General features: G+C 70.5%; 52 protein-coding genes (1 of these 52 running past the window's edge). 30 read left to right on the top strand and 22 right to left on the bottom strand.

Annotated elements, in window-relative coordinates:
• From ACFWJ8_RS18535 to ACFWJ8_RS18515, 5 genes are all read left to right on the top strand, one after another.
• A protein-coding gene (locus tag ACFWJ8_RS18535) for a dipeptide/oligopeptide/nickel ABC transporter permease/ATP-binding protein (RefSeq protein ID WP_378814312.1) crosses the window boundary here: on the top strand, positions 1 to 1362 show its 3' portion. The gene continues 546 nt to the left of window position 1, outside the view; only the last 1362 of its 1908 coding nucleotides appear in the window; the start codon falls outside the window, past its left edge; the stop codon is at positions 1360 to 1362.
• Complete coding sequence (locus tag ACFWJ8_RS18530) at positions 1359 to 2204, top strand: ATP-binding cassette domain-containing protein (protein WP_378814310.1); 846 nt, start codon at positions 1359 to 1361, stop codon at positions 2202 to 2204. Before ACFWJ8_RS18535 ends, ACFWJ8_RS18530 begins: the two co-directional genes overlap by 4 nt.
• Before the next feature lie 23 nt (positions 2205 to 2227).
• Positions 2228 to 2815: a TetR/AcrR family transcriptional regulator gene (locus ACFWJ8_RS18525; protein WP_378814308.1), complete on the top strand. Its 588-nt coding sequence runs from the start codon at positions 2228 to 2230 to the stop codon at positions 2813 to 2815.
• 38 nt (positions 2816 to 2853) lie between these two features.
• Positions 2854 to 3585: an alpha/beta fold hydrolase gene (locus ACFWJ8_RS18520; protein WP_378814306.1), complete on the top strand. Its 732-nt coding sequence runs from the start codon at positions 2854 to 2856 to the stop codon at positions 3583 to 3585.
• A 67-nt stretch (positions 3586 to 3652) separates the two neighbouring features.
• Complete coding sequence (locus ACFWJ8_RS18515) at positions 3653 to 4645, top strand: methyltransferase dimerization domain-containing protein (RefSeq protein ID WP_378814304.1); 993 nt, start codon at positions 3653 to 3655, stop codon at positions 4643 to 4645.
• A gap of 103 nt (positions 4646 to 4748) precedes the next feature.
• Here the strand turns inward: ACFWJ8_RS18515 and ACFWJ8_RS18510 are convergent, their stop codons facing one another.
• Complete coding sequence (locus tag ACFWJ8_RS18510; RefSeq protein WP_378814302.1) at positions 4749 to 6095, bottom strand: amidohydrolase; 1347 nt, start codon at positions 6093 to 6095, stop codon at positions 4749 to 4751.
• 218 nt (positions 6096 to 6313) lie between these two features.
• Between ACFWJ8_RS18510 and ACFWJ8_RS18505 the strand changes: the two genes are divergently transcribed.
• Positions 6314 to 7783, top strand: coding sequence for an NAD-dependent succinate-semialdehyde dehydrogenase (locus ACFWJ8_RS18505; RefSeq protein WP_378814300.1), 1470 nt, complete (start codon positions 6314 to 6316; stop codon positions 7781 to 7783).
• 112 nt (positions 7784 to 7895) lie between these two features.
• Here the strand turns inward: ACFWJ8_RS18505 and ACFWJ8_RS18500 are convergent, their stop codons facing one another.
• Positions 7896 to 8684: a helix-turn-helix domain-containing protein gene (locus tag ACFWJ8_RS18500; protein WP_378814298.1), complete on the bottom strand. Its 789-nt coding sequence runs from the start codon at positions 8682 to 8684 to the stop codon at positions 7896 to 7898.
• A gap of 49 nt (positions 8685 to 8733) precedes the next feature.
• Here ACFWJ8_RS18500 and ACFWJ8_RS18495 point away from each other — a divergent pair, with 49 nt between their 5' ends.
• The 4 genes from ACFWJ8_RS18495 (at position 8734) to ACFWJ8_RS18480 (ending at position 11129) form a co-directional block, all read left to right on the top strand.
• Complete coding sequence (locus ACFWJ8_RS18495) at positions 8734 to 9189, top strand: DUF2000 family protein (protein WP_378814296.1); 456 nt, start codon at positions 8734 to 8736, stop codon at positions 9187 to 9189.
• A gap of 19 nt (positions 9190 to 9208) precedes the next feature.
• On the top strand, positions 9209 to 9889 hold the full coding sequence (merB, locus tag ACFWJ8_RS18490) for an organomercurial lyase (protein WP_378814294.1): 681 nt from the start codon (positions 9209 to 9211) through the stop codon (positions 9887 to 9889).
• Positions 9890 to 10071: 182 nt separating this feature from the next.
• Positions 10072 to 10908 (top strand): alpha/beta fold hydrolase, encoded by an 837-nt coding sequence (locus tag ACFWJ8_RS18485; protein ID WP_378814292.1) that lies wholly within the window; start codon positions 10072 to 10074, stop codon positions 10906 to 10908.
• Between the two features lie 80 nt (positions 10909 to 10988).
• Entirely contained in the window at positions 10989 to 11129 is a 141-nt protein-coding gene (locus ACFWJ8_RS18480) for a hypothetical protein (protein WP_378814290.1), read from the top strand.
• Positions 11130 to 11135: 6 nt separating this feature from the next.
• On the opposite strand, the gene ACFWJ8_RS18475 is transcribed toward ACFWJ8_RS18480, so the two are convergent.
• A complete protein-coding gene (locus tag ACFWJ8_RS18475; RefSeq protein ID WP_378814289.1) occupies positions 11136 to 12044 on the bottom strand; it encodes a hypothetical protein in 909 nt (302 codons plus the stop codon).
• Between the two features lie 123 nt (positions 12045 to 12167).
• Complete coding sequence (locus ACFWJ8_RS18470) at positions 12168 to 12533, bottom strand: DoxX family protein (protein ID WP_378814287.1); 366 nt, start codon at positions 12531 to 12533, stop codon at positions 12168 to 12170.
• A 112-nt stretch (positions 12534 to 12645) separates the two neighbouring features.
• On the opposite strand from ACFWJ8_RS18470, the gene ACFWJ8_RS18465 reads away from it, so the two are divergent.
• Together ACFWJ8_RS18465 and ACFWJ8_RS18460 are read left to right on the top strand one after the other, a co-directional pair.
• Positions 12646 to 13077 (top strand): winged helix-turn-helix transcriptional regulator, encoded by a 432-nt coding sequence (locus tag ACFWJ8_RS18465; RefSeq protein ID WP_378814285.1) that lies wholly within the window; start codon positions 12646 to 12648, stop codon positions 13075 to 13077.
• A gap of 69 nt (positions 13078 to 13146) precedes the next feature.
• The gene (locus tag ACFWJ8_RS18460) at positions 13147 to 14256 is read left to right on the top strand and encodes a winged helix DNA-binding domain-containing protein (protein WP_378814283.1); all 1110 of its coding nucleotides are present in this window, start codon (positions 13147 to 13149) and stop codon (positions 14254 to 14256) included.
• A 19-nt stretch (positions 14257 to 14275) separates the two neighbouring features.
• On the opposite strand, the gene ACFWJ8_RS18455 is transcribed toward ACFWJ8_RS18460, so the two are convergent.
• The gene (locus tag ACFWJ8_RS18455; protein WP_378814281.1) at positions 14276 to 15712 is read right to left on the bottom strand and encodes a helix-turn-helix domain-containing protein; all 1437 of its coding nucleotides are present in this window, start codon (positions 15710 to 15712) and stop codon (positions 14276 to 14278) included.
• Positions 15713 to 15837: 125 nt separating this feature from the next.
• On the opposite strand from ACFWJ8_RS18455, the gene ACFWJ8_RS18450 reads away from it, so the two are divergent.
• Positions 15838 to 17733, top strand: coding sequence for a phosphoenolpyruvate carboxykinase (GTP) (locus tag ACFWJ8_RS18450; RefSeq protein ID WP_378814279.1), 1896 nt, complete (start codon positions 15838 to 15840; stop codon positions 17731 to 17733).
• Positions 17734 to 17803: 70 nt separating this feature from the next.
• On the opposite strand, the gene ACFWJ8_RS18445 is transcribed toward ACFWJ8_RS18450, so the two are convergent.
• On the bottom strand, positions 17804 to 19804 hold the full coding sequence (locus tag ACFWJ8_RS18445) for an ABC transporter ATP-binding protein (protein ID WP_378814277.1): 2001 nt from the start codon (positions 19802 to 19804) through the stop codon (positions 17804 to 17806).
• A 25-nt stretch (positions 19805 to 19829) separates the two neighbouring features.
• Positions 19830 to 20045: an AsnC family protein gene (locus tag ACFWJ8_RS18440; protein ID WP_378814275.1), complete on the bottom strand. Its 216-nt coding sequence runs from the start codon at positions 20043 to 20045 to the stop codon at positions 19830 to 19832.
• Positions 20046 to 20182: 137 nt separating this feature from the next.
• Between ACFWJ8_RS18440 and ACFWJ8_RS18435 the strand changes: the two genes are divergently transcribed.
• From ACFWJ8_RS18435 to ACFWJ8_RS18425, 3 genes are read left to right on the top strand one after another with little or no spacing between them, the layout of a single operon-like run.
• Positions 20183 to 21124, top strand: coding sequence for an ABC transporter ATP-binding protein (locus tag ACFWJ8_RS18435; protein ID WP_378814274.1), 942 nt, complete (start codon positions 20183 to 20185; stop codon positions 21122 to 21124).
• 41 nt (positions 21125 to 21165) lie between these two features.
• On the top strand, positions 21166 to 22038 hold the full coding sequence (locus ACFWJ8_RS18430) for an ABC transporter permease (RefSeq protein WP_378814350.1): 873 nt from the start codon (positions 21166 to 21168) through the stop codon (positions 22036 to 22038).
• Positions 22035 to 22853, top strand: coding sequence for an ABC transporter permease (locus tag ACFWJ8_RS18425; RefSeq protein ID WP_378814272.1), 819 nt, complete (start codon positions 22035 to 22037; stop codon positions 22851 to 22853). Before ACFWJ8_RS18430 ends, ACFWJ8_RS18425 begins: the two co-directional genes overlap by 4 nt.
• 72 nt (positions 22854 to 22925) lie before the next feature.
• Here the strand turns inward: ACFWJ8_RS18425 and ACFWJ8_RS18420 are convergent, their stop codons facing one another.
• On the bottom strand, positions 22926 to 24380 hold the full coding sequence (locus ACFWJ8_RS18420; RefSeq protein ID WP_378814270.1) for an MFS transporter: 1455 nt from the start codon (positions 24378 to 24380) through the stop codon (positions 22926 to 22928).
• A gap of 246 nt (positions 24381 to 24626) precedes the next feature.
• Between ACFWJ8_RS18420 and ACFWJ8_RS18415 the strand changes: the two genes are divergently transcribed.
• On the top strand, positions 24627 to 25076 hold the full coding sequence (locus ACFWJ8_RS18415; protein WP_378814268.1) for a DUF2269 family protein: 450 nt from the start codon (positions 24627 to 24629) through the stop codon (positions 25074 to 25076).
• Positions 25077 to 25148: 72 nt separating this feature from the next.
• On the opposite strand, the gene ribH is transcribed toward ACFWJ8_RS18415, so the two are convergent.
• The 4 genes from ribH to ribD are packed head-to-tail and all read right to left on the bottom strand — an operon-like array spanning position 25149 to position 28664.
• A complete protein-coding gene (gene ribH, locus ACFWJ8_RS18410) occupies positions 25149 to 25631 on the bottom strand; it encodes a 6,7-dimethyl-8-ribityllumazine synthase (protein ID WP_378814266.1) in 483 nt (160 codons plus the stop codon).
• The gene (ribA, locus tag ACFWJ8_RS18405; RefSeq protein ID WP_378814264.1) at positions 25628 to 26920 is read right to left on the bottom strand and encodes a GTP cyclohydrolase II; all 1293 of its coding nucleotides are present in this window, start codon (positions 26918 to 26920) and stop codon (positions 25628 to 25630) included. Before ribA ends, ribH begins: the two co-directional genes overlap by 4 nt.
• Positions 26917 to 27543 (bottom strand): riboflavin synthase, encoded by a 627-nt coding sequence (locus ACFWJ8_RS18400; protein WP_378814262.1) that lies wholly within the window; start codon positions 27541 to 27543, stop codon positions 26917 to 26919. The genes ribA and ACFWJ8_RS18400 overlap by 4 nt, the downstream gene beginning before the upstream one ends.
• Entirely contained in the window at positions 27543 to 28664 is a 1122-nt protein-coding gene (gene ribD / locus ACFWJ8_RS18395) for a bifunctional diaminohydroxyphosphoribosylaminopyrimidine deaminase/5-amino-6-(5-phosphoribosylamino)uracil reductase RibD (RefSeq protein ID WP_378814260.1), read from the bottom strand. Before ribD ends, ACFWJ8_RS18400 begins: the two co-directional genes overlap by 1 nt.
• Positions 28665 to 29019: 355 nt before the next feature.
• Between ribD and ACFWJ8_RS18390 the strand changes: the two genes are divergently transcribed.
• Together ACFWJ8_RS18390 and glpK are read left to right on the top strand one after the other, a co-directional pair.
• Entirely contained in the window at positions 29020 to 30768 is a 1749-nt protein-coding gene (locus tag ACFWJ8_RS18390) for a glycerol-3-phosphate dehydrogenase/oxidase (protein ID WP_378814258.1), read from the top strand.
• A gap of 65 nt (positions 30769 to 30833) precedes the next feature.
• Positions 30834 to 32372: a glycerol kinase GlpK gene (gene glpK, locus ACFWJ8_RS18385; protein WP_378814256.1), complete on the top strand. Its 1539-nt coding sequence runs from the start codon at positions 30834 to 30836 to the stop codon at positions 32370 to 32372.
• 6 nt (positions 32373 to 32378) lie between these two features.
• On the opposite strand, the gene ACFWJ8_RS18380 is transcribed toward glpK, so the two are convergent.
• From ACFWJ8_RS18380 to trpS, 3 genes are read right to left on the bottom strand one after another with little or no spacing between them, the layout of a single operon-like run.
• Positions 32379 to 33239, bottom strand: a complete 861-nt coding sequence (locus ACFWJ8_RS18380) for an Fpg/Nei family DNA glycosylase (protein ID WP_378814254.1) — start codon at positions 33237 to 33239, stop codon at positions 32379 to 32381.
• 60 nt (positions 33240 to 33299) lie between these two features.
• Positions 33300 to 33866 carry a GNAT family N-acetyltransferase gene (locus ACFWJ8_RS18375; protein WP_378814252.1) on the bottom strand — a complete coding sequence of 189 codons (567 nt, stop codon included), beginning with the start codon at positions 33864 to 33866 and terminating at the stop codon, positions 33300 to 33302.
• Positions 33867 to 33882: 16 nt separating this feature from the next.
• Entirely contained in the window at positions 33883 to 34890 is a 1008-nt protein-coding gene (gene trpS / locus ACFWJ8_RS18370) for a tryptophan--tRNA ligase (RefSeq protein ID WP_378814250.1), read from the bottom strand.
• A gap of 88 nt (positions 34891 to 34978) precedes the next feature.
• On the opposite strand from trpS, the gene ACFWJ8_RS18365 reads away from it, so the two are divergent.
• The 3 genes from ACFWJ8_RS18365 (at position 34979) to ACFWJ8_RS18355 (ending at position 39359) form a co-directional block, all read left to right on the top strand.
• Positions 34979 to 36031: a LacI family DNA-binding transcriptional regulator gene (locus tag ACFWJ8_RS18365; RefSeq protein ID WP_378814248.1), complete on the top strand. Its 1053-nt coding sequence runs from the start codon at positions 34979 to 34981 to the stop codon at positions 36029 to 36031.
• Between the two features lie 98 nt (positions 36032 to 36129).
• Entirely contained in the window at positions 36130 to 38229 is a 2100-nt protein-coding gene (locus tag ACFWJ8_RS18360) for a DUF5054 domain-containing protein (RefSeq protein ID WP_378814246.1), read from the top strand.
• A gap of 11 nt (positions 38230 to 38240) precedes the next feature.
• Positions 38241 to 39359: a metallophosphoesterase family protein gene (locus tag ACFWJ8_RS18355; protein ID WP_378814244.1), complete on the top strand. Its 1119-nt coding sequence runs from the start codon at positions 38241 to 38243 to the stop codon at positions 39357 to 39359.
• On the opposite strand, the gene ACFWJ8_RS18350 is transcribed toward ACFWJ8_RS18355, so the two are convergent.
• Genes ACFWJ8_RS18350 through sdhC form a run of 7 tightly spaced genes read right to left on the bottom strand, consistent with a single transcriptional unit; the run spans position 39341 to position 46273 of the window.
• Complete coding sequence (locus ACFWJ8_RS18350) at positions 39341 to 40189, bottom strand: exodeoxyribonuclease III (RefSeq protein ID WP_378814242.1); 849 nt, start codon at positions 40187 to 40189, stop codon at positions 39341 to 39343. The genes ACFWJ8_RS18355 and ACFWJ8_RS18350 overlap by 19 nt on opposite strands.
• A 30-nt stretch (positions 40190 to 40219) precedes the next feature.
• Positions 40220 to 41452: a YihY/virulence factor BrkB family protein gene (locus tag ACFWJ8_RS18345; RefSeq protein WP_378814240.1), complete on the bottom strand. Its 1233-nt coding sequence runs from the start codon at positions 41450 to 41452 to the stop codon at positions 40220 to 40222.
• Positions 41453 to 41480: 28 nt separating this feature from the next.
• Entirely contained in the window at positions 41481 to 42707 is a 1227-nt protein-coding gene (locus ACFWJ8_RS18340; protein ID WP_378814238.1) for an MFS transporter, read from the bottom strand.
• Between the two features lie 48 nt (positions 42708 to 42755).
• Positions 42756 to 43529, bottom strand: a complete 774-nt coding sequence (locus tag ACFWJ8_RS18335; RefSeq protein ID WP_378814236.1) for a succinate dehydrogenase iron-sulfur subunit — start codon at positions 43527 to 43529, stop codon at positions 42756 to 42758.
• A complete protein-coding gene (sdhA, locus tag ACFWJ8_RS18330) occupies positions 43529 to 45352 on the bottom strand; it encodes a succinate dehydrogenase flavoprotein subunit (RefSeq protein WP_378814234.1) in 1824 nt (607 codons plus the stop codon). Before sdhA ends, ACFWJ8_RS18335 begins: the two co-directional genes overlap by 1 nt.
• Positions 45353 to 45392: 40 nt before the next feature.
• Positions 45393 to 45842, bottom strand: coding sequence for a succinate dehydrogenase hydrophobic membrane anchor subunit (locus ACFWJ8_RS18325; protein WP_378814232.1), 450 nt, complete (start codon positions 45840 to 45842; stop codon positions 45393 to 45395).
• Positions 45842 to 46273: a succinate dehydrogenase, cytochrome b556 subunit gene (gene sdhC / locus ACFWJ8_RS18320; RefSeq protein WP_191171544.1), complete on the bottom strand. Its 432-nt coding sequence runs from the start codon at positions 46271 to 46273 to the stop codon at positions 45842 to 45844. Before sdhC ends, ACFWJ8_RS18325 begins: the two co-directional genes overlap by 1 nt.
• A 116-nt stretch (positions 46274 to 46389) precedes the next feature.
• On the opposite strand from sdhC, the gene ACFWJ8_RS18315 reads away from it, so the two are divergent.
• The 8 genes from ACFWJ8_RS18315 (at position 46390) to ACFWJ8_RS18280 (ending at position 55924) form a co-directional block, all read left to right on the top strand.
• A complete protein-coding gene (locus ACFWJ8_RS18315; RefSeq protein ID WP_378814230.1) occupies positions 46390 to 47505 on the top strand; it encodes a mannose-1-phosphate guanylyltransferase in 1116 nt (371 codons plus the stop codon).
• A 181-nt stretch (positions 47506 to 47686) separates the two neighbouring features.
• On the top strand, positions 47687 to 48805 hold the full coding sequence (locus tag ACFWJ8_RS18310) for a BMP family protein (protein WP_378814228.1): 1119 nt from the start codon (positions 47687 to 47689) through the stop codon (positions 48803 to 48805).
• An 89-nt stretch (positions 48806 to 48894) separates the two neighbouring features.
• The gene (locus ACFWJ8_RS18305) at positions 48895 to 50412 is read left to right on the top strand and encodes an ABC transporter ATP-binding protein (RefSeq protein ID WP_378814226.1); all 1518 of its coding nucleotides are present in this window, start codon (positions 48895 to 48897) and stop codon (positions 50410 to 50412) included.
• Positions 50409 to 51740: an ABC transporter permease gene (locus ACFWJ8_RS18300; protein ID WP_378814224.1), complete on the top strand. Its 1332-nt coding sequence runs from the start codon at positions 50409 to 50411 to the stop codon at positions 51738 to 51740. Before ACFWJ8_RS18305 ends, ACFWJ8_RS18300 begins: the two co-directional genes overlap by 4 nt.
• Positions 51740 to 53011: an ABC transporter permease gene (locus tag ACFWJ8_RS18295; RefSeq protein ID WP_378814348.1), complete on the top strand. Its 1272-nt coding sequence runs from the start codon at positions 51740 to 51742 to the stop codon at positions 53009 to 53011. Before ACFWJ8_RS18300 ends, ACFWJ8_RS18295 begins: the two co-directional genes overlap by 1 nt.
• Positions 53012 to 53019: 8 nt before the next feature.
• Positions 53020 to 53421 carry a cytidine deaminase gene (locus ACFWJ8_RS18290; protein WP_378814222.1) on the top strand — a complete coding sequence of 134 codons (402 nt, stop codon included), beginning with the start codon at positions 53020 to 53022 and terminating at the stop codon, positions 53419 to 53421.
• Positions 53418 to 54707: a thymidine phosphorylase gene (locus ACFWJ8_RS18285; protein ID WP_378814220.1), complete on the top strand. Its 1290-nt coding sequence runs from the start codon at positions 53418 to 53420 to the stop codon at positions 54705 to 54707. The genes ACFWJ8_RS18290 and ACFWJ8_RS18285 overlap by 4 nt, the downstream gene beginning before the upstream one ends.
• A gap of 101 nt (positions 54708 to 54808) precedes the next feature.
• Entirely contained in the window at positions 54809 to 55924 is a 1116-nt protein-coding gene (locus ACFWJ8_RS18280; protein ID WP_378814219.1) for an adenosine deaminase, read from the top strand.
• Positions 55925 to 56073 lie beyond the last annotated feature (149 nt).

The following is a 56073-nucleotide window of genomic DNA, read 5'->3' as shown; positions in this document are numbered from 1 at the left end:
ACCTACATCGACGCCGCACGCGTGTCGGGACTCACGAACGGGCGGATCCTGTCGCGTCACGTCATCCGGTCGACGTACGCGCCCGTCACGATCCAGACCGCGCTCACCGCCGGTATCGCGATGGGCATCCAGGCAGGGCTGCAGTTCCTCGGCATCGGCGATGCGAACACGCCGAGCTGGGGCGCCATGATGAGCGAGGGCTTCCGCGTGATGCTCTCGAATCCGAACATCCTGCTGTGGCCGTCGCTCGCCCTGGGCATCACGATCGCCGCGCTCGCCCTCATGGGGTCGACGCTCGCCGAGCTCATCCAGCTGCGCTCGCCCGAGGCGAAGAAGGACCGTGCGCTCGCCCGCAAGGCGCGCAAGGGTGTGCCGGGCGTCGCGGTGGTCACCGAGGAAGAGGTGCGCCCCGAGCCGCCGGCTCTCACCACCGGCACCCTCCGCCACATCGCCGAGACGTCGGCGCTGCGTGTCGAGAACCTCCGCGTGACGTACCGCACTCCGGCGGGACTGGTCGAGGTCGTGCACGGGATCTCGCTCGACATCGCGCCCGGCGAGGTCGTCGGCGTCGTCGGGGAGTCCGGCTCGGGCAAGTCCCAGACGGTGTTCTCGGTGCTGGATCTGCTGCCAGAAGGAGGCGAGGCGCATGCCGACGGCGTCTGGATCGGGGGGCGCGAGGTGACCGGTCTGGAGCGCGTGCGGCGGCACGAGCTGCTCGGCCGCGAGATCGGCTACATCCCGCAGGAGCCGATGTCGAACCTCGACCCGTCCTACACGATCGGCCACCAGCTCACCGAGCCGCTGCGCAAGGTGCACGGTCTCGGTCGCGCCGAGGCTCGCGCCCGTGCGGCCGCGATGCTCCAGCGGGTCGGCATCGTCGACGCGGAACGGGTGCTGCGCAGCTACCCGCACCAGATCTCGGGCGGAATGGCCCAGCGTGTCCTCATCGCGGGCGCGATCTCGGGCCGGCCGTCGCTCCTGGTCGCAGACGAGCCGACGACGGCGCTCGACGTCACGGTGCAGGCCGAGGTGCTGGAACTGCTGCGCGAACTGCAGGCCGAGTACGGCATGGCGCTGCTCATCGTCACGCACAACTTCGGCGTCGTCGCCGACATCTGCGATCGCGTCGTCGTGATGCAGCACGGCGACGTGGTCGAAGAGGGGCGGATAGACGAGCTGTTCGCGGCCCCCGCCGACCCGTACACGCGGGAGCTGATCGCGGCGTCGCTCGACGACGCCGAAGGACGCGTCGAACTGGATGCCGCATGGGCGGCGTCGGGGCGGGCCGGGGCGCCGGCAGCAGGCGCCGACGGGGAGCCGCGGGCCGCGGCATCCCGGATCACGACGGAGGCGAACCGATGACCGACGCACCGCTCCTGGAGATCGACGACGTCGTCGTCGAGTACGGCCGGGGCCGTAAGGCGTTCCGCGCGCTGCGCGGCGTCTCGCTCGACATCGCGCCGGGGGAGTGCGTGGGGCTCGTGGGCGAGTCCGGCTCGGGCAAGTCCACGCTCGGCAAGGCCGTGCTCGGACTCGCGCCGGTCGCCGCCGGACGCATCGCGTTCGGCGGGCGCGACATCACGCACGCGAAGGGCGCGCAGCGTCGCGGGCTGGCCGCCGACATCCAGGTCGTCTTCCAGGATCCGTACGGCTCGCTCGACCCCGCCATGACGATCGGCGACATCCTCGCCGAGCCGCTCACCGCCGGCGGCCTGGGGCGCCGCGAGGCGCGTGCGCGGGTGGCCGAGATGCTCGACCGTGTGAGGCTGCCGCAGGCGTCGGTCGACCGGCTGCCGAACGAGTTCTCGGGCGGGCAGCGGCAGCGCGTCGCGATTGCGAGGGCCCTCGTCCGCCGGCCGCGGCTCATCGTGTGCGACGAGCCGGTCAGCGCGCTCGACCTCACGACGCAGGCGACGATCCTCGACCTGTTCATCGAGCTGCAGCGCGACACCGGGGTGTCGTACCTGTTCGTCTCGCACGACCTCGGTGTCGTGCGCCGCGTGTGCCACCGTGTCGCCGTGATGTACCGCGGCGAGCTCGTCGAGACCGGTGCGGGGGAGCAGATCACCCGCGCGCCCGCCCACCCGTACTCGGAGCGGCTGCGGCTCGCATCGCCGGTCGCCGACCCCGCCGCTCAGCGGGCGCGCCGCGAGGCGTGGCTGCAGACGCGCACCGCGTGGGATGCGCCCGCGCCGGTAGCGTAGCGGCAGCGCAGAGAGGGCTGGAGATGCCGAAGATCATCGATCACGACGAACGCCGCCGCGAGATCATCGAGGTCGCCAAGGGGGTGATCCTCAAGGGCGGGTTCGAGGCCGCGACCATGCGGTCGATCGCGGCCGAGGCGGGATTCGCCAACGGCGCGCTCAAGCACTACTTCCCGGGCAAGGACAGCATCGTCGCCGCCACGTTCGAGAGCATCCTCGACCAGATGGGGCAGGCGGTCACCGGCGCCGAGCCCGAGGGCGACGCGATCGACCGGCTGCAGGCGTTCCTGCAGGCGCCGCTGCCGCGCACGCCCGACGACATCGCCGCGGGCCGCGTGCTGCTGGCCCTGTGGGAGTACGCGATGTCGAACGACGACCTGGCGGACCTCTATCGACGCCACCTCGCCAACTGGCGGCAGGCGTTCCTCGAGCGTTTCGCCGAGGCCCGGGAGGCCGGGGCGATCGCCGTCGATCCGCCGTACGAGCCGCTGGCCAACGAGTACATCTCGGTCACGATCGGTGCCGCCGTCGTGAACCTCATGTACCCGGACGGGGCCCGCGTGCCCGACTACGAGCGGTACCTCGAAGACTTCCTCGCGCGCCTGCGCTGAGCCCGCTGCCGCCGGTCGCGGCACCCGAAAGGACGAACATGACCTCGCTGTCCGTGCGCCGCGTCGCCGCCGGCACGCCGAACGGCCCTGCCGTGCTGCTGATCCACGGACTCGCGTCGCGGGGGAGTGCCGACTGGCCCGATGCCGAGTGGGCCGCGCCCCTCGCCGCCGCGGGCCGTGACGTGTACGTCGTCGACCTGCCTGCGCACGGCGACGCGTCGCGTCCTCAGGCGCCCGTGACGACCACCGAGGTCGTCGACCTGCTCGCCGGCGTGGTGAGGGATGCCGGCGACCCGGTCGACGTCGTCGCTTACTCGCTCGGCGCACGATTGGCCTGGGATCTCGCGGGCCGCACGGTCGACGGGCGCCCCGCCGTGCGCCGTCTCGTCCTCGGCGGGCTGAGCCCCTTCGAACCCCTCACGACGGTCGACCTCCCGGCTGCGCGCGCCGCGCTCGACGGCGGCCCCGAGCCTGCGGACCCGCTGACCGCCATGATGCTCGGAATGGCACGGATGCCCGGGCTCGAACCCGCTGCCGTGCTCCATCTGATCGAGGGGCTCGCCGCCGAACCCTTCGACCCCGCAGCAGCACCGCCGCGCGTGCCCGTGCTGCTCGCCGGGGGTGTGGACGACCCGATGGCGCAGGGGATCGACGCGCTCGCCGCCGGCGTCGCCGACGCGCGGGTCGTGCGGGTGCCGGGCGACCATCTGGGCGCGCTGCACGACCCCGCCTTCCGCGACGCCGCCCAGGCGTTCGTCCTCGCCGGCTGAGCGCATGCTCACGGCGATCCAGGCCTCCTTCTGGCCTTTATTTTCAACATTTGTAGAAAGGAAATCGATGACCACCCTCGACACCACTCCCGACGCGGCCCGCATCCTCGACGTCGCAACCGGCTACATGGCTGCTCAGCAGCTGTTCCAGGCGAGCCGCATCGGCCTCTTCGCCGCCCTCGCAGACGGCCCCCTCGACGTCGACGCGCTCGCCGCCGCGACCGGCGTCACCCCGCGCATGGCCCGCATCCTCGCCGACGCGCTCGCCGCCAAGGGGCTGCTCGCGCGCGTTGACGGCACCTACCGTCTGGAACCGGATGCCGCTGCCTATCTCGTGGGCGAGGCATCCGTCATCGACCTGGCGCCGTTCCTCACGTTCCTGGCGGAGATCAGCTACCCGCACTGGCTGCAGTTCGCCCACACCGTCGACACGACGGAGCCCGGCGACCTGCAGATGGACGACGCCCGGTGGGGCACGTTCATGGCCGGCGTCATGACGTACAACCGCCTGCACGGCCAGGAGTTCGGCCGCCACGTGGACCTGTCGGGCGCAACGAATGCCCTCGACTTCGGCGGACTGTCCGCGAGCTTCGCGATCGAGGCCATGACGCGCAACCCCGGTCTTCGCACGACCTTCCTGTACGCGCCCGGGTTCGAGGACGGCGTGGCGCAGGCGCTGGCCGAGGCGGACCTCGCCGACCGCGCGACCGTCGCGACCGCCGACACGGCGACGGCCGCGCCCGAGGGCGCCTACGACGCGGTGTTCATGAACCACGTCATCCACCGGTTCTCGGCCGACGAGAACCGCGCCATCCTGCAGCGGCTGCGTGCGGCCGCCGTGCCGGGGGCGACGCTCACACTGCTCGACTTCTTCCTCGACGACGATGCCCAGCAGCGCGCCCTCGACGCCGTGCACGCAGGCGAGTATCTCGTGATCGACGGCACGGTCGTGTACCCCGAGAGCGAGGTCCGGGCGTGGCTCGCCGAGGCCGGCTGGCAGGTGCGCGAGAAGGTGGTGCTCCCCGCGAGCCCGCGCGTCCTCGTCGCCACCGCGGTCTGAATCGCGAAGGCGAAGGCGCGGCAGCCGAGGCTGCCGCGCCTTCGTCGTATGCGCCTGCGCCCGATCGTCGACCGAGCGAGACGGACGGATTCCGCTGCGCCGGTCACTCCACCGGTGCGGACACTCCGCGCTCGAACACCATGCGGCCGCCCACGACGGTCGCGGCGATGCCCACGCCGGCGGCGGAGCGCCCGGCCTGGAGGGGATCCTCGTCGAGGACGCAGAGGTCGGCGAACTTGCCGGCCTCGAGGGAGCCCTTGACCGCCGTCGCCCCGTCCTGTGCGGCGGGAGCGGTCGTCATGCCGTGGAGCAGCCGCCGCCGCAGTGCGGCATCGTCCGATCCGAGGAGCGTGAGCGCGGCGTCCAGGCTCGCCCGCCAGTCCGGCGTGGCGATCGGCGCGTCGCTCGTGATCGTGGTCAGCACGCCTCGTTCGAGCATCTCGGCCAGCGGCCAGGCGCGTCCGGCGCGGTCGGGGCCGAGCTGGGTGCTGGCCCACGCGTGCGTGGCGGCGGCGATGAGCGGCTGCACCGCGACGCCGACGCCGAGCGCCCGCATCCGGTCGAGCAGATCGGGGGTGGCGAGGTCGCCGTGCACCACGTAGTGCGGATACCGTCCGGCCGAGGCTCCGGCGCGCTCGAGGGTGCCGAGCAGTTCGTCGATGGACCGGTCGCCCGTCGCGTGCACGGCGATCTGCAGCCCCGCCTCGTGCGCGGCCGACAGCATCGCGCGGTAGGCCGCGACGGGATCGTCGTCGCCGCGGGTGAGGAGCTCGCCGTGCGAGCCGTCGAGGTACGGCTCCTGCACCCACGCGCTGCGCAGGGGCGGGATGCCGTCCGCGAAGATCTTCACGCCGGTGATCGCGAGCCACCGCGGGTCGGTAGCAGGTGCCGGCTCCGCGATGCCGGCGAGCACGTCCTCCAGGCGGGAGTCGCCGTCGATGCGACCGAACAGGCGCAGCAGCGTGACGCGTGAGGTCTGGGCGCGTTCGCGGTGCAGGGCGAGGTACGTGCCGAGCATGTCGGAGCCGAAGCATCCCGTCTCGCCCTCGTCCTCGCCGGGGCCGATCCCCGGTTCGGTGTAACTCGTGATGCCGAGCGACGCGAGGAGCCGCCACGCGCGGGTGAGGGCCGCGCGACGCTCCTGCTCGGTCGACACGAGGGTGCCGTCGGGGGCGTGCCCGTGCTCTGCGTCGCCGAAGAAGAGGCGCGGCCAGCGCGCGCCGAGCCACGCCGCGTGCAGGTGCCCGTCGTTGATGCCGGGGAGCGCGGTGCGCCCGTCGAGCTCGATCACGCGTGTCGCCGGCCCCTGAAGCGCCTGTGCGGCCGCGCCGGTGGCGACGATGACGCCGTCCCGTACCGCGAGCGCGTCGACCTCGGTGTCGTGCGCGTCGAAGGTGTGGATGCGTCCGCCGCGGACGAGGCTGTCCGCTGCTGCGTCATGGTGGTCCACGGCGCCCCTCTCGTTATTCCACCATCGTAGACTAAAGGGGCAAGCGTGGGCAGCTTGTACGCGATGTCGAAACCACGAGTCGCATTCGCCCAGGCGGCGAGCGGGACTGCTGGTCGACCGGAGGGATGATAGGAGCACGGCGCCGCGTGATCGTATACGATCCGAGAGTGCGCTGCCCCCGGCATCCACCAACTTCACCCACAGACGAGGGAGTCCCCGTGACCGAGAACCGTGAGACCGAGCTGCTGGCTTCCGTCCCCGACGCGCTGTTCATCGGCGGCGAATGGCGTGCGGCGTCGGCCGGCAAGACCCTCAAGGTGTACGACCCGTCCAACGGCGAGGTCGTCAAGGAGATCGCCGACGCGTCGCCCGAGGACGGCAAGGCCGCCCTCGACGCCGCTGTCGAGGCGTTCCCCGCGTGGGCCGCGACGCCCGCGCGCGAGCGCGCCGAGCTGCTGCGCCGCGCCTTCGACCTGCTGCAGGAGCGCAAGGAGGAGTTCGCGCTCCTCATGACCGTCGAGATGGGCAAGCCGCTGGCCGAGGCGCGCGGCGAGGTCGCCTACGGCGGCGAGTTCCTCCGCTGGTTCAGCGAGGAGACCGCGCGCATCCAGGGCCGCTACGGCGCCAACCCCGAGGGCACCGGCCGCATGATCGTGTCGCAGCACCCGGTGGGGCCGTGCTTCCTCATCACGCCGTGGAACTTCCCGCTCGCGATGGCGACGCGCAAGATCGCCCCCGCACTCGCCGCCGGCTGCACCGTCGTCATCAAGCCGGCCGAGCTCACGCCGCTCACGACCCTGTACTTCGCGAAGCTGCTCGAAGACGCGGGCCTGCCCAAGGGTGTCGTGAACGTCTTCACGACGTCGACGTCGGGCGCCGTGTCGGAGCCCATCATCCGCGACCCGCGTCTGCGCAAGCTGTCGTTCACCGGCTCGACGCAGGTCGGCCAGCGTCTCCTCGAGCAGGCGTCGCAGGGCGTGCTGCGCACGTCGATGGAGCTGGGCGGCAACGCCCCGTTCGTGGTGTTCGACGACGCCGACCTCGACAAGGCGGTCGACGGCGCGCTCGCCGCGAAGTTCCGCAACATCGGCCAGGCGTGCACCGCCGCCAACCGCTTCATCGTGCACCGCTCGGTCGCCGACGAGTTCGCCCGCCGCGTCACCGAGCGCGTCAACGGGTTCACGATCGGCCGCGGCACCGAGGAGGGCGTGAACATCGGCCCGCTCATCGACGACCGCGCGGTCGCGAAGGCCGCCCAGCTGGTTCAGGATGCCGTCACGCGCGGTGCGACGGTCGCCACCGGAGGCAAGGCGGTCGAGGGCCCCGGAACGTTCTACGAGCCCACCGTCGTGACCGACGTGCAGCCGGGTTCTGAGATCCTCCGCGAGGAGATCTTCGGGCCGGTGCTCGCGATCGTCCCGTTCGACACCGAGGACGAGGCCGTGCGCCTCGCCAACGACACCGAGTACGGCCTGGTCTCGTACGTCTTCACCGAGAGCCTCGCGCGCGGCCAGCGCATGATCGAGCGCCTCGAGACCGGCATGATGGGCCTCAACATGGGCGTCGTCTCCAACGCCGCCGCGCCGTTCGGCGGCTGGAAGATGTCGGGCCTGGGCCGCGAGGGTGGCGCCGAGGGCATCCACGAGTACCTGCAGACCAAGTACACGCTGACGCCCAACCCGTTCTGACGCGAGGGCGATGAGATGAGCGGATGCCTCGGCCGAGGCATCCGCTCATCTCTTTGTCGGCGGCGCGACGGGGCGTGTGGGGTCCGGTTCGCCCGGGGGCGCGATCGCGGGGCTACGCTGCGGCGGAAGGCTGCGCGACGAGCATCGCGGGCGTCACGCCGAGGACGCGGCGGAAGTGACGTGTGAGGTGGGACTGGTCGTGGAAGCCGGAGAGGACAGCGGCCTCGGCGGGGCGGTGTCCATCCACGAGCAGTCGGCGCGCGAGGTCGATCCGGCGCCCGATCAGGTACTGGTGCGGGGCGAGGCCGTACGTCTGGGAGAACACGCGGACCAGGTGGCTCGGGTGAGCGCCGAGGTCCGCGGCCGCCGATGCGATCGTGAAGGACTCGGTGACGCGGGCGTCCAGCATCTCCCGCAGCCGCCGCGCGAGAGGCTTGTCATGCGGCATCCGGGCGGGGGCGCCGAGGTGGCGGAGGATGCTCTCGCGGAGGGTCAGCAGCCAGTGTTCGGCCGCCATGAGGTCACCCGGCTCGTCGAGGGCGGCGTGCACGCGTTTCGCAAGGCGCGCGGCGGGAGGGTCCAGGGTCGGCCGGCGGATGGCGAGGTTCTGCGCGGGGACGGGGAGCCACTCCGGCTCGAGGTACAGCACTCGCTTGCGGTAGTCCGAACCGGCTACCGCCGGCCGGCCATCGTGCGGGACGCCCGGGGGAAGCAGCGTCAGCATCGTGGGCACGGCGTGGTGGACCTCGCGATCCAGCCCGTACGCGACCGCGCCGTCGTCGACGAGCATCACCGCCCAGTTCTCGTGCGTGTGCATCGGGTAGGCGTGATCGAATCGCGCGTGGTACACCTCGCGCAGTCCCGGCACGTCCGGGTGCCAGGCGTGCACGCGAGGAACCATGCAAGAAACGTACAAGACGCGGCTGGACGTCATCGGTGACGCTGGTGAGATGACGATCGTTGAGAGCACATCCGAACAGGGTCTTGCGGTGCCGCGCTTCGACACCAAGGTGGTGGTCGTGCTGGGGGAAGGCCTCGCCGCGTGGCAGGAGTTGAACGTGACCGCCTTCCTGATGTCAGGAGTCGCCACCAGCGCTCCCGACCTGGTCGGAGAGCCGTATCGGGACGCAGACGCGACGGAGTATCTGCCGATGCTGCGGCAGCCGGTGGTCGTGCTCAGCGGTGACGCCGGACTGCTGCAGCGGGTGCGCGCCAGAGCCGCGGCCCGGCAGGACGTGTCGATCGCGGTCTACACCCGCGAGCTGTTCGCGACCGGCCACGACGCTGCCAACCGAGCGGCCGTGGCCGCCGTCGCATCCGGCGACCTCGATGTCGTCGGCGTCGGCCTGCGCGGGCCACGGAACGTCGTCGACCGCATCGTGAAGGGAGCACGTCCTCATGTGTGAGCCGCACCACGACGACCCCATGGTCGCCACGGAGAGCCGGCGCGTCCGCGACCTCGTCTACGAGACCTTCGCCGGCGAGGGCCGTGCCCCCTCCATCGCCGAACTCGCGCGCCGCACAGCGAGCACGCCCCAGCGGGTGCAGCAGCTGTTGCACGAGCTTCACGCCGCCCACGCGCTCGTGCTCAACGAGGATGGCGACGCCGTGCGCATGGCGCACCCGTTCACCGCCGCACCGATGGCATTCGTGCTCACACCCGTCGATGGGCACGACGACCGGCGCTGGTGGGGTGGATGCGCCTGGGACTCCTTCGGCATCAGTGCAGCGCTGCGCATCGACGTCCGGATCGACACCGCGTGCCCGCATTGCGGCGCACATCTCTCCCTCGAGTCCGGCCCGCACACGCCTCCCGCGACCGGTCCGGCGATCCGCTTCCCTCGGCCGGCGGCCGAGTGGTGGGACGACGTCGTGGCCACGTGCACGTCGATCCGACTGTTCTGCTCGACCGATCACGCCGAACAGTGGTCCGTCGAGCATGCCGCGGGGGCCGGCTACGTCGCCGATGCGCGCACGATCTGGGACCTCTCCCAGGCCTGGTACGGGGACCGTGTCGACCCGGGGTTCACGCCGCACACCCGCGTCCACAATCAACTCCTCCTCGAAGAGCGCGGACTCACAGGGCCCTTCTGGCAGCTCCCATAGGGGAGGGTCGCGACGTCGTCGGTCGTGACGCAGACCTGCTGCCGCCTCCGCAGAGACTCCTCACGAACGGGGGGAGTTTTCCCGCGGCCGCCGTCGTTACGGTGAAGGGACTCCGCCGACCTGTGCGGAGGACTCACGACAGAATCCGGGCACGACCCGGCTCACACAACCTGGAGCTCCTCATGTCCTTTGTGACCACGGATGACGGTACTGAGATCTACTTCAAGGACTGGGGTCCGCGTGATGCCCAGCCCATCGTGTTCCACCACGGCTGGCCACTCTCGTCGGACGACTGGGATGCCCAGATGCTCTACTTCCTCGGCAAGGGCTTCCGCGTCGTCGCCAGCGACCGTCGCGGACACGGCCGCTCCTCGCAGACCGACGTAGGGCATGACATGGACCACTACGCGAGCGACGTGAGCGCCGTGGTCGAGCACCTCGACCTGCGCAACGCTGTCCACATCGGCCACTCGACCGGGGGCGGTCAGGTCGCCCGCTACGTCGCGAAGTACGGTGAGCCCCAGCGTCGTGTCGCGAAGGCGGTTCTCGTCGCCGCGGTCCCGCCGCTCATGCTGCAGACCGCCGACAACCCCGAGGGCACGCCGCTCGAGGTCTTCGACGGATTCCGCGCGGCGCTGGCCGCGAACCGCGCCGACTTCTTCCAGGCCGTCGCCTCGGGCCCCTTCTACGGGTTCAATCGACCCGGTGCGAACGTGTCGGACCCGGTCGTCGCGAACTGGTGGCGTCAGGGCATGATGGGCAGTGCGCTCGCGCACTACGAGGGCATCAAGGCGTTCTCCGAGACCGATCAGACGGAGGACCTCAAGGCCATCACCGTGCCCGTCCTCGTCCTCCAGGGCGACGACGACCAGATCGTCCCCTACAAGGATGCCGCGCTCAAGCAGGCCGAGCTTCTCTCCGACGCGACGCTGAAGATCTACGAGGGGTACCCGCACGGCATGCTGACCACGCATGCGGAGGTCCTCAACGCCGACATCCTCGCGTTCATCCAGCAGTAGCCCGGCTCACGGCCCGGACAACGGCGCGCTCGAGATCCTCGGGCGCGCCGTTGTCCGCAGGGGGTGTCTAGGCTGAGGGCGTGACCGACCGCCCCGCAGACCCGATGGCCTGCCCCACCTGCGGCGACCCGCTGCGGTTCGAGATCCTCGACGATGAGAGATTCCTCGTCGCGTGGTCATGTGTCACCTGCGGCCTGGCGCGCACGACCGAGCCGAGCTGAGGGCGGTCACTCCACAGCCGTCGCGCAGGCGCCGACGATCGACAGGTGGATGAGCCCGTCGGTGCTCGTACGATCGCGGACACCCATGCGCTCGATCGGGAGGGTCGTGCTGTAGCGGATGTCCTCCTGCATCGCGCGGTCGGGGAGGTACCCGGCCTCGTCCCACGCGCCGAGGAGCGACGCGAGCGAGGTCGCGTTGTCTCCCGTCGAGAAGGAGAGCGACGCCGTCAGACGCGATCCCCCCTCGTTGCAGGCCGAGGCCTCCAGCAACGTGTCCGCCACGACCAGCGGTGTGCCGTCATCGTTCGTCACGGGCGCGACCGCTGCGTCGACGGTGGCCTGCAGCATCCGGATCATCTCTTCGCGCGCGTCGTCCACGGCGACGGGCGGGGGCGGCGGCGGCGGCGTCGGTCGGGGTGCGGCGACGGCGGGGGTTCCGCCGACTTCGGAGACTGCGCGCGCGGCGAGAGCTCCGACCTGGCCTCCGGCGACCGCCGTGCCGACGAGTCCGACCGCCAGCAGGACGCTGCAGACGACTCCGAGCAGTGTCCAGCCCGTGCGACCGCGGGCGGCTCCGGTCATCGCGATCAGGCAGGTGGCGAGCAGGGTCATCGCGAGGGCGGCTGATGTCTGCAGCAGTTCCCGTGTCGCCCGATCGATGACGACCAGCCATTGCCTCGCCGTCGTCGGCTCGACATACCCCGGGTCCGGCGCGAACACCGCGATCAGGACGGCCCACGCGGTGAGCGTCAGCGTGACTCCGAGGATGCCGGCGCCCAGCAGCACGCCGAGTGCCCTGAGAACGCCGCGCCACGCAGCTCTCGCACGCCGCTGTCTGGTCTCGCGTGCCGCGATGACGTCTTCGTCCGCCTCGTCGAACCGGTGGTCGAACTCCGAGTACCGCCATTCGCGCATGCCGTGCCTATCGTTTTTCGATGCTTAGCTATCGAATGACGATAGGTCATCCCTTGTCGCCGTGACAAGGGAGAAGCGGATGCCGCGGGTCGCGGCATCCGCTTCTCTCCGCGTCTGCCCGGGTCAGAGCACGACGAGGAAGCCGAGCACGGCACTCGCGATCGACAGCACGGCGAGCACGATGGACGGCGTCGCGTTCTCCTTGCGGCGGACGTGGACGGCGATCGCGCCGACCATGACGACGGCCAGCGCCGTTGCGGCGATCGGGGTGAGGATCGGGGCGATGCCGGTCAGCAGCGGCAGAATGAGGCCGATGCCGCCGACGACCTCGGCGGCGCCGATGAGCTTGACGGTGGGATCGGCGAAGTCGTCGGCCCAGCCCATGCCGCTCGCGACGAGCGCGGGCTTGGGGCGGGCGACCTTCATCGAGCCGGCCATGATGAAGGCGAGCGCCAGGAGTCCGTTGAGGATCCAGAGGGCGATGATCATGCAGTTCTCCAGGTAGAGATCGTGTGGTCTGTTACTGTTTGTAAGCAACCCCATGATGCGTCATCTTCAGAGGGCGTACAAAAGGCACACGCATGTAAGCAGGTGACAAGCGATGACGAACACGCTGACGGTGACGGCGGCGGGCGATCCGTCCCCGACCGGCTACGAGCGCTCCTGCGAGGGCGCGGCCCCCGGCACCGACCACGGCCGTGCGATCCGCGACGTCCTCGACCGCATCGGCGACAAGTGGTCGCTCCTCGTCGTCGGCACCCTCCGCGGTGAGCGCCTGCGGTTCACGGAGCTGCAGCGGCACATCCCCGGCATCTCGCAGCGGATGCTCACCCTCACCCTGCGCCAGCTCGAGCGCGACGGGCTCATCACGCGCACCGTGCACGCCGAGGTGCCGCCGCGCGTCGAGTACGAGCTGACGGCCCTCGGCGGCACGCTCGTGCAGCTCGCCATGGCGCTCGCGGACTGGGCGATCCAGAACCACCCCCGCATCGAGGACTCCCGCGCCGCCTACGACGCCGCTCACGCGCGCTGACGCGTCGCCCGGCGACATCCCCTCCCGCCGCGGCTGCGCGGTGTCGGGTGTCCACGCCATGATGGGCGGATGGACGCTTCGTCTCGTACCTCGCTCCGTGCAAGTGCTTCGACGATGCGCGCCGAGCGGCTCCGCTCGCACCGGCTGAGCGCCCCCGCCCGCACGGTCGCCGATGCGGCGCGGCACATGCTCGCGACGCAGGCCCAGGAGTTCTGGGGCGGACGCTGGGCGGTCGCGCAGCGCACCACCGGGGCGCCGTCGCTGCGGGACGTGGACGCCGCGTTCGATCGTGGCGAGATCGTGCGGTCGTGGACGATGCGCGGCACGATCCACCTGATCCCGGCCGAGGATCTGTCGTGGGTGCTGTCGCTGACCGCCGACCGGCAGCACCGGCAGATGGCGGCGGTGCGGCGCAACGAGGCGCTCGACGACGCCGAGCTCGACCGCACCGAGGCGGCGACGCGCGCGGCGCTCGCGGGCGGCAACCGGCTCACCCGCAAGGAGCTCGCCGAGGTGTGGGAGGCCGCCGGGGTCTCGACGGCGAAGCAGCGCGGCTACCACCTGCTGGTGGCGATGTCGCTGCGCGGCGTCGTGTGCCAGGGGCCTGTCGTGCCGCGCGCCGAGGGGCCGACCCGGGAGCAGTACCTCGTGCTCACCGAGGAGTGGATCCGCGATCCCGTGACCCCCTCCGATCCGCTCGCGGAGCTCTTCGTGCGCTACATCGCCGCGCACGGCCCGGCAGGCGCGCGCGACTTCGCGTGGTGGACCAGCCTGCCGCTCGGAGTGTCGCGGGACGCCGCGGAGCGCGCCGCCGACCGGCTGACGATGGTCGGTGACGACCCCGAGCCCGCATACGTCGTCGCGGGACGCGCGCCCAGGCGGTCGCCGGCCGCGCCCGAGGTGCTCGCGCTGCCGCCCTTCGAGGAGTACTACCTGTCGTATGTCGATCGCACAGTGCCGTGCGCGCCGGAGTTCCTCGCGGCCATCGGGCCCAGCATGAACGGCATCGTGCGGCCCATCATCGTCGCCCGGGGCGAAGTGGTGGGCGTCTGGACGCACTCCGTCGCGGTCGGGCGCCATGCCGACGACCCGATCCCCGAGCTGTTCGCGCCCGGGGCGGCGAGCGACGCCGAGGTGGCGGCATCCCTCGATCGCTACCGGGAGTTCATCACCGGCTGACCGGCACCGGCGGCCCGGTTCACGCGTGGCGGTCGAGGAAGTCGTACACCTCGTTGTCGTCGACGCCGGGGAAGGCGCCACGGGGGAGCGGTGAGAACATCTGCATGTGCACGCGGGCGCTCGGCCAGGCTTTTCCCGCCCAGCGTCCGGCGACATCGGACGCGACGCGGCGGCAGCACGACTCGTCGGGGCACGTCGAGGTCGCGCGTTTCTGGGTCTCACGGCCGCGGAACCATCGGGCGTCGTCGAACGGCACGCCCACCGTGATCGAGAACTCCCCGGCCGAGGTCGAGCCGGTCTGCGTCGAGCACCAGAACGTGCCGGCGGGGGTGTCGGTGTACTGGTAGTGCTCGGTGGTCCGATTCTGCTCGTCGAAGGCCGCCCGGGCCGAGAACTTGCGGCACGCCATCTGCCCGTCGACCGCGCCGGTGACGTCCATCGGCAGCGGCAGGTCGTCGTTCTCGTACACGCGTGAGATCGCCCCCGACCCGTCGACGCGCAGGAAGTGCAGCTTGATGCCGAGGTGGTGGGTGGCGAGGTTCGTGAGGCGCATCCCTGCGGCCTCGTGGGTGACTCCGAACGCGTCGCGGAAGTCCTCGACAGCGAGGTTGCGGTCCTTCTTCGCCTGCTGAAGGAACGCCACCGACGCGGTCTCGGGCATGAGGCAGCACGCGGCGTAGTAGTTGATCTCGAGCCGCTGCTGCAGGAAGTCGGCGTAGTCGGTGGGCCGCTTGTGGCCGAGCAGGCGATGGGCCATCGCCTGCAGCGCCATCGACCGCAGACCATGCCCGCCGGGGATGGATGCCGGCGGCAGATAGATCCGGCCGTGCTCCAGGTCGGTGACCGACCGGGTGGAGTGGGGCAGGTCGTTGACGTAGATCAGCTCGAACCCGAGCTTCTCGGCCATGATGCTGACCGTGCGGTGCGTGAGCGCCCCCGACGCGTGACCCGCGGACTTGAGCTGCTTCTCGGCGAGCTTCTCGATGTCGGACAGGTAGTTGTCGCGGGCGCGCATCATGAGCCGCAGCTCCGTGTTCGCGCGCCGTGCCTCCTCAGGAGTGGCGATCGCCTCGCGCTCGCGGCGCTGCAGCTCGCGGTGCAGGCCCAGGATCGACTCGAGCGTGTCGTCGCTGATGCCCTTGGTGACCTTGACCGGAGTGACGCCGAGCTGCCGGAACACCGAGCTCGACTGCGCCCGTTCCAGCTCGATCTCCAGGGCGGCTCGGCGGTTCGGCGGCTCGGCGGACAGCAGGTCCGCGACATCGACGCCGGAGATCGATGCGATCGCCTGCAGCAGTGAGAGCTTGGGCTCGCGCTTGCCGTTCTCGATGAGGCTCAGCTGGCTGCCGGCGACCCCGACGAGGGCTCCGAGCTCGTCGAGCGTGTACCCGTGGGCGAGTCGCTGATGGCGGATGCGGTGGCCCAGGGTCGACAGTTCGAGCGAGGTCGGCGTCATTCCTTGATCGTAGCGAAAGAATCGCAACTCTTGACGCGCGGAATCGTCGGAAGAGGCATCCATCAGGCCCGAAAGTAGAGGAAGAGCACGAATCTGCACCGTCGAAATCAACGAGGAGCGACACCATGGCCCTTGCCGACATCTTCACCCGAACCGAAGGCTCGACCCCTGCGACCGCCGGGGCGGCCCGCACGACCGTGACCCGGACGTACGGCGAACTGCCCACCGTTGCGGGTGAGGGCATGGCTGCTCTGCGTGAGTGGGTCGACGAGATCGCGGCGCTCACCACGCCCGCCCGCATCCACTGGGTCGACGGCTCGCGCGCCGAGAACGACGCGCTGCTGCGCGAGCAGGTCGACGAGGGCAAGCTCATCAAGCTCAACCCGGAATGGCGACCGGGCTCGTACCTGGCCCGCTCGCACCCGAGCGACGTGGCGCGCACCGAGGGTCGCACGTTCATCGCCTCCGAGCGCGAGGAGGACGCGGGTCCCACGAACAACTGGGCGGCCCCCGACGAGATCCGCGCCACGATCACGCCGCTGTTCGAGGGCTCGATGAAGGGCCGCACGATGTACGTCGTGCCCTTCTCGATGGGTCCGGTCGGCGGTCCGCTGTCGCACATCGGCGTGCAGATCACCGACAGCGCCTACGCGGTCACCTCGATCGGCATCATGACCCGCGTCGGCACCGACGTGCTGCGCGAGATCGCCGGCGGCGCCCCGTGGGTCAAGACGGTCCATTCGGTCGGCGCGCCGCTGCAGCCCGGCCAGCACGACGTCGCGTGGCCCTGCAACGACGAGAAGTACATCGTCCACTTCCCCGAGACGCTCGAGGTGTGGTCGTTCGGCTCGGGCTACGGCGGCAACGCGATCCTCGCCAAGAAGTGCTTCGCGCTGCGCATCGCCTCGGTGATCGGCCGCAACGAGGGCTGGCTCGCGGAGCACATGCTGCTCATCCGCGTCATCGACCCCGCCGGTCGCGCCTACCACGTGGCCGCCGCGTTCCCGTCGGCCTGCGGCAAGACGAACCTCGCCATGCTGCGCCCGACGATCCCCGGCTGGCGCGTCGAGACGCTCGGCGACGACATCGCCTGGCTGCGCCCCGGCGAGGACGGGCGCCTGTGGGCCATCAACCCCGAGGCCGGCTTCTTCGGCGTCGCGCCCGGTACCGGCGAGTCGACCAACGTGACGGCGGTCGAGACGCTGTGGGGCAACACGATCTTCACGAACGTCGCGCTGCGCCCCGACGGCGACGTGTGGTGGGAGGGCCTCACGGACGAGGCGCCGGCCGAGCTCACCGACTGGGAGGGCAACCCCTGGACGCCGGCATCCGGTCGCCCCGCCGCCCACCCCAACTCGCGCTTCACCGTCGCCGCCGCGCAGTGCCCGCAGATCGCCGCCGACTGGGACGCCCCTCAGGGCGTGCCGCTGGACGCGATCCTGTTCGGCGGACGCCGCGCCACGAACGTGCCGCTCGTCGTCGAGGCCACCGACTGGACCCACGGAGTCTTCATGGGCTCGAACGTCTCGTCCGAGCGCACCGCCGCCGCCGAGGGCACCGTCGGCGAGCTGCGCCGCGACCCGTTCGCGATGCTGCCGTTCTGCGGATACAACATGGCGGACTACTTCGGCCACTGGCTGAAGGTCGGGCAGCAGCTGCGCTTCGACCGGGCGCCGCGCGTGTTCCAGGTGAACTGGTTCCGCAAGGGCACGGACGGTCGCTTCCTGTGGCCGGGCTTCGGCGACAACTCGCGCGTCATCGACTGGATCATCCGACGCATCGAGGGCGAGGTCGGCGCCGTCGACAGCCCCATCGGCCGTCTCCCGCACACCGAGGACCTCGACCTGGACGGCATCGACGTGCCGCAGGCCGACCTCGACGAGCTCTTCGCCGTCGACCCGCAGCTGTGGCTGCACGAGGCCGACCTGACCGAGGAGTTCTACCGCACCTTCGAGGGCCGCGTCCCGGCGCCGCTGTGGGCCGAGCTCGCAGCGCTGCGCTACCGTCTGCAGCGCGCCTGACTCGGGGGAGTGGATGCCCCGGCCTGACCTGTGCGGTGGCCGGGGCATCCGCTTCTCTTGAGGAGGGTGCTCAGACCAGGAGCTGGTGCTTCGCCAGATCCCGGTACAGCGGCGTCGTCTGCACGAGCTCGGAGTGGGTGCCCTGACCGACGACCCGGCCGTGGTCCATGACGACGATGTGGTCGCTGTCGACGACCGTCGACAGGCGGTGTGCGATCACGATGAGCGTGCGCCCGGCCGCGACCGCGTCGATCGCCTCGCGCATGCGCTGCTCGTTGAGGCCGTCGAGCGACGACGTCGACTCGTCGAGGAGCAGGATCGGGGGAGCGGCCAGCAGCGCCCGGGCGATCGCGAGGCGCTGGCGCTCGCCGCCGGACAGCATGACTCCCGATTCGCCGACGGGGGCGTCGACGCCGAGCGGGTTGCGGTCGAGCACCTCGCCGAGGTTGACGGCGCGCAGCACCTCTTCGCACTCCGCGTCGGAGGCCTCGGGCGACGCGAGCCGCAGGTTGTCGCCGATCGTGCCGGCGAGGGTGGGGGCGTCCTGCTCGACGTACCCGAGCTGCGCGCGCAGGGCGTCGCGGTCGAGGGTGCGCACGTCGTCGCCGCCGAGCAGGATCGCGCCGTCCGTCGGGTCGTAGAACCGCTCGATCAGGGCGAGTGTCGTGCTCTTGCCGGCGCCCGAGGGCCCGACGAGCGCGACGCGGGCGCCGCGCGGCACGGTGAACGAGACGCCGCGCAGCACGTCGCCGGCGGCGTCGAGGGATGCCGCCGGCTCCGGCTGTCCGTCCGGTCCGGTGCCGTCGCCGAGCGCGATGACGGACGTGTCGACGTGTGCGCTCTCCAGCACCGCCAGGGCCTCGGACTCCGCCTTGCGACGGGCCGCGACCACGTTCTCGGGGTACCGGAAGCGCACGTCGCGGAACTCGATCGCCGCGGCCGACGAAGCGGCCGGTCCCTGAGCCTGCCGAAGGGACGCATCCTCCCGGACGCGGGCGGCGATCGCTGTGTCGTCCTGCGCCTCGACGGGGAGGTCGAGCACCTCCTGGATGCGGCCGAGGGCGCCCAGCGCCTGGCTCACCGAGGTGATGGCGCCGAAGAACGAGCCGAGCGGCGCGATCAGCATGAACAGGAACATGATGAAGGTCACGAGGCTGGCGATCGTCAGGGCGCCGGTCGCGACGCGGAAGCCGCCGAGGCCGATGACCACCAGCAGCGACACCTGGAGGGCGATGCCCGCGATCGGCACGACGAGGGCCGAGACCTTCGCGATGCGCACGCCCACGTCGAAGGCGTCGGTGGCCTGTGCGGTGACCGACGTGATCTCGCGCTCGGTCGCGCCCGAGGCCCGGACGGTGCGGATGGAGCCCACGGCACGCTCGACGCCCGAGGCGAGTTCACCGACCTTCTCCTGCTGCTCGGTCGAGGCGGTCCGGATGCGGCCGCTCAGAGAGACGACGCCGAGGACCGAGATGCCGATCACGAGCACGATGATGCCGAGCAGCAGCGGGTCGATGACCGCCATCGCGATCAGCGCCCCGACGAACAGCAGCGCGTTGCCGATCGAGTCGGCCAGGCCCTGCGTCAGCGCGGCGTAGAGGAGGGTGGTGTCGCTGCCGACGCGCGAGACCAGGTCGCCGGTCCGGCGTGCGTCGAACTCGCTGATCGGCAGGTGCAGGATGCGTGCGATGAGCCGGCGACGGCTGGAGTACACGACCGCGGTGCCGGTGCGCTGCAGCAGGTAGTGCTGATACCCCGAGATGAGCGATCCCAGGATCACGAATCCGACGAGGGCCCACACCAGCAGGCCCAGGTCGAGGTTGTTCTCGACGCGCGTGATCACCTGACCGACCAGCAGCGGCTGCACCAGTGAGGCGCCGGCGCTCAGGATGCTGAGCACGATGACGACGGCGATCGTCGCCTTGTGCTCGAACAGGTAGGGGAGCAGTTGGCGGAAGGTCGCGCGCGGGCCTTCCTGCTTGCCGCGTCGGGAGCGGCCGCCGCGCGCGCGGGGCACGGGACGATCGGCGTCTGTGGGGGCGGGTGCTTCGTCGAGTTCGGCGGAGGGCATGGGTGTACCTCGTTCGTGAAGGGGCTTACATTCGACCGTACTTCTTGTGGACGGCCTGTCTGCTCACGCCGAGGGCGCTCGCGATCGCCTGCCACGAGAAGCCGAGGTTGCGGGCCTTGCGCACCTGCGCCTCCTCGGCGCGGGCGAGCTCACGGCGCACCTCGGCGAGGCGGTGCAGCTCGGCGAGGGGTTCACGCCCGCCGGCGGCCCCGATCAGGGTCGTCAGTTCGTCGCCGCTCATCCCGTCGCCTCTCGCTCTCGGAGTCGGACGTCGCGGTCCGCGACCTCCGGCGTCAACCATAGTTGACGCATTCTGGAGCGTCAACTTCTATTGACGGTCTGCGCGGGCATGTCGGGGCCGGGCGCTAGGGTTGTGCGGTGCCTGCCCCCGTGATTTCAGCGTCGAACCTCGCCAAGGCCTACAAGGTCAAAGGCAAGCCCGACTTCGTCGCCGTCGACGGACTCTCGTTCGAGGTGGCTCCCGGCGAGTCCTTCGGCCTGCTCGGGCCGAACGGCGCCGGCAAGTCGACCACCATGAAGATGATCGGCGCCGTCTCGACCCGCTCGGGCGGAGACCTGTCGATCCTCGGCCTGGACCCCGATCGCTACGGGCCCGAGATCCGCTCGCGCCTGGGCGTCGTGCCCCAGCAGGACAACCTCGACGGCGAGCTCAACGCACGCGAGAACCTGTACATCTACGGCCGCTACTTCGGCCTCCCCGGCAAGGTGTGCCATCAGAAGGCCGACGAGCTGCTCGCCTTCGCGCAGCTCGACGACAAGGCCAAGAGCAAGGTCGACGCACTCTCGGGCGGCATGAAGCGCCGGCTGACGATCGCGCGCGGGCTCATCAACGACCCGCGCATCCTGCTGCTCGACGAGCCCACGACGGGGCTGGACCCGCAGGCGCGCCACGTGCTGTGGGACCGTCTGTTCCGCCTGAAGGAGCGCGGCACCACCCTCGTGCTCACGACGCACTACATGGACGAGGCCGAGCAGCTGTGCGACCGCCTCATCGTGGTCGACAAGGGCCGCATCATGGCCGAGGGCACCCCGGCCTCGCTCATCCGCGAGCACTCCAGCCGTGAGGTGCTCGAGGTGCGCTTCGGCTCCGACCGCAACCAGCAGGTCGCTCCGCAGTTGGAGGGCATCGGCGACCGCGTCGAGGTGCTGCCCGACCGCATCCTGGTCTACGCCCACAACGGCGAGGCGGCCCTCGAAGCCGTCACTCATCGCGGGCTCACGCCGCTCACGTCACTGGTGCGCCGTTCGAGCCTCGAAGACGTGTTCCTGCGCCTGACCGGAAGGTCGCTGATCGAATGAGCTCGCGAGAAGACCCGCCCGGCGAGCCGGTGGAGCGGGGGATGCCGTCGTCCGGCGCCGCCCCGACGATGGCCGCGCCGCCCACGACCGAAGAGCTTCGCGCGGAGGCGATGGAGTGGGGCCGCAAGCCGCGCGGGCTCGGCACCTGGTACGTCACCGAGCACATGATCCGCGCCATGCGCGCATACGGCTGGACGATCGTGGTCGGCGCCCTCGGGCAGCCGATCCTGTACCTGCTGGGCCTCGCTGTCGGCCTGGCGGCGCTCATCGGCGCCCCGATCCAGGACGGCTCGCAGACGGTCCCGTACCTGGTGTTCGTCGCGCCCGCGCTGCTCATGACGGCCGCGATCTCGGTCGCGACCGAGGAGTTCTCGTTCCCGGTGATGGCCGGCTTCAAGTGGCGCCGGTTCTTCTACGGCTTCAGCGCCTCGCCGCTGTCGCCGGGGCAGATCGCCGGGGGCGTGGTGATGGGCGCCGCCGCGCGCATGGTCGTCGTGGTCGTCGCCTACTACGCGCTCATCTGGATCTTCGGCGCGGTGCCGCACCCGGAGACGGGCTGGCTGACGATCCCGATCGGCGTGCTGGCGGGCCTCTCATTCGGCATTCCCTACATGGCATACGCCGCCTCGATCACCGAGGACAAGGGGCAGTTCGCGCTCGTGCAGCGGTTCATCTTCATGCCGATGTTCCTGTTCTCGGGCACCTTCTACCCGCTCGACACCCTGCCGCTGTGGCTGCAGTGGATCGGCTGGGTCTCGCCGCTGTGGCACGCGTCCGAGCTCGGGCGCATCGTCACGTACGGCAAGCCGGCCGACCCGTTCGCGGTGCTCGTCCACGTCGTGTTCCTGCTCGTGCTCGCGGTGGGCGGCTATCTCGTCGCCCGGCGGCTGTTCCAGAGGAGGCTCGGCGAATGACCGTCATGACCGAGGTTCCGGTCCGCTCCGGCGGCGTGCGCGCGCTGTGGGCGGGCAACCCGCAGGCCGTCGTGCAGCGCGGGCTGATCGCGGCGCGCTCGTCGAGCTGGGCGGTCGTGCTGTCGGGCTTCTTCGAGCCGGTGTTCTATCTGCTGTCGATGGGCATCGGCATGGGGGCGCTGATCGGCGACGTCACGACGTCCGGCGGCGTCGAGGTGAGCTACGCGGCCTTCATCGCGCCCGCGCTCCTGGCGACGTCGGCGATGAACGGCGCGATCTACGACTCGACGTGGAACGTCTTCTTCAAGCTCAACTACGGCAAGCTCTACGAGGGCATGCTGGCGACCTCGCTCGGCCCGCTGGACGTGGCGCTCGGCGAGATCCTCTACGCGCTGCTGCGGGGACTGCTGTACGCGACCGGGTTCATGGTCATCATGCAGCTGCTCGGGCTCAACCTGTCGTGGACGGCGATCCTCGCGATCCCCGCGGTGCTGCTCATCGCGTTCGGCTTCGCCAGCCTGGGCATGGCCGTGACCAGCTACATGAAGACGTTCCAGCAGATGGACTGGATCAACTTCGTGCTGCTGCCGATGTTCCTCTTCTCGGCGACGCTGTTCCCCATCACGGCGTACCCGGAATGGATCCAGGCCGTCATCATGGCGTTCCCGCTGTGGCACGGCGTCGAGCTGGTGCGAGGTCTGACGACCGGCATCCTCACCCCCGACATGTGGTGGCACGTGCTCTACTACGTCGTCATGGTCGCCGTCGGCCTGGTGTTCACGACCAAGCGCCTGCGCGCCCTCTTCCTGGACTGACCCGGGCGAACGAACGGGGGATGCCGCGGCTCATCGAGCCGCGGCATCCCCCGTTCGCCGTGATCTGTGCGACTAGAGCGAGCCGGTCACCCCGACGCCGAGGTCGGCGTCGTAGTCGACGTCCTTGGTCTCGGGGGTGAAGATCAGCGCGATGAAGGTCAGGATGCTCATCGCCGACAGGTAGATGCCCACGAGCACCGGGCTGCCGCCGGCCGCAGCCCACAGCGCCACCGCGACGATCGGTGCGAGGGCCGCGCCGAGGATCGACGACACGTTGTACGAGATCGCGGAGCCCGAGTACCGCACGTTGGTGGGGAACAGCTCGGGCAGGATCGCACCCATCGGTCCGAACGTCGCGCCCATCAGCATGAAGCCGAAGACGAGGAAGGCCTGCACCATCGCGCCGGTGAACTTGGGGTCCGCCTGTGGCAGCAGGAAGAGGTTGAACGTGAGACCGAACACGACGATGAGCGCGGTCACCCACAGCAGCAGCCGGCGCCGGCCGATCGCGTCGGCGATCGGTCCCGACAGCAGCGTGAAGATGCCGAAGAACACCACGCCGATGATCTGCATCAGCACGAAGTCGGTGTAGCCGAAGCCGAGGCCGGGGACGTAGCTCGCCGCGTCGAAGGCGGTTCCGGATGCCTCCGCCGCCGCCTTCGCGCCCTCCAGGGTCGCCTTCGTGCCGTACGACAGGGTGAAGTTCGTCATCAGGTAGAAGAGCACGTACGTCGCGAGCATGACGAACGTGCCGAGGATCAGGTGCCACCAGTGCTTGCGGATGACGGTGCCGAGCGGGAACTTGCGGATCGCGCCCTTCTGCTCGGCCTTGACGAACGTCTCGGACTCGACCAGGCGCAGTCGCACCCACAGGCCGATGATGACCATCACCGCCGAGAACAGGAACGGCACGCGCCAGCCCCATGCCAGGAACTCGGCCGACCGCTGGGCGGCGCCTTCGGGGTGGGGGAGGGCGAAGTTGATCGCGAGGAAGATCGAGTTCGCGATGATGAAGCCCAGCGGCGCACCCAGCTGCGGGAAGGTGCCGTAGCAGGCGCGCTTGCCCTTCGGCGCGTTCTCGGTGGCCACGAGCGCGGCACCCGACCACTCGCCGCCGAGAGCGAAGCCCTGAGCGAGTCGCAGGACGAGGAGCAGCAGCGCGGCCCACCAGCCGATCTCGTTGAACGTCGGCAGGCAGCCGATGAGGAACGTCGCGATTCCCATGGTGAGCAGCGATGCGACGAGCGTCGCCTTGCGGCCGAACCGGTCGCCGAAGTGGCCGAACACGACGGCGCCGAGGGGCCGCGCGATCATGGCCGCCCCGAAGACGCCGAACGAGGCGAGGAGCGCCGTGGTGTCGTTGCCGGTCGGGAAGAACAGGATGGGGAAGACGAGGACGGCGGCGGTCGCGTAGACGTAGAAGTCGTAGAACTCGATCGTCGTGCCGATGAGGCTCGCGAGGATGACGCGGGAACGGGGGTTGGCGGGAGCCGTGGGGGTCACGGCGGCGGTGCTGGGGGAGGTCATATTCACCTGGGCATGCGCGGGGCGGAGCATCCGGGTGGGATGCGGCGGTGGGCGGACGCCCGGCGCAGGATGACGCGTCAGGCGGCACTGCACTGGATCACCGTGCGTGCCGGCGTTGTCGCGCGGCACGAAGATCAAGCCTACTCCCGAGGCGGCGTCCCGGTCTCGGAACGTGGAAAGCGGATGCCGCACGGACGACCTTCAGTCTGCCGAAAGGTTGGCTCGAAAAGGCGTAGGCTGAGCGCCATGGACACTCTCATCTCGATCCTCCACGTGGGCACCGCGGTGTTCATCGTCGGCCCGATGGCGATCATCCCGATGACCGGCCTGCGGGCGCTCCGCTCGGGCAACGCCGCCCAGGTGAAGACCCTCGCCACCTCGACCATGATCTTCTCGTGGCTGTCGCTGCTGACCTTCGTCTTCGGGTTCGGGGCCATGTCGATGGCGCCCGAGGAGTACAACCTCTCGTTCACGACCCCCTGGATCCTGTGGTCGTCGATCCTCTACGTCATCGCGTTCCTGCTCAACGTGATCGTCGTCGTCCCGCAGATGCGCAAGGCGGCCGCCGCCATCGCCGAGGCACCCGAGGGCGCTGCGGCGACCAAGCCCACCGGCTACGGCGCGATCGCCGCGAGCAACGGGATCGCGTCCCTGCTGCTGGTGGTGGTCGTGGTGCTCATGATCTGGAAGCCCTGACGCCGGATACCGAAAGGGGATGCCGCGGCCGGGGCCGCGGCATCCCCTTGTCGTTTCTCGGGGTGCTGCCGGTCACTGAGCCTGTCGGAGTGCGCGCAGCACGAGGGCGGTGCGGATCGCGGCGTCGGCGGCTTCGAACCCCTTGTCCTCCACGGAGCCCGGGAGGCCCGCGCGGGCGATGCCTTGCGCCTCGTCGTCGAGCGTCAGCACGCCGAACCCGACCGGCTTGCCGGTGTCGAGGGCGACGCGCGTGAGGCCGTCGGTGGCGGCGTTCGACACGAACTCGAAGTGCGGAGTGCCGCCGCGGATGATGACGCCCAGCGCCACCGCCGCGTCGGCGCCGGCCTCGAGTGCGGCCTTCGCGACCACCGGCAGCTCGAATGAGCCCGGCACACGCACCACGCGGGAGGTCGCGCCGGACCCGTCGAGCGCGCGCTGCGCGCCGGCGATGAGGCCGTCGGTGATCGTCTCATGCCACGTGCCGGCGATCACGACGACGTCGAGACCCGTCGCGTCGACCGTTGCGGTCGCCTGGGGAGCGCCCTTGCCGCTCATGCCTGTGCTCCTTCGTTGTGCGTCGCGCTGTCGTGCATGTTCGCCAGGGCGTCGGCGAAGTCCTCGTCGGCGATGATGTGGCCCATGCGGTCGCGCTTGGTGGCGAGGTACTGGTGGTTGTTCGGGCCGACGCCGACCAGCAGCGGCACCTGCTCGACGATCTCGAGGCCGAGCTCGCGCAGCTGCTTCACCTTGTCGGTGTTGTTCGTCAGCAGACGCACCTTCTCGACGCCGAGATCCGTGAGGATGCCGGCGGCCGCGGCGTAGTCGCGCGCATCGGCCGGCAGGCCCAGCGCCAGGTTCGCGTCGACCGTGTCGAGCCCGCGCTCCTGCAGGGAGTAAGCGCGCAGCTTGTTGATGAGGCCGATGCCGCGTCCTTCGTGGCCGCGCATGTAGATGACGACGCCGCCGTCCTGCTCGATCGCGTCGAGGGCGGCCTCCAGCTGCGGACCGCACTCGCACTTGAGCGAGCCGAACGCCTCGCCGGTCAGGCACTCCGAGTGCACGCGCACGAGGGGCGCCTCGTCGAGCTCGCCCGAGACGACGGCGATGTGGTCGGTGCCGGTGATGCGGTCCTTGTACGCGAGGAAGCGGAACGAGCCGTGCGCGGTGGGCACGTGGGCCTCGGCGCGCAGGCTCACGCGGCGCTTGTGGGCGTTGCGGATGGCGGGGTCGCACGGCGCGTGCTCGTCGAGGTAGGCGGCGAGCTGCTCGATCGTGATGACCGGGATGCCGTACTCGGCGCCGAGCTCCTGCAGACCGGGCAGGCGCATCATGCTGCCGTCCTCGGCGACGACCTCGCCGATGACGCCGACGGGCGCCAGCTCGGCGAGCTTCATGAGCTCGACGGCGGCTTCGGTGTGGCCGGCGCGCTCGCGCACGCCGCCGTCGACGGCGCGCAGCGGCAGGATGTGGCCCGGGCGGATGACGCTCGTCGGCGTGGAGTCGGGATCTGCCAGCACGTTGAGGGTGTGGGCGCGGTCGGTGGCGCTGATGCCCGTCGAGACGCGGTCGGAGGCGTCGACGCTCACCGTGTAGGCGGTGCCGCGGGCGTCCTCGTTGTTCTCGACCATGGGCGGCAGGTCGAGGCGATCGGCCCAGTCCGCCGGCATCGGCGCGCACAGGAATCCGCTCGTCCAGCGGACGGTCCACGCCACCCACTCGGGGGTGGCGAGCTGGGCCGACAGGATGACGTCGCCCTCGTTCTCGCGGTTCTCATCGTCGGCGACGATGACGGGCCGGCCGGCGCGCAGCGCCTCCAGGGCCTCGGGGATGGTGGCAAGGCTCATCGCGAGCCTCCTTCCGTGGAAAAAGCCAGCAGGCGCTGCACGTGGCGCGCGAGGATGTCTGTCTCGAGGTTGACGCGGTCACCCGCCGTGCGGGCGCCGAGGGTGGTCGCGGCGAGGGTCTCGGGGATCAGCGAGACCTCGAACCACGCTTCGGCAGGCTCGGTGGCCGGGCTCGCGTCGCTGACGGTGAGCGAGACGCCGTCGACGGCGATCGAGCCCTTGTCGACGACGAGGGGGGCGAGCGCCGCGGGCAGCGAGATCCGCAGCACCTGCCACTGGGCGCCGGGGCGCACCTCGAGCACCTCGCCGGTGCCGTCGATGTGGCCCTGCACGATGTGGCCGCCGAGGCGGCCGTGCGCGGCGGTCGCGCGCTCCAGGTTGACGGCGCGTCCCGGGGCGATCCCGGCGAGCGTCGACATGTCGAGGCTCTGCTTCATGACGTCGGCGGTGAACCAGTCGGGGCCTTGATCGACGACGGTGAGGCACACGCCGCTGACCGAGATTGAGTCGCCGTGTGCGGCATCCGACACGGCCTTCGGGCCGCGGACGGTCACGCGCACGCCGTCACCCGACGGCTCGACCGCGGTGACCTCGCCGATCTCTTCGACGATTCCGGTGAACATCAGTCGTCTCCTTCGTTGTGTCCCTGAGCTTCTGCTTCCGGTCCCTGGGCTTCTGCTTCCGGTCCCTGAGCCTGTGCTTCGGGTCCCTGGGCTTCTGCTTCCGGTCCCTGAGCCTGTCGAAGGGCCGCGACGTACAGCACGTCGTCGCCGAGGGGGATCACGGATGCCACGTCCAGCCGCCGCGCCTGCCCGATGGTCGTCGCGCCGATGTCGCGCAGCGCCAGCCGATCGCCGCCCAGCAGCACCGGGGCGACGTACACGAGGACCTCGTCGGCGAGGCCGGCGCGCAGGAACGAGCTGGCGACGGCAGGACCGCCCTCGACGAACACCCGCTGCACGCCCTGCACCCGCAGGTCTTCGAGCATCGCGGGGAGGTCGCCGGGGTACTGCCGGAAGGCGTGCGGGTGCTTCCGCACCGCCGCGTCCTCGGGGACCGGGCGTGCGCCGACGACGACGGGGACCGGCTGGTGGGGGAGCAGCGAGCCGTCCTCGGCGCGCGCCGTGAGCGCAGGGTCGTCGGCCAGCAGCGTGCCGGTGCCCACGACGATCGCGTCGGCCTGCGACCGGCGCCGGTGCACGTCGGCGCGAGCGGCCGGGCCGGTGATCCACTGGCTGGTGCCGTCGGCGGCCGCGGCGCGCCCGTCGAGGCTCTGCGCCCACTTGACGGTCACGTGCGGACGGCCGAGCCGCTGAACGGTGAGCCACGAGTCCAGCAGTGCGGTCGCCTCGTCGGCCAGCAGCCCGGCCTCGACGTCGACGCCCGCCTCGCGCAGGCGCACGGCACCGCCCGAGGAGTGGTCGCCTGGATCCGACACCGCGTACACGACGCGCGCTACGCCCGCGGCGATGAGCGCCTCCGAGCAGGGGCCGGTGCGGCCGGTGTGGTTGCAGGGCTCGAGGGTGACGACGGCGGTCGCGCCGCGCGCGGCGCCGGGCGCCAGCTTCGACAGCGCGTCGACCTCTGCGTGCGGAGTGCCGGCACCGCGGTGCCAGCCCTCGGCGAGCGCCTCGCCGGTGGGCGACAGCAGCAGCGCGCCGACCTGCGGGTTCACGCCGCGTGGCCCGTTCGCGGCGATCGTCAGCGCGCGACGCATCGCGTCGTGTTCCGCTGTGCTCGCCATCCGGCCGTGACCTCTCGCTCGTCTGCTGAGGCTCCGGGCAACGGGAAGCGGCGGCGCGCGCGACGCCGCTCGTGCTGCCTCCCATCCGGACTAGCGACGATCGCTCGTCGCATCACCGTCGGTTCCGGAATTCCACCGGATCGACCTCGGCTCACCCTGTCGGACAGGATGGATGCCTCGGCTCGCGGACTCTCACCGCCGGTTCGGATTCACACCGACCCCGGAGCACGTTGATGCTCTCGAGTGTAGTCAACGCGGCATCCGGCCATTCATTCCATGTCTTCGCATGAAGCCGGGGGATCGGGGCGGGGCGCGGCCCGATGTCGTCGGAGCGGCATAGCCTGGGGTGGGGACGGTGAGGCATGTGACGACGACACGGGGATTCGACGAGCTGGTCGCGCGACCGTACGCGGACGTGCTGATCATCGGGGGCGGCATCAACGGGCTCGCCACCTTCCGCGACCTGGCGCTGCAGGGCGTCGATGTGGCGCTGGTCGAACGCGACGACTTCGTGAGCGGCGCGTCCGCGGCGTCGTCGCACATGATCCACGGCGGCATCCGCTACCTCGAGAACGGCGAGTTCCGCCTCGTGCACGAGGCGGTCACCGAGCGCAACGCGCTGCTGCGCACCGCGCCGCACTATGTGCGGCCGCTGCAGACCACCATCCCGATCTTCTCGACCTTCTCGGGCGTGCTGACGGCCCCGCTGCGGTTCCTGCGCCACGGCAAGGGCAAGCCGCGCGAGCGCGGGGCGGCGCTCATCAAGATCGGCCTGGTGATCTACGACTCGTTCTCACGCGGCGGCGGGCTGTTCCGCGGCGGCACCGTGCCACGGCACACCTTCCACGGGCGCCGGCGCTCGCTCGCCCTGCTGCCCGCGCTCAACCCCGGCGTGAAGTACACGGCGACGTACTGGGACGCCTCACTCCACGATCCGGAGCGTCTCGCGCTCGACGTGCTCCGCGACGGCCGCGCGGCCGGCGACGACGGCGCCGAGCCCGGCGCGGGCAGGGCCCGGGCGGCCAACTACACCGCGGCCGTCGGCACGCAGGGCGGCCACGTGCTGCTGCGCGACGCCGAGACGGGGCGCGAGACGCCGTTCGCGGCATCCGTCGTCCTCAACGCGAGCGGGCCGTGGACCGACCTCACGAACCTCTCCCTCGGCGACCCGACCCGCTACATGGGCGGTACCAAGGGCTCGCACGTCGTGCTCGACCATCCTGAGCTGCTGGCGGCGACGGGCGGCCGCGAGCTGTTCTTCGAGAACGAGGACGGCCGCATCGTGCTCATCTACCCCCTCAAGGGGCGGGTGCTCGTCGGCACCACCGACCTCGAGCACGACATGCGCGACCCGGTCGTGTGCACCGAGGCCGAGGTCGACTACTTCATCGACCTGATCGCACAGGTGCTCCCGGAGATGCCGGTCGATCGTGCGCAGATCGTCTACCGCTTCGCGGGGGTCAGGCCGCTGCCGGGGCACGGTGACCTCGCGCCCGGCTTCGTGTCGCGCGACTACCGCGTCGAGGCGGAGTCCCTCGCAGGCGGCCAGGCCACGGTGCTCAGCCTCGTCGGCGGCAAGTGGACCACCTTCCGCGCGTCGGCCGAGCACCTCGCCGACCGCGCCCTCGAGCTGCTCGCGCAGCCGCGCCGGCGCTCCACCAAGGGCATGCCGATCGGCGGTGGACTCGGCTATCCGACCACCGAGCGGGCGCGCCAGCAGTGGATCGCCGCGCACGCCGGCGACCTGCCCGCCGCGCGCGCGGCGACGCTGCTCGACAGATACGGCACGGTGGCGGCAGCCGTCATCGGGGCGATCGCCGCCGATCCCGACGACGCCGCGCTCGAGCATGCGCCAGGCTACTCGTCGGGAGAGCTGCGCTACCTCGCCACCGCGGAGTCGGTCGTGCACCTCGACGATCTGCTGCTGCGCCGCACCTCGCTCGCCTTCACCGGCGGCGCCACGCGGGAGGCCGCGGCCGAGGTCGCCGCCGCGGTCGCCCCAGACCTCGGCTGGGACCCCGCACGCACGGCTGCAGAGGTCGAGCGTGGACTGGCCCGCGTGCACGCCGCCGACCCCGCCTGGGCCGGGGCCGCTGCTCGATAGACCGGCCGGGCGATAGCCTGGCGGGCACCGGACCCGGCGCCGCCGCCGGAGAGATGGAGACGACGTTGTCCGACCACGTTCTGGCGATCGACCAGGGCACGACCTCTACCCGCGCCATCGTGTTCGACCGGGACGGCGCAGTCGTCGCGGTCGCCCAGCGCGAGCACGAGCAGATCTTTCCGCGCGCCGGGTGGGTCGAGCACGATCCCGTCGAGATCTGGACCAGCGCCGAGTGGGTGATCGCGTCCTGCCTCACGCGCGCCGGCATCACGGCCTCCGATGTCGCGGCGATCGGCGTGACCAACCAGCGCGAGACCGCGATCGTGTGGGAGAAGCGCACCGGGCGGCCGGTGCACAACGCCGTCGTGTGGCAGGACACGCGCACGCAGCCGCGCATCGACGCGCTGGTCGCGTCGGGGGCGGGCGACCGGTTCACAGAGCTCACCGGCCTGCCGCTCGCGACGTACTTCTCGGCGTCGAAGGTCGCGTGGATCCTCGACAACGTCCCGGGCGCCCGCGCCGCCGCCGAGGCCGGCGATCTGCTGTTCGGCACACCTGACACGTGGGTGGTGTGGAACCTCACGGGCGGCGCCCGCGGCGGCATCCACGTCACCGACGTCACCAACGCGTCGCGCACGCTCCTCATGGACCTGAGCACCCTCGACTGGTCCGACGAGCTGCTCGGCGTCTGGGGCATCCCGCGCGCGATGATGCCCGAGATCCGGTCGTCGTCCGAGGTCGTCGGCCACTCGCAGCTGCCGTCGGTGCTCGACGGCGTCCCGATCGCGGGGATCCTCGGCGACCAGCAGGCCGCGACGTTCGGACAGGCCGCGTTCGACGCGGGCGAGTCCAAGAACACGTACGGCACCGGCAACTTCCTGCTCGTGAACACCGGGACCGAGATCGTGCGGTCCCAGAGCGGGCTCATCACGACCGTGGGCTACCGCATCGGCGACGAGCCCGCGCACTACGCGCTGGAGGGATCGATCGCCGTCACCGGGTCGCTCGTGCAGTGGCTGCGTGACAACCTCGGCATCATCCAGCGCTCCGAGGACGTCGAGACGCTCGCCGCGAGCGTCGACGACAACGGCGGCGCCTACTTCGTGCCGGCCTTCTCGGGGCTGTTCGCACCGTACTGGCGGCCCGACGCGCGCGGGGCGCTCGTCGGCCTGACCCGCTACGTCAACAAGGCGCACATCGCGCGCGCCGCACTCGAGTCCACCGCGTTCCAGACCCGTGACGTCATCGACGCCGTCGTCGCCGACACCGGCCGCGGGCTCGACGAGCTGCGCGTGGACGGCGGCATGACCCGTGACGACCTGCTCATGCAGTTCCAGGCCGACATCCTGGGCATCCCCGTCGTGCGCCCCAAGGTGGTCGAGACCACGGCGCTCGGCGCGGCGTACGCGGCGGGCCTCGCGACCGGCGTGTGGCGCGACCTCGACGAGCTGCGCGCCCACTGGCGCGAGGACGCCCGCTTCGAACCGCGGATGCCGGCCGACGAACGGGAGCGCCGGTACCGGCAGTGGCGCAAGGCCGTGTCGAAGTCCCTCGACTGGGTGGACGACGACGCCCGCGTGCTGATGGGCACGACCGAAGGCTGAGCCCGGCTACTTCAGCAGCCGCGACAGGCGTCGGTCGGCGAGGATCTTGCCCCCGGTCTGACAGGTCGGGCAGTACTCGAGCGAGTTGTCGGCGAAGAAGACGCTGCGCACCTCGTCGCCGCAGACGGGGCAGGTCTCGCCGCGGCGGCCGTGCACCTGCATGCCGCGCCGCTTCGCGTCCTTGAGGTCGGCCGGAGGCTTGCCGGATGCCTCGGCCACGGCATCCCGCAGCGTCGAGGTCATGGCGTCGAACAGCCGGGTCACGTCGTCGTCCGAGAGCGACGACGCCAGCGCATAGGGCGACATCTTGGCCGCGTGCAGGATCTCGTCGGAGTAGGCGTTGCCGACCCCGGCGATGATCGACTGGTCGCGCAGCACGCCCTTGATCTGCGTGCGGCGGCCGCTCAGCAGCCCGGCGAACGCATCGCGCGTGAACGACGGGTCGAGCGGGTCGGGGCCCAGCCGGGCGATGCCGGGAACGTCGGCGGGGTCGCGCACGACGTAGTACGCGAGCGACTTCTTGGTGCCCGCCTCGGTGAGGTCGAAGCCGGAGCCGTCTGACAGCGCGACCCGGAGCGCGATCGGTGTCTTGCCGGGGCGGATGATCGTCTTCGGCAGCTCGTCGTACCATCGCAGCCATCCGGCCTTCGCCAGATGGAACACCAGGTGCGGCCCGGTGGTCGCGAGATCGATGAACTTCCCGTGCCGCGTCGCACCGGTGATCTCGGTGCCCTTCAGCGCCTCGATCGGGGGATCGTAGGTCTTGAGCGCGGCGATGTTGGCGACGGTGGCACGCTCGATGCCCACACCGGCGAGCCGCCCTCCGAGGAAGTCGACGAGCCCCTGCACCTCCGGCATCTCAGGCATGCGCTCATCCTGCCACGCCGCCCCGACACGCGGGCTGCGATCATGCCGCGCCGCCGCGCGTCAGGCGTCCAGTACCGGCCAGGGCTGCGGCATCCGATCGTCCGACGCGAGCAGTCCTGCGATCCAGCCGTCGTCGCGGCCTCGCGGACCTGCGAGCGCCTGGCGCAGCAGACCTTCGTAGCGGAATCCGAGTGCCCGCGCCACGCGCGCCGATGCGACGTTGCCGGCCACGGCGCGCCATTCGATCCGCACCAGGCCCAGCCCCTCGGAACCGAAGCCCCAGTCGATGACGGCCCGTGCCGCCTCGCGGAGGTGCCCGCCGCCGCGCGCGTCGGGAGCGATCCAGTAGCCGATCTCGCCGGCGCCCTTTCCATCGACGCGGTAGAAGCCGATCGTGCCGATCAGGCGCACGCCCTCACGGATCACCCACGTGAGGTGGACGCCGCTCTCCCAATCCAGCGGAACCCGCTCGACGAAGGCCTCGGCGTCGCTCCGCCGGTACGGGGAGGGGATCGGCGTGAAGCGCTGGATGTCGGCGTCCTGGCACGCCTCGAAGAGGGCGTCGACGTCGTCCGCATCGGGCAGCGTCAGCTCGAGCCGGGACGTGCGAAGGCTGACCGGTTCCATGTCGGAGAGATGCGCGTCAGCGTGCGCGACGCAGCAGGCCCACCTTGTCGTACACGTCGGCGAGGGTGCGGTTCGCGACCTCCTCGGCCTTCGCCGCGTTCACCGCGAGGACGCGGTCGAGCTCGGCGGGGTCGTTGAGCATCTCCAGGGCGCGCTCGCGCACCGGGCCGAACTCGTTCACGACGACCTCGGCGAGCCCCTTCTTGAAGTCGCCGTAACCGCGCCCTGCGTACTCGTCCTCGATCGCGGGGATCTGTCGGCCGGTCAGAGCCGCGTAGATCACCAGCAGGTTCGAGACGCCGGGCTTGTTCTCGCGGTCGTAGCGGACCGAGCCCTCGGAGTCGGTGACGGCGCGCATGACCTTCTTGGCGGACTTCGACGGGTCGTCGAGCAGCCACAGCACGCCGGCATCCGACTCCGCCGACTTCGACATCTTGGCGGTGGGGTTCTGCAGGTCGTAGATCCGCGCGGTCTCCTGCTGGATGACCGGCATCGGCACCCGGAACGTCTGCCCGAACCGACTGTTGAACCGTTCGGCGAGGTCGCGCGTGAGCTCGACGTGCTGCTTCTGGTCGTCGCCCACCGGCACGATGTCGGTCTGGTAGAGCAGGATGTCGGCGGCCATCAGCACCGGGTAGGTGAACAGGCCCACCGAGGTGGCATCCGACCCGTAGCGCGACGACTTGTCTTTGAACTGCGTCATGCGCCCGGCCTCGCCGAAGCCGGTGATCGTCGAGAGGATCCACGCCAGTTCGGCGTGCGCCGGCACGTGCGACTGCACGTACAGGGTCGACTTGGACGGCTCGATGCCCGCGGCGATGTACTGCGCCGCGGTGCGGCGGGTCTTCTCACGCAGGTGCTCCGGGTCCTGCGCGACCGTGATGGCGTGCAGATCGACCACCGAGAAGAACGCGTCGTACGACTGCTGCAGATCGCGCCACTGCATGAGCGCCCCGATGTAGTTGCCGATCTGGAGGGAATCGGCCGAGGGCTGCATGCCGGAGTACAGGCGCGGTCTGGTCATCGCTCAAGTCTATAAAGCGGATGCCGCGACCCTGTGCGCCACCGCACCCCGCCGCTCACGGCGTCGGCGCCGTAGTGTGTACGCGATCATGTCGTCCGAATCGCACACTCCGCCTGCGTCGCCGCCGTCGTCGCGGGCGCGTGCCTCGATCGCCGACGTCGCCTCCCATGCCGGCGTATCGGCGCAGACGGTGTCGCGGGTCGCGAACGGCCGGGCGAGTGTGCGCCCCGAGACGCGCGACCGTGTGCTGGCCTCGATGCGCGCGCTCGGCTACCGGCCCAACAGTGCGGCACGCAATCTGAAGTCCGGCCGGTTCCGCAGCATCGGCTTCGTCACGTTCAACCTGACGTCCGTGGGCAATGCGCTCACGATGAACGCCGTCGCGGCCGCCTGCGAGGCGGCCGGCTACACGACGACCCTGCTGCCGTTGACCGAGCCGACGCAGCACGGTGTCGCAGGTGCGTTCGGCCGGCTCGAGGAGCAGGCGGTCGACGGCATCATCCTCGTGATGTCTGCCGAGGTGGGCTCGATCCACGACACCGGCTTCGCCGGCGGCGTGCCGCTGGTCGTCGTGGACGCCGATGCTCCGGTGCCCTACACGAACGTCGACACCGACCAGGAGCAGGGAGCGCGCTCCGCGGTGCAGCATCTGCTCGACCTGGGGCACCGCGACATCGTGCACCTCACCGGTCCCGCCGACTCGTTCCCGTCGCGCCGCCGCGCTGACGCGTTCCGCGAGGCGATGCGCGACGCGGGTCAGGAGACGCGACCGGTGATGGTGGGGGACTGGAGCGCGGCCTCCGGCCTCGAGCGCATGCGCGAGCTGCTGGCCACCGGGCCTCCGCCGACGGCGGTGTTCGCCGCGAACGACCACATGGCGCTGGGTGTGCTGAACGCCCTGCACGAGGCGGGGCTGCGCGTGCCGCACGACGTCAGCGTGGTCGGGTTCGACGACACGGCCGAGGCGGCCCTGTACTGGCCTCCGCTCACGACGGTGCATCAGAACCTCGACGAGGTGGGGCGTCGGGCCGCGAGCATCCTGCTCGGCCTGATCGACGGTGCTCCCGACCTCGGGCGGCGCACCGTCGTGCCGACGGAGCTGGTGGTGCGCGCGAGCACCGGGCCGGCTCGCGGCGCCTGACGCGCTCGGTGGGGCGGGCACGGGATGTTTGCGTTGACATCGGAACCTCGGAACACCAGGATGTTTACGCAAACATGTCTCTCCGAACGAAGGCAACAATGTCGTCGCCCCACGCGCAGCCGCACACCGTCCACGTCGTGTTCAAGACCCACCTCGATCTCGGCTTCACCGATACCGCCGCCGCCGTCACCGATCGGTACGTGCACACCTACCTGCCGCGCGCCGTCGCGCTCGCGGCCGAGCTCGAACGGCGCGGCGGGCAGGCCGGCTTCGTCTGGACCACCGGATCCTGGCTCATCCACGAGGCGTTCCGGCTCGGCAGCCCCGACGAGCGCGTCGCCCTCGAAAAGGCGATCCGCGCCGGCCACGTCACGTGGCACGGCCTGCCGCTGACCACTCACACCGAGCTCATGGATCCGGGGCTGGTGGAGCATGCGCTCGCGATCGGCCGGCGGCTCGACGCCCGCTTCGAGCGCCGGACCACGGCCGCCAAGATGACCGACGTCCCCGGGCACACCATCGGGCTCGTGCCGTTCCTCGCCCGCGGCGGGATCGAATTCCTCCACATCGGGGTCAACGGCGCCTCCGCCGTCCCCGATGTCCCGGAGTTCTTCGTCTGGCGTGCGCCGGACGGGAGCGAGGTGGTGGTCAACTACGCGCACGGATACGGGGCTGACGGGCTGGGCGTCGCCGTCGTCCCCGGGTCGGGCGTCGCGCTGCACCTCGCGCACACCGGAGACAACTACGGCCCGCCGTCCGCCGACGACGTCGAGCAGCTGTTCGACGATCTGCAGCGGGCCTACCCCGAGGCGCGGATCGTCGCCTCCACGCTCGACGCGTTCGGCGACGCGGCGGTGGCGGCGCGTGCCGAGCTGCCCGTCGTGACCGACGAGATCGGAGATTCGTGGATCCACGGCGTCGCGAGCGACCCGGTGCAGACCGCGCATCTGCGCGCACTGCTGCGCCTGCGCACGCGATGGCTCGCCGACGGGTCGCTTGTGCCCGGCACGCCGGAGTGCGATGCGTTCAGCGACGGCCTGCTGCTCGTGCCCGAGCACACGTGGGGCAAGGATCTCAAGACCTGGCTGCCCGACTACGCGCACTACGCCAAGGCGGACTTCGCGCGGGCGCGTGCTGCCGATGTGATCGATCCCGCTCAGAACCCCGCCGACACGGCGGTGCTCGCGTGGGCGTACGAGGAGCACGACCCGGGCGAACTGACCTTTTCGGGCATGGAGGCGTCGTGGGCCGAGCAGCGCGGTCACCTCGACCGGGCGCTCGCGGCGCTGACGCCCGAGCATCGCGCGGAGGCCGAGGTCGCGCTCGCGCAGACGGCGCCGGGGGATGCCGGCGGCCACGGCTCCGCGGGCGTCGCAGTCACGGCGGAGGACGAGCACACGGGCGGCGCCTACCGGGTGAGATTCGGCGCCGACGGGTCGCTCACCTCGCTCGTCGACGCCGACGGCACCGAGTGGGCAGGGCCCCGGCATCCACTCGCCGCGTACCGCTACGAGACGTTCGACGAGCGCGACGAGGCCCGCTGGGTGCAGGAGTACTGCCGCGACCTCGACGAGCACGCCTTCTGGGCCGTGCCCGACCAGACCAAGGTGGGCATGGCGATCGCGCAGACGCAGCCGGCGACCACGTTCACGCCGCGCGTGGTGTCGGCGCAGCGCGCCGACGACGAGACGGGGAGCACCTTCACGCTGCAGCTCGAGCTGCCCGCTCCCGCCTGCGAGGACTGGGGCGCGCCACGCGACATCCGGCTCGCCTACACCTTCCCCACCGGCGGCGGGCCGATCTCGATCACCCTCGACCTCCGCGGCAAGGATGCTTCGCGGCTGCCGGAGGCGAGTTGGCTGGGCTTCCGTCCGGTCGCGGCCCCCGGCGACTGGCGGCTGTCGAAGCTCGGCACGCCGGTCGACCCGCAGGCGGTCGTGCTCCGCGGCAACCGCAGCATGCACGCGGTGACCGAGGTGCGGCGGTCTGGCGAGCGCGGCATCACCCTGCAGCCGGTCGACGCCGCCCTGGTCGCGGTCGGACGCCCCGCGCTGCTGCGGTTCGACCACACCGTGCCCGATCCCGACGACGGATTCCACGTCAACCTCCACAACAACGTGTGGGGCACGAACTTCACGATGTGGTTCGACGACGACCTGCGCTTCCGCTTCGTCCTCGGGCTCGGGCGGCACCGGTGACAAGGCAGCTCGTGACCAGCCCACCTGTGGTCATGGCACCGCGCGCCGACGGCTTCGACGTCGTATGGGGAGTCGGCAGGCTCAGCCGGGGCCGGATCGAATGGCGGACGCCCGATGGCCGTGAGGGCGTGGTCGCCGGCGACGCGTTCGGCATGGTCGCGCAGGGCGACCGCGTCCTCCGCGTCCGCGCCGGCGGCTGGGCGCCCGGCACCGAGGTCCGCCTGCGTGCGATCACCGAGGCGATCGGGGGCCGTCCGCGCCGCCACGTGAGCGGCTGGAAGACGGCGCGGACGCTGGATGCGGCATCCGATCACGCCCGCTTCGCCGTCTGGAACGACACGCATCAGCGCGACGACACCCTGCGCGCGCTCGACGCTGTGACCCCTCCCGTCGATGTGCTGGTGTGGAACGGCGACCTCTGCAACGACTGGAAGAGCCCCGCGTCGTTCGTCTCGACGGTGCTGGCCCCCGCCGGGCGGGACGTGAGCGACGGGCGACCGGTGACCATCGTCGTCGGCAACCATGACGTGCGTGGGAGGTGGGCCTACCGGCTCGACGACTACGTGGCGACTCCCGAGGGCCGACCGTTCACCGCGATGCGCATCGGACCCGTCGCCTGCATCGTGCTGCACACCGGAGAGGACAAGCCTGACGACCATCCCACCTTCCACGGACGCGTGGCGTTCGAGCCGCTCCGCGACGAGCAGGCGGAGTGGCTCCGCACCGTCACCGCGCGACCCGAGTTCGCCGAGGCGCCGTACCGCGTCGTGTTCTGCCACATCCCGCTGCGGTGGATCGACGAGAGCCCCGTCGACTACGACGCCGGCGGGTACGACTGGTTCAGCCGCATGAGCAGGGATGCGTGGCACGACGCGCTCGTCGCCTGGGGCGCACAGGTCGTCGTGTCGGGCCACACGCACCAGCGGACGTGGCTCGCCCCGACCGACGGGTTCCCCTACGGTCAGCTCGTCGGCGGAGGACCCGATGCCGATGCCGCCTCCGCGGAGGCGGCCACGTGGATCGACGGCGTCGCCGGCCCCGACTCGCTCGTGCTCACCGTGCGCGACCTCGCCGGCACCGTGCAGCACGAGGTGACGCTCGCACCGCTCGTTCAGGTGCCGATCGTGTAGTCGGCGACGACCGGCGAGTGGTCGCTCCACCGCGTGTCCCACGACGGGGCGCGTACGACGCGGTAATCGGTCACGCGCGCGCCGAGCTCGGGAGTCGCGAGGTGGTAGTCGATGCGCCAGCCCGTGTCGTTGTCGAACGCACGCCCGCGCATGGACCACCACGTGTACGGGCCGTCGATGTCGCCATGGAACCGGCGCCCCACGTCGACCCACCCGAGGCCCGGACCGGTCGAGCCGTCGACGCCGGTCACCTCCGAGCCCTGCGCGCCGAGGAAGCGGTCGAAGTACGCGCGCTCGCGCGGGAGGAAGCCCGCCTTCTTGACGTTGCCCTTCCAGTTGCGGATGTCGAGCTCGCGATGCCCGACGTTCAGATCGCCCATGACGACCGCGAGCGGAGTCTCGGCGCCGAGCTGCGGCATCCGCCTCTCCATCGCGTCGAGGAAGGCCCACTTCGCGTCCTGCTTGGGGGTGTCGGCCTCGCCGGTGTGCACGTAGGCGCTCACCACGACGAGCTTCTCGCCGTCGATGTCGAAGTCGGCCTCGATCCAGCGCCCGGCGCTGTCGAGCGGCTCGGGGCCCAGCACGCGGCGCACCTCGACGGAGGGCATGCGGCTCGCGACGGCGACGCCGGCGCGGCCCTTCGCGAGCGCCTCGTCGTTGACGACCTCCCAGCCGGGCAGTGCCGCGCGCAGCTCCTCCTCCGTCGCACGGACCTCCTGCAGCGCCATCACGTCGACATCGGCGTCGTCGAGCCATTCGAGCATGCCCTTGCGGGTCGCTGCGCGGATTCCGTTGACGTTGACAGAGGCGATGCGTACGCGGCGGGGCATGCTGTCGAGACTATCCGCCGGCGCCGACATTCAGCTCGCGCGCGGGCGCCTGCCGGGAGGCGTCGCCGCCGGGGGAGCGGATGCCTCGACCTGGGCGAGCTCCTGCTCCGCCGCCCGCACCGCCCGGTCGGCCGCCCAGGCGCGGTACCAGGTCGCCGAGTCGCGGGCGTCCTGCGCGGTGCGCAGCCGCACGCGCGCCGCCACGAGCAGCGCCTGGTGCTCGGCGGCGAGCCTGTCGGCCTCGGACTGCGGGATCAGCGGCACGTCGGCATCCTTCGCGGCCACCGCAACCCACGATGCCGCCACCAGCATGATGATGCCGATGATGCGGAACCACAGCAGCAGCGCGATGAAGATCGCGAACGTGGCCAGCAGCGCGTTGGTCGGCGTGTAGACGAGCAGCCAGCCGGTGAACAGCTGCAGCACGGTGATCGCGCCACCGCCGAGGAGCGCGCCCGGCCAGATGCGCCGCCACTTGAGCTTCGTGCCGGTGAGGAAGCGGATGAGCGCCGCGAGCGCGCCGCTGAAGATGGCGAACGAGATGACGACCGAGCCGATGCTCGCCGCGTACTGATACCAGTTCGACACGTCGCTCCAGCCGAGCCAGTCGAACACCGCCTTGAGCGCCCACGTGCCCACCGTCGTGGCTGCGAACCCCAGCAGCAGCGCGAGCGCGAACAGGAACGCCCCGAGGAAGTCGCGGGCCTTCAGCAGGAAGTAGCTGCGCAGGTCGGGCGGCAGGCCGAAGATGTCGCGCACGGCTCTGCGCGCGAACGTGATGAAGCCGATGGCGGTCCACAGCAGGGTGCCGAGAGCGATGGCGCCGGTGATGCCGAGCGCGGTGGTGCTGTTCGTCGCGATCGCCGCGACCTCCGCCTCGGTGAACACCCCCTCCGGGCCGATCAGTCCAGGGATGTAGTTGTTGAGCAGCTGGATGAGCGCATCGATCGCCTCTTCGCTGCCACCCAGCCAGAGCCCCACGATCGCGAACGCGACGTAGATGCCGGCGAACGTCGCGAACAGCGCCTGGTAGCTCACCCCGGCCGCCAGCAGGAACCCGTTGTGCTGCAGGAAGTGGCGCCACACCCGCACCGGGAACCAGGCGAGCGTGCGCTTCGTCAGCGCGCTCGCCTTGCTGATGGGCTCGTCGAACCGCTCGCGCAGCTCCTCCTGTGTGGCCTCCCAGCGCGCCCGGAGCGACTCCTCCTCGCGCTCGGCCGCGTCCGCCTGGTCGCGGGCCTGCCCGTCGCGCGTGTCGCTCACGGAAGCCAGAGTATCGACGGATGCCGCCTCATGCGGTCGGCGCCGCGCTCGGGTCCACCGCCCCCGGCGTGCGGGCCCCGGTGCGGAACCAGCGCAGCACGAACAGCACCGCCAGCAGCACGACGGCGGGGATCACGAATCCGAGCCCGAGGCTCGGGCCGCCCGCGAGCACACCCACCAGCACCGCACCGACGATGACGCCCGCGTAGTTGAAGATGTTGACGCGGGCGATGACCTGGTCGCTGTGCGCCGGGTCGAGCTCGCCCGCCGCGCCGAACGTGACCGGCACCACCACGCCGACCGCGACGCCCGCCAGCCCGAAGCCCACCACCGCGGCGGCCGCGAAGGGGAGGAGAGCCACGAGCAGGCACCCCACGACCGACACGAGCGTGGCGATCAGCACGAGCCTCACCCGGCCGACGACGGGCAGCAGGCGGTCGGTCGCGAGCCGCGTCACGAGGATGCACGCCTGGTAGACGGCGTACCCCAGGGGCGCGACCCAGGCGAGCGCCTGCAGATTGTCCTGGAGGTAGACGGTGCTCCACGTGCTGACCGACGAGTCGACCACGAACACCGCGAGGATCACGACGCCGAACGCCCAGATCCCGGCGCGCGGCAGCTTCGAGCGCTCCGCCTTCGGCAGCGCCTCGTCGACCGGCACGTCACGCGCGAACAGACGCGTGCCGACCAGCCCCACGGCGAGGATCACGACGGCCGCCACGGTCATCGCGACGCCCGCGCCGACGGCGGATGCCGCCACTCCCGACACCAGCAGGGCCCCCGCGATGGCGGCCGCGGTGTAGCCCGCGAAGAACCCGCCCATCAGCGGGCGGCCGTAGGACCGCTGCACCAGCACGCCCTGCATCGCCGAGGCCGCATCGACGCAGCCGAGCCCCACGCCGTACACCGCGAGCGCCCCGACGAACACCGCGAAGGGCGTCTCGAACGCGACGACCGGCAGCAGCGCGGCCTCGATGACCAGACCTGTCGCCAACGCCGCTCGGCTGCCCCAGCGCACCGACACGATGTCGGCGAGCACCGACCCGAGGGCTGCGGCCACGCTCACCCCCAGCAGGATCAGCGAGATCGTCATGTCGTCGATCTGCTGTCGTTCCTTGAGGGCGGGCAGCGACGTGACGAGCACGGCGTACCCGAGGGCCTGGGCGGCGTAGGCGGCGGTGACGGCGACACGCGAGGCACGAGGCATCCGCCCGACGTCCTGCTGTTCCCGGTCGCTCCGTTGCGACGTGGTCATCTGGGTCTTTCTCTGTGGGTCAGCAGCGGCCCGCGCGGGAGCGCGGGCTCATCGGGCGCCGCCGCGCAGGACGGCCTGCTTGACCTCGGCGATCGCCTTGGTCACCTCGATGCCGCGGGGGCACGCCTCGGTGCAGTTGAAGGTCGTGCGGCAGCGCCACACGCCCTCCTTGTCGTTGAGGATGTCGAGGCGGACGTCGCCCGCGTCGTCGCGCGAGTCGAAGATGAAGCGGTGCGCGTTGACGATGGCGGCCGGGCCGAAGTACTGGCCGTCGGTCCAGAAGACCGGGCACGACGAGGTGCACGCGGCGCACAGGATGCACTTCGTGGTGTCGTCGAACACCTCGCGGTCGACGATGGACTGGATGCGCTCCTTGCCGGCCTCGGGCTTCGAGTTCGCGATGAGGAACGGCTGCACCTCGCGGTACGACGCGAAGAACGGCTCCATGTCGACGACGAGGTCCTTCTCCAGCGGCAGGCCCTTGATGGCCTCCACGTAGATCGGCTTCGAGATGTCGAGGTCCTTGATGAGCGTCTTGCACGCCAGGCGGTTGCGGCCGTTGATGCGCATCGCGTCCGACCCGCAGATGCCGTGGGCGCATGAGCGGCGGAACGTCAGCGACCCGTCGACCTCCCACTTGATCTTGTGGAGGGCGTCCAGCACGCGGTCGGTCGAGTACAGCTCGACGTCGTAGTCCACCCAGCGCGGCTCCTCGTCGACCTCCGGGTCGAAGCGACGGATGATGAAGGTGACGAGGTACGACTGGATGCCGGTGTCGTTGGTGGTCTCGGTAGCGGAGTCCGCGTCGGCGACGAGCGTCATCAGTACTTCCTCTCCATCGGCGGGTAGTTCAACTCGCCCTTCTCGTTCTTCGTGAAGACGACCGGCTTCCAGCCGAGGCTGATGTGGTCGGAGGCGTCCGACGAGTGGGGGTCGCCCGACAGGTACGCCATCGTGTGCTGCATGTAGTTCTCGTCGTCGCGCTTCGGGTAGTCGTCGCGCATGTGCCCGCCGCGGCTCTCCTTGCGGTTGCGGGCGGTGTAGACGACGACCTCGGCCAGATCGAGCAGGAATCCGAGCTCGACGGCCTCGAGCAGGTCGGTGTTGAACCGCTTGCCCTTGTCGTCGACGTGCACGTTCTTGTACCGCTCGCGCAGCTCCTCGATGACCTCGAGCACCTCACCGAGGGATTCGTCGGTGCGGAACACCTGGGCCTTGCGGTCCATCTCGTCCTGCAGCTTCTTGCGCAGGACGGCGATGCGCTCGGTGCCCTGGTTGTTGCGCAGGCCTTCGATCAGGCTGCGGACCTCGCCGGCGGGGTCCTCCGGGAGAGCCACGAACTCCGCGGTCTGGACGTACTCGACCGCGTTGCGGCCGGCGCGCTTGCCGAAGACGTTGATGTCGAGGAGCGAGTTGGTGCCTAGGCGGTTCGAGCCGTGCACCGACACGCACGCGCACTCGCCGGCGGCGTACAGCCCCGGGACGACGGTCGTGTTGTCGGAGAGCACCTCGGCGTTGTTGTTGGTCGGGATGCCGCCCATCGCGTAGTGCGCGGTCGGCATGACCGGGACCGGCTCGACGACCGGGTCGACGCCCAGGTACGTGCGGGCGAACTCGGTGATGTCGGGGAGCTTGGTCTCGAGGACCTCGGCGCCCAGGTGCGTGCAGTCCAGCAGCACGTAGTCGCGGTGAGGACCCGCGCCGCGCCCCTCGGCCACCTCCTGCACCATGCAGCGGCTCACGATGTCGCGCGGGGCGAGGTCCTTGATCGTGGGCGCGTAGCGCTCCATGAACCGCTCGCCGGTGACGTTGCGGAGGATCGCGCCCTCACCGCGGGCGCCTTCGGTGAGCAGGATGCCCAGTCCGGCGAGCCCCGTCGGGTGGAACTGGAAGAACTCCATGTCCTCCAGGGGGAGGCCCTTGCGCCAGATGATGCCGACGCCGTCGCCCGTGAGCGTGTGGGCGTTGGAGGTCGTCTTGAAGATCTTGCCGAAGCCGCCGGTCGCGAAGATGACGGCCTTCGACTGGAAGACGTGCAGCTCGCCGGTGGCCAGCTCGTAGGCCACGACGCCCGCGATCTGCTTGTCCTTGCCCTCGCCGACCGTGATCAGGTCGAGGACGTAGAACTCGTTGAAGAAGTTGATGCCGAGCTTGACGCAGTTCTGGAACAGCGTCTGCAGGATCATGTGGCCCGTGCGGTCGGCGGCGTAGCACGCGCGGCGCACCGGGGTCTTGCCGTGATCGGCGGTGTGACCGCCGAAGCGGCGCTGGTCGATCTTCCCCTCGGGCGTGCGGTTGAACGGCAAGCCCATGTTCTCGAGGTCGATGACAGCGTCGATGGCCTCCTTGGCGAGGATCTCGGCCGCGTCCTGATCGACGAGGTAGTCGCCGCCCTTGACGGTGTCGAAGGTGTGCCACTCCCACGAGTCCTCTTCGACGTTGGCCAGGGCCGCCGCCATGCCGCCCTGCGCGGCACCGGTGTGCGAGCGGGTGGGGTAGAGCTTCGTGATCACGGCGGTCTTCGCGCCGGGTCCGGCCTCGATCGCCGCCCGCATGCCGGCGCCGCCGGCGCCGACGATCACGATGTCGAACTGGTGGTAGTGGACGCCGTCCTTGACGTAGCTGTCGATGGTCTCAGTGCTCACGCTGATGCTTTCGATGTGGGATGCCGGGGATCGCCCGGCGCTATCCGCAGATTCCGATGATGGTGTCGGACGCCGTCTCGGGGTCGAAGCCGATGCACGGGTCGAAGGTGAACACGACGAGCGTGCCGAGGACGATCAGGAACGCGGCGGCGAGCCACAGCGCCCACACCAGCACGCGGCGCGTGCCGTTGTGTGTCACGTAGTCGTTGACGATCGTGCGCATGCCGTTCGCGCCGTGGATCAGTGCGAGCCACAGCATGAGGACGTCCCACCACTGCCAGAACGGCGTGGCGTACTTGCCGGCGACGAACGCGAAGTCGATGCCGTGGATGCCCTCGCCCACCATGAGGTTGACGAACAGGTGGCCGAAGATCAGGACGATGAGCAGCACGCCGGAGGCGCGCATGTACATCCAGCCCCACTTCTCGAGGTTGGGGCCCTTGCGGCGGACGGCGGCGCGCGGGGCGCGGGGGTCGGCGATCGCGGTCATCAGTGGCCCCCTCCCGGTGCGAACGCGAGCATCAGGTGGCGCGGGGCGAAGCCCAGCATCGTCACGGCCCACAGGCCGATGACACCCCACCACAGCTGCCGCTGGTGACGCGTGGCCCACGGCCAGAAGTCGACCAGGATGATGCGCAGCCCGTTGTACGCGTGATACGCGATGGCGGCCACGAGGGCCACCTCGCCGAGTGCCATCACCGGATTCTTGTACGTGCCGATCACTGCGTCGTACGCCTCGGGCGAGACGCGGATCAGCGCCGTGTCGAGGATGTGTACGAGAAGGAAGAAGAAGATGGCGACGCCGGTGATGCGGTGCAGCACCCACGACCACATGCCTTCGTTCCCGCGGTACAGCGTGCCGCGGGGGACTCGGGAAGTGGTCTCGGATACCGACGGTGTGACGCGTGCTGGTGCAGACACGGCCGTCCTCCCTGATTGGAACCTGTGTGTTTCATCCTATTCCCGCATTCGGGGCTCGGCGACGAAGGGCGACCTCACCCCCTCCATTCGGAGGGCGGCGGACTAGCCTGGGAGGCATGTCTGGACCGATCGACGACTTCTACGCCGTGATCCCCGCGGGGGGCATCGGAAGTCGCCTCTGGCCGCTGTCGCGTGCCGACGCACCCAAGTTCCTGCACGACCTCACCGGGTCGGGCCGCACGCTGCTGCGCGACACGTGGGATCGCCTGGAGCCGCTGTCCGGCCCCGACCGCATCGCCGTCGTGACCGGGCGCGCCCACCGTGCCGCCGTCGAGAAGGAGCTGCCGGGGATCGCCGACCGCAACGTGTTCCTCGAATCCGAGCCGCGCGACTCGACCGCGGCGATCGGCCTCGCTGCGGCGGTCCTGTCGCGCCGCGAGCCCGACGTCATCATCGGCTCGTTCGCCGCCGACCACGTGATCCGCGTGCCGCAGCTGTTCGACTGGGCCGTGCGCCAGGCCGTCGCGACGGCACGCGAGGGGTACATCTGCACGATCGGCATCCAGCCCTCCGAGCCGTCGGTCGGCTTCGGCTACATCAAGAAGAGCAACGCGCTGCAGGTCGACGGGGCGCCCGAGGCGGCCCTCGTCGAGAGCTTCGTCGAGAAGCCCGACCTCGAGACCGCGAAGTCCTACTTCGCGGACCGCAACTATCTGTGGAATGCCGGCATGTTCATCTCCCGCGCCGACGTGCTGCTCGGCGAGATCGCCGAGAGCGACCCGCACCTGTACGCCGGTCTCATGGACCTCGCTGAGGCATGGGACGACCGCGACGCGCGCGGCCCCGTGGTCGACCGTGTGTGGCCGACGCTCACGAAGATCGCGATCGACTACTCCGTGGCCGAGCCCGCTGCCGAGAAGGGGCGCCTGGCCGTCATCCCGGGCCATTTCGACTGGGACGACGTGGGCGACTTCGCCAGCCTCGCGAAGCTCAACTCGCACGGGCGCAAGAACGACTTGGCGATCCTCGGCGAGAACGCCCGCATCCTCTCCGACGCCGCGAGCGGCATCGTGGTCAGCCAGACCCGCCGCGTGATCAGCCTCATCGGGGTCCGCGACATCGTCGTCGTCGACACCGAGGACGCCCTTCTCGTGACCACCAGCGAGCACGCCCAGCGGGTCAAGGGCGTCGTCGACGCGCTCAAGCTCAGTGGGCGCGGCGAGGTCCTGTAGGCGCGGAATGAGCGGAAAGCGGATGCCGGGCGCCCGGCATCCCGTGCTCATTTGAGCAACATATTGCGGTCTTGCAACATTTCGCGAACAGCGCGTCACGAAGCATGCAACTGCGCCGACACAGTGGGTAACTTGATGCAGTCCCCGTGACGGACGCGGGGGGAATCCTGTGGAGGCTGAGTTGACCATCTCACGCACCAAGAAGCTCGCCGGCTTTGCTGCCGCCGCGGGCATCGCCCTGGTCCTCGCGGGCTGTGGCAGCGCACCGGAAGACACGTCGTCTACCGACAACGCCGGCAGCGACGTCGTGGAGGGCTTCAAGCCGTGCCTCGTCTCGGACGCGGGCGGCTGGAACGACAAGTCGTTCAACCAGTCGGCGAAGGAGGGCCTCGACTCGGCCCTGGACGAGCTGGGCGTCGAAGGCCTCGAGCTCGAGTCCACCTCTGAGAACGACTACGCGCCCAACATGGAGACGGCTGTCTCCGAGGGCTGCACCCTGATCATCTCGGTCGGCTTCAACCTGTCGGCCGCCACGGTCGAGTCGGCCAACGCCAACCCCGACGTGAACTACGCGATCATCGACGACTACGCGGACACCGACTTCGACGGCACCACCGACGCCCCGAACATCAAGCCGCTCGTCTTCAACACCGCTGAAGCGGCCTACCTCGGCGGCTACGCCGCGGCGGCATGGTCGGCGCAGGACGGCGTGAACAAGGTCGGCACCTTCGGCGGCATGCAGATCCCGTCGGTCGCCGTGTTCATGGACGGCTTCCAGCTCGGCGTCGAGAAGTACAACGAGGACAAGGGCGGCGCCGTCGAGGTCTTCGGCTGGGACATCGAGACGCAGGAGGGCTCGTTCACGGGCGGCTTCGACGCGAACGACACGGCCAAGCAGACCGCGCAGGGCGTGCTCGACCAGGGCGTCGACGTGCTCCTGCCCGTCGGCGGCCCGATCTACCAGAGCGCCGCGGCGGCCATCGCCGACAGCGGCACCTCCACCGTCATGATGGGTGTCGACAGCGACCTCGCCGTCGCGGACTCGAGCGTGGCCGACATCACGCTGGTGTCGATCATGAAGGCGATCGACGTCGCCGTGCACGACACCGTCGTCTCGGCGTCGACGGGTGACTTCGACGTGGCGCCGTACATCGGCACGCTCGAGAACGAGGGCGTCAAGCTCTCGAGCTTCCACGACTTCGAGTCGCAGCTGCCCGACGGCCTGCTGGACGAGCTGGACGAGCTGCAGAAGCAGATCATCGCCGGTGACATCACGGTGGAGTCGCCGAACTCCCCGTGACGCACGGCTGAGGCGGCGGTCGGTCGGATGCGGGCATCCGACCGGCCGCCGTCCTTTCTGCTGAAGAACGGACTGGATAAGGTGCAGATATGAAGCTCGAGCTCCGCGGGATCACGAAGCGATTCGGCAGTCTCGTCGCCAACGACCACATCGATCTCACGGTCGAGCCCGGTGAGATCCACGCCCTGCTGGGTGAGAACGGCGCGGGCAAGTCAACGCTGATGAACGTCCTCTACGGCCTGTATCAGGCCGACGAGGGGGAGATCCTCCTCGACGACGTCCAGCAGGGCTTCCGCGGCCCCGGAGACGCGATGGCCGCGGGCATCGGCATGGTGCACCAGCACTTCATGCTCATCCCGGTGTTCACCGTCGCCGAGAACGTCATGCTGGGGCACGAGGACACGAAGGGCATCGGCGCCCTGGACCTCGCGAAGGCCCGCGAGCACGTGAAGACGGTCGCGGCCCGCTTCGGCTTCCACATCGATCCCGACGCCCTCGTCGGAGACCTCCCCGTCGGCGTCCAGCAGCGGGTCGAGATCATCAAGGCGCTCTCCCGCGACGCCAAGGTCCTCGTGTTCGACGAGCCGACCGCGGTGCTCACCCCGCAGGAGACCGACGAGCTCATGGCGATCATGCGGCAGCTTCGCGACGAAGGCACCGCCATCGTCTTCATCACGCACAAGCTGCGCGAAGTGAGAGAGGTCGCCGACCGGATCACCGTCATCCGCCTCGGCAAGGTGGTCGGCGAGGCCGAGCCCACCGCGACCAACGCCGAGCTCGCGTCCCTGATGGTGGGCCGCGCCGTGGAGCTCACCGTGCACAAGAACCCGCCGAACATCGGTGAAGGCGGCGGCCTGGAGGTACGAGACCTGCGGGTGCTGACCCCGGGCGGCGCCATCGTGGTGGACGACGTCAGCTTCGATGTGCGGCCGGGCGAGGTCCTGGCCGTCGCCGGTGTACAGGGCAACGGCCAGACCGAGCTGGTGGAGGCCATCGTCGGCCTCGCGGCACGCGTCGAGGGGTCCATCACGCTCGGCGGCGTCGAGCTCGTCGGTCGCGGCGTCCGCGGGATCCTCGACGAGGGCGTCGGGTTCGTCCCGGAGGACCGCAACGAGGACGGGCTCGTCGGCGGCTTCTCCGTCGCCGAGAACCTCATCCTCGACCGCTCGACCGATCCCGCGTTCGTGCGGGCGGGAACGCTGCGCCGTGACGCGCTCGCGGAGTTCGCGCGTGAGCGGATCACCGAGTTCGACATCCGCACCCAGGGGCCGTCGACGCCCGCCGGGACGCTGTCGGGCGGCAACCAGCAGAAGGTCGTCATCGCGCGCGAGATGAGCCGCGATCTGCGCCTGCTCGTCGCCGCTCAGCCCACCCGCGGTGTCGACGTCGGCTCGATCGAGTTCATCCACAAGCGGATCATCGAGACGAGGGATGCCGGCATCCCGGTCGTCGTCGTCTCCACAGAGCTCGACGAGGTGAGCGCCTTGGCCGACCGGATCGCGGTGATGTACCGCGGATCGATCGTCGGCATCGTGCCGGGCGACACCTCCCGCGAGACCCTCGGCCTCATGATGGCCGGAGCCACGGACCCGGAGGCGGCAGCATGAGCCAGAGCACCACGCCGGCCGGCGACGCGTCGTCCGGCCTTCCCCCCGAGCAGCTTCCCCCGGTGTCGGGGCCGCTCACCGGGCACGAGCAGGGGCCCCCGCGCACGAGCATCTTCGTGAAGGAGCTGCTGCGCGGCAGTGCGGTGACCACGATCCTCGCGATCGTGCTCGCGCTCATCGTCGGCGGCATCCTCATCGCCTTCACCGACGAGGACGTGCAAGCGGCGTCGGTGTACTTCTTCGCGCGCCCGGGCGACACGTTCGTCGCGATCTGGCAGTCCGTGTACGGCGGCTACGAAGCGCTGTTCCGCGGTGCGGTCTTCAACTACAAGGCGGCCGACTTCGCGGCCCAGATCCGGCCGCTGACCAATGCGCTCGGCTTCGCGGCGCCGCTGATCGCCGCGGGACTGGGTGTCGCGCTGGCGTTCCGCGTCGGACTGTTCAACATCGGTGCCCGCGGTCAGATGCTCATCGGCGCGATGTTCGCGGCACTGTTCACCTTCCACATCGACCTGCCGATGTGGCTGCACCTGCCGCTGACCCTCATCGCCGGCATCGTCGGCGGTGCGCTGTGGGGCGGACTGGTCGGTGTGCTCAAGGCCCGCACCGGTGCGCACGAGGTGATCCTCACGATCATGCTCAACTATGTGGCGTACTACCTGCTGCTGTGGATGATCCGCACCCCGGGCCTGCTGCAGCGCGAGGGCACCAACCAGCCGATCACCGCCGCGACCCCTGAGACGGCGCAGTTCCCCGACCTGTTCGGTCCGCGGTTCCCGCAGCTGGACTGGGGCTTCGTCATCGTCATCGTCGCCACCGTCGTCGTGTGGTGGGTGATCGAGCGTTCGAGCCTCGGGCTGCGCATGCGCGCGGTCGGCGAGAACCCGCACGCCGCCCGCGCCGCCGGCATCAGCGTGCAGCGCATCTACATCTACGCGATGCTCTTCGCGGGCGGGCTCGCGGGTCTCGCGGCCATGAACCAGGTGCAGGGATCGGTGACGACGGGCTTCACCGCCGCGATCGATGCGGGCATCGGCTTCGACGCCATCACGGTCGCGCTCCTCGGACGCAGCCGGGCGTGGGGCACCTTCGCCGCCGGCATCCTGTTCGGCGCGCTGAAGGCGGGATCCTTCTCGATGCAGGCGCAGGGCATCCCGGTCGACATCGTCCTGGTCGTCCAGTCGCTCATCGTGCTGTTCATCGCCGCACCCCCGCTGCTGCGGGCGGTGTTCTTCCTCCCCAAGACCGACCAGGAGAAGGCTGCGCAGGCCCGCGCCAAGGCCGCGAAGCAGCGAGCCAAGGCCGTCGAAGACAAGGCGGTGGCATGATGACCACTCTCGCTCCCGAAGCCGCTGCCGACGGCACGGTCCAGCTGGCCACGGTCCGCGAGCGGCACTTCAAGGTGCCGATCGTGCTGGCAACGGCCACGGTGCTGCTCGCCGCCCTGTTCTTCTTCGTCCCTCGCGACGGCACCAGCACGTTCCGGCTCGACGGCGGTCTCGGTGCGGTCGCGGTGCCGACCGCGGCGACCAGCTGGATCGTCGTCGGACTGCTCGTGCTGCTGACCGCCTGGGCCTTCTTCGACGCGTGGTCGTATCGTCGTCCTGCGCTGTGGCTCACGATCGTCTTCGGTGTGCTCGCGGTGTTCGCGTTCCTGGTGTGGGCGGCCGCCGACGGCCTCGTGCCCGTGACCAGCCTGCTGTTCGGTGCGATCTCGCTGTCGGTGCCGCTGGTGTTCGGCGCCCTCGGCGGTGTGATCGGCGAGCGCGCCGGCGTGGTCAACGTCGCGATCGAGGGGCAGCTCCTGCTGGGCGCGTTCTCGGCGGCACTGCTGTCGAGCATCACCCACAACCCGTACATCGGCCTCATCGGTGCGATGGTCGGCGGCGTGCTGGTCTCGTTCGTGCTCGCAGCGTTCGCCATCAAGTACCTCGTCGATCAGGTGATCGTCGGTGTCGTGCTCAACGTGCTCGTGACAGGGCTCACCGGCTTCCTCTACGGGGCGCTGCTCGTTCCCAACGAGGACGCGCTGAACCGACCGGTTCGATTCACGCGCTGGGAGATCCCGTTCCTCAGCGACATCCCGATCATCGGACCGGTGCTCTTCAACCAGACCTTCATCGTCTACCTGATGTACATCACCGTCGCGGTGGTCGCGTGGGCCCTCTACCGCACTCGATGGGGGCTGCGCCTGCGCGCAGTGGGCGAGCACCCGCAGGCGGCCGACACCGTCGGCATCCGGGTGAATCCGACGCGGTTCTGGAACGTCTCGCTCGCGGGCGCGATCGCGGGCATCGGCGGCGCGTACTTCACCCTCGTCTCGGTGCCGCAGTTCGGCAAGGAGATGACCGCGGGACTCGGCTTCATCGCCCTGGCTGCCGTCATCTTCGGGCGGTGGGACCCGATCCGCGCCAGCCTTGCGGCGCTGCTGTTCGGCTTCGCGACGAACCTCCAGAACCTGCTGACGATCCTGAAGACCCCGATCCCAAGCGAATTCATGCTGATGCTCCCGTACATCGTCACGATCCTCGCCGTGGCGGGCTTCGCCGGACAGATCCGCGGCCCTGCGGCCGCGGGCAAGCCATACATCAAGGGATGATCCGACCTGTGACCGACATCGACTGGGACGAGCTGCGCGCCGCAGCGACCGATGCCATGACGCGTGCGTACGCGCCGTACTCGCGTTACAAGGTCGGCGCCGCCGCCCTCGTCACCGACGGGCGCATCGTCACCGGGTGCAACGTCGAGAACGCCTCGTACGGCGTGACCCTGTGCGCCGAGTGCGGGCTCGTCAGCGAGCTGGCGATGACCGGTGGCGGCGGACTCGTCGCCTTCGTGTGCGTGAACGGCCACGGCGACACGATCATGCCGTGCGGCCGCTGCCGGCAGCTGCTGTACGAGTTCGCCATCCCCGGGATGCTGCTCGAGACCGTGTCCGGGATCCGCACCATCGACGAGGTGCTGCCCGACGCGTTCGGGCCGCGCGACCTCGAGGAGGCGTCCCGATGAGCGTCGAGGCGTTCGACGCCGTCGACGTCATCCGCACCAAGCGCGACGGGGGAGCGGTGCCGGAGCCGGCACTCCGCTGGATGGTCGACGCCTACACGCGCGGCTACGTCGCCGATTCGCAGATGGCGGCGTTCGCGATGGCGGTGCTGCTCAACGGCATGGCGCGCGACGAGATCCGTGTCATGACAGACGCGATGATCGCATCCGGTGAGCGCATGAGCTTCGCCGGGCTCGGCAAGCCGACCGTCGACAAGCACTCCACCGGTGGCGTCGGCGACAAGATCACGCTGCCGCTGGCGCCCCTCGTCGCGTCGTTCGGCGTGGCGGTGCCGCAGCTCTCGGGCCGCGGCCTCGGACACACCGGCGGCACGCTCGACAAGCTCGAGTCGATCCCCGGCTGGCGTGCGGCGCTGTCGAACGACGAGATGTTCGCGCAGCTGCAGGGCGTCGGCGCAGTGATCTGCGCGGCCGGGTCGGGCCTGGCCCCGGCCGACAAGAAGCTGTACGCGCTGCGCGACGTCACCGGCACCGTCGAGGCGATCCCGCTCATCGCGTCGAGCATCATGTCGAAGAAGATCGCGGAGGGCACCGACTCGCTCGTGCTCGACGTCAAGTTCGGCTCCGGCGCCTTCATGCAGGACATCGACCGTGCCCGCGAGCTGGCGCGCACGATGGTCGAGCTCGGCACCGACTCGGGCGTCGCGACGACCGCCCTGCTGACCGACATGAACACGCCGCTCGGCCTCGCCATCGGCAACGCCAACGAGGTGCGCGAGTCGGTCGAGGTCCTCGCCGGCGGCGGGCCCGCCGACGTGGTCGAGCTCACGGTGGCCCTCGCACGCGAGATGCTCGCGCTGGCCGGTCAGCCGGACGCCGACGTCGAGGCCGCGCTGCGGGACGGGCGTGCGATGGACGCGTGGCGCGCCATGATCATCGCCCAGGACGGGGATCCGGATGCCGCCCTCCGGGCGCCGAACGAGACGCATACCGTGACGGCATCCGAGGCGGGGTTCGTGACGGGCATCGAGGCGCTTCCGTTCGGCATCGCCGCCTGGCGTCTGGGCGCCGGACGTGCACGTGCGCAGGATCCCGTCCTCCACGCCGCCGGCATCGACCTGCACGTGAAGCCGGGCGACCCGGTGGTCGCCGGACAGCCGCTGTTCACCCTGCTGGGCGAGGATGCATCGCGCTTCGAGCGTGCGCTCGAAGCCGTCGAGGGCGCGTGGCGGATCGGACCGGAGGCTCCGGCGGCATCCCCACTCGTCCGGGAACGCATCACTGCCTAGACTGTTCAGTCGCGCCCCGGCGCGCGGCGCCGGCCCGCGGCGCTCGCGCTGAGCGAGGCATCCATCCTTCACCCCCTGCGATCGCAACCGAGGAGAACCTCATGCCCATCGACCAGCACGGCGACGCCATCCTCGACGGGGTCTCCATCCGCAGCCTTCCGAAGGTCTCGCTGCACGACCACCTCGACGGTGGTCTGCGCCCTGCCACGATCATCGAGCTCGCCGACGAGATCGGCCTCGAGGTCCCCGAGTCCAACGCGGACGACCTCGCGGACTGGTTCGCCGACAAGAGCGACTCGGGGTCGCTCGTCGAGTACCTGAAGACGTTCGATCTGACGATCGCCGTGATGCAGACCCGTGAGGGGCTGACTCGCGTCGCGCGCGAGTTCGTCGAGGATCTGGCGGCGGACGGCGTCATCTACGGCGAGGTGCGCTGGGCGCCCGAGCAGCACCTGGGCCGCGGCCTGTCGCTGGACGAGGTCGTCGCCGCCGTCCAGGAGGGCATCGAGGAGGGCGAGGACGCGGCAGAGAGCCGCGGTCACGACATCCGCGTGGGCCAGCTGATCTCGGCCATGCGTCACACCGACCGGTCGCTGGAGATCGCCCGGCTCGCGGTGGGCTGGCGCACGCGCGGCGCGGTCGGCTTCGACATCGCCGGGCCCGAGGACGGCTTCCCGCCGTCGCGGCTGCGCGAGGCGTTCGACTATCTGGCATCGGAGTTCTTCCCGGCGACGGTGCATGCGGGCGAGGCGGCCGGTCTCGAATCGATCCGCTCGGCGCTGATCGACGGCCGTGCGCTGCGTCTCGGCCACGGCGTGCGTCTGGCCGAGGACCTCGAGGTCGTCTCGCGCGCGGGCGAAGAGGTGCTCGTGCAGTTCGGCGACCTGGCCCGCTGGGTGCGCGACCGCGAGATCCCGCTGGAGCTGTCGCCGTCGTCGAACCTGCAGACCGGCGCCATCGAGCGCTGGGGCACGACGCTCGAGGACCACCCGTTCGACCTGCTGTACCAGCTCGGCTTCGCCGTCACGGTGAACGTCGACAACCGCACGATGAGCCGCACGTCGCTCACGCGCGAGCTCGCGCTCCTCGCCGAGACGTTCGAGTACGGCCTCGACGACCTCGAGGCGTTCCAGCTCAACGCGGCCGCGGGCGCGTTCCTCCCCGTCGAGGAGCGCGAAGAGCTGATCGACCTCATCGCCGACGGCTTCGACGCCTAGTCGAAGAACATCGGGGGGGGGGGGGGGTGGGCGGGGGGGCGGGGCACCCCCCCCCGCCCAGGATAGAACAAACGGACCCCCCCCAAACCCACAGAAGCGCGGCGCACCCCCCCGACACCCCCCACACCAAACCCCCCCCCCGCCGCCGC

It is taken from the genome of Microbacterium sp. NPDC058389, assembly GCF_042722305.1.
In the GTDB taxonomy this organism is placed as follows: domain Bacteria; phylum Actinomycetota; class Actinomycetes; order Actinomycetales; family Microbacteriaceae; genus Microbacterium.
This window is presented reverse-complemented; position numbering and strand designations above follow the sequence as displayed.

Bases quoted from the DNA above. Each gene is read 5' to 3' on its own strand.
- ACFWJ8_RS18380 (WP_378814254.1), bottom strand. From the start codon at position 33,239: ATGCCTGAGATGCCGGAGGTGCAGGGGCTCGTCGACTTCCTCGGAGGG.
- ACFWJ8_RS18350 (WP_378814242.1), bottom strand. From the start codon at position 40,189: ATGCCCCGCCGCGTACGCATCGCCTCTGTCAACGTCAACGGAATCCGC.
- ACFWJ8_RS18305 (WP_378814226.1), top strand. From the start codon at position 48,895: ATGAAGCTCGAGCTCCGCGGGATCACGAAGCGATTCGGCAGTCTCGTC.
- ACFWJ8_RS18280 (WP_378814219.1), top strand. From the start codon at position 54,809: ATGCCCATCGACCAGCACGGCGACGCCATCCTCGACGGGGTCTCCATC.
- ribA (WP_378814264.1), bottom strand. From the start codon at position 26,920: ATGAGCCTTGCCACCATCCCCGAGGCCCTGGAGGCGCTGCGCGCCGGC.
- ACFWJ8_RS18295 (WP_378814348.1), top strand. From the start codon at position 51,740: ATGACCACTCTCGCTCCCGAAGCCGCTGCCGACGGCACGGTCCAGCTG.
- ACFWJ8_RS18525 (WP_378814308.1), top strand. From the start codon at position 2,228: ATGCCGAAGATCATCGATCACGACGAACGCCGCCGCGAGATCATCGAG.
- ACFWJ8_RS18455 (WP_378814281.1), bottom strand. From the start codon at position 15,712: ATGACGCCGACCTCGCTCGAACTGTCGACCCTGGGCCACCGCATCCGC.
- ACFWJ8_RS18520 (WP_378814306.1), top strand. From the start codon at position 2,854: ATGACCTCGCTGTCCGTGCGCCGCGTCGCCGCCGGCACGCCGAACGGC.
- ACFWJ8_RS18300 (WP_378814224.1), top strand. From the start codon at position 50,409: ATGAGCCAGAGCACCACGCCGGCCGGCGACGCGTCGTCCGGCCTTCCC.
- ACFWJ8_RS18470 (WP_378814287.1), bottom strand. From the start codon at position 12,533: ATGATCATCGCCCTCTGGATCCTCAACGGACTCCTGGCGCTCGCCTTC.
- ACFWJ8_RS18365 (WP_378814248.1), top strand. From the start codon at position 34,979: ATGTCGTCCGAATCGCACACTCCGCCTGCGTCGCCGCCGTCGTCGCGG.
- ACFWJ8_RS18425 (WP_378814272.1), top strand. From the start codon at position 22,035: ATGACCGTCATGACCGAGGTTCCGGTCCGCTCCGGCGGCGTGCGCGCG.
- ACFWJ8_RS18420 (WP_378814270.1), bottom strand. From the start codon at position 24,380: ATGACCTCCCCCAGCACCGCCGCCGTGACCCCCACGGCTCCCGCCAAC.
- trpS (WP_378814250.1), bottom strand. From the start codon at position 34,890: ATGACCAGACCGCGCCTGTACTCCGGCATGCAGCCCTCGGCCGATTCC.
- ACFWJ8_RS18515 (WP_378814304.1), top strand. From the start codon at position 3,653: ATGACCACCCTCGACACCACTCCCGACGCGGCCCGCATCCTCGACGTC.
- ACFWJ8_RS18315 (WP_378814230.1), top strand. From the start codon at position 46,390: ATGTCTGGACCGATCGACGACTTCTACGCCGTGATCCCCGCGGGGGGC.
- ACFWJ8_RS18495 (WP_378814296.1), top strand. From the start codon at position 8,734: ATGACGATCGTTGAGAGCACATCCGAACAGGGTCTTGCGGTGCCGCGC.
- ribD (WP_378814260.1), bottom strand. From the start codon at position 28,664: ATGGCGAGCACAGCGGAACACGACGCGATGCGTCGCGCGCTGACGATC.
- ACFWJ8_RS18475 (WP_378814289.1), bottom strand. From the start codon at position 12,044: ATGCGCGAATGGCGGTACTCGGAGTTCGACCACCGGTTCGACGAGGCG.
- ACFWJ8_RS18485 (WP_378814292.1), top strand. From the start codon at position 10,072: ATGTCCTTTGTGACCACGGATGACGGTACTGAGATCTACTTCAAGGAC.
- ribH (WP_378814266.1), bottom strand. From the start codon at position 25,631: ATGAGCGGCAAGGGCGCTCCCCAGGCGACCGCAACGGTCGACGCGACG.
- ACFWJ8_RS18440 (WP_378814275.1), bottom strand. From the start codon at position 20,045: ATGAGCGGCGACGAACTGACGACCCTGATCGGGGCCGCCGGCGGGCGT.
- ACFWJ8_RS18340 (WP_378814238.1), bottom strand. From the start codon at position 42,707: ATGACCACGTCGCAACGGAGCGACCGGGAACAGCAGGACGTCGGGCGG.
- ACFWJ8_RS18460 (WP_378814283.1), top strand. From the start codon at position 13,147: ATGGACGCTTCGTCTCGTACCTCGCTCCGTGCAAGTGCTTCGACGATG.
- merB (WP_378814294.1), top strand. From the start codon at position 9,209: ATGGTCGCCACGGAGAGCCGGCGCGTCCGCGACCTCGTCTACGAGACC.
- ACFWJ8_RS18400 (WP_378814262.1), bottom strand. From the start codon at position 27,543: ATGTTCACCGGAATCGTCGAAGAGATCGGCGAGGTCACCGCGGTCGAG.
- ACFWJ8_RS18530 (WP_378814310.1), top strand. From the start codon at position 1,359: ATGACCGACGCACCGCTCCTGGAGATCGACGACGTCGTCGTCGAGTAC.
- ACFWJ8_RS18430 (WP_378814350.1), top strand. From the start codon at position 21,166: ATGCCGTCGTCCGGCGCCGCCCCGACGATGGCCGCGCCGCCCACGACC.
- ACFWJ8_RS18415 (WP_378814268.1), top strand. From the start codon at position 24,627: ATGGACACTCTCATCTCGATCCTCCACGTGGGCACCGCGGTGTTCATC.
- ACFWJ8_RS18360 (WP_378814246.1), top strand. From the start codon at position 36,130: ATGTCGTCGCCCCACGCGCAGCCGCACACCGTCCACGTCGTGTTCAAG.
- ACFWJ8_RS18375 (WP_378814252.1), bottom strand. From the start codon at position 33,866: ATGGAACCGGTCAGCCTTCGCACGTCCCGGCTCGAGCTGACGCTGCCC.
- ACFWJ8_RS18500 (WP_378814298.1), bottom strand. From the start codon at position 8,684: ATGGTTCCTCGCGTGCACGCCTGGCACCCGGACGTGCCGGGACTGCGC.
- ACFWJ8_RS18325 (WP_378814232.1), bottom strand. From the start codon at position 45,842: ATGACCGCGATCGCCGACCCCCGCGCCCCGCGCGCCGCCGTCCGCCGC.
- ACFWJ8_RS18445 (WP_378814277.1), bottom strand. From the start codon at position 19,804: ATGCCCTCCGCCGAACTCGACGAAGCACCCGCCCCCACAGACGCCGAT.
- ACFWJ8_RS18450 (WP_378814279.1), top strand. From the start codon at position 15,838: ATGGCCCTTGCCGACATCTTCACCCGAACCGAAGGCTCGACCCCTGCG.
- ACFWJ8_RS18335 (WP_378814236.1), bottom strand. From the start codon at position 43,529: ATGACGCTCGTCGCCGACGCGGACTCCGCTACCGAGACCACCAACGAC.
- ACFWJ8_RS18465 (WP_378814285.1), top strand. From the start codon at position 12,646: ATGACGAACACGCTGACGGTGACGGCGGCGGGCGATCCGTCCCCGACC.
- ACFWJ8_RS18285 (WP_378814220.1), top strand. From the start codon at position 53,418: ATGAGCGTCGAGGCGTTCGACGCCGTCGACGTCATCCGCACCAAGCGC.